The organism is Streptomyces sp. NPDC002825, from assembly GCF_040295385.1.
Classification (GTDB): domain Bacteria; phylum Actinomycetota; class Actinomycetes; order Streptomycetales; family Streptomycetaceae; genus Streptomyces.
In genome coordinates, this window is the sequence record NZ_JBEOVH010000005.1 from 112278 (window position 1) to 167893 (window position 55616).

The following is a 55616-nucleotide window of genomic DNA, read 5'->3' on the forward strand; positions in this document are numbered from 1 at the left end:
TGAGACGGGTCCCCCTCCACGGGCTCGCCGTTGTTAGCGTGAAGCGCATGCGCGCACCCATCGGAGACTTCGACGACGCCCGGCCCGCCCCCGACTGCCTCGACCTGCTGACCGAACCCGTCGCGGCCGCCGTCCGCGCCTGGGCCGGTCCCGTCCCCGCCGACCGGCTGGTGTACGTGGACACCGACCCGGCCATCGCCGACACGGCCGTCTTCGTGGAGCACTACGGGCCCGAGCTCCTCGACGCCTCCGCCAACTGCGTGGTCGTCGCGGGCAAGCGCGGCGAGACGACGACCCTCGCCGCCTGCCTCGTGAAGTCGGCGACCCGCGTCGACGTCAACGGAGTCGTCCGCAAGCATCTCGGCGCCCGCAAGGCCTCGTTCGCCCCGATGGACACCGCGACCGGCGAGACGGGCATGGAGTACGGCGGGATCACCCCCGTCGGCCTCCCGGCCGACTGGCCCCTCCTCGTCGACGCCGCCGTCGTCGACACGGAGTGGGTCCTCGTCGGCAGCGGCCGTCGCCGGGGCAAGCTCATCGTCCCCGGCAAGGCCTTCGCCCAACTCCCCGGCGCCGTCGTCCTGGAGGGCCTCGGCGTCCCCGTCGGCTGACCCTCGGCCCCCTCTCAGCCCAGGCGCGGTATCTCGATCGCGGGGCAGCGGTCCATGACCATGTCGAGGCCCGCCTCGCGCGTGCGGGCGAAGGCCTCGTCGTCGATGACGTCGAGCTGGAACCAGACAGCCTTGGCGCCGATGGCCACGGCCTCGTCGGCCACGGCGCCCGCCAGCTCGCTGTTCACGAAGACGTCCACGACGTCGACCGGGAACGGGATGTCGGCGAGCGAGGCGTACCCCTGCTCGCCGTGGACCGTCTCCGCCTTCGGGTGGACCGGGACGATCCGCTTGCCGAAGCGCTGGAGGACCGCCGCCACCCCGTACGCGGCACGGGCCCGGTTCGACGAGAGGCCGACCACCGCCCATGTGTCGCCCGTGGACGTCAGGATCCGCCGCACCGTCTCCGACGCGGAGTACGCGGTGGGGTCCGTGGTCGTCGTGTCTACGCTCATCGCTTCTGCTGCCTCTCGTCGGCGCGGCCCGTCCTCCCCGTGAACGAGCCGCGCCGGGCCGTGATTCCCGTACGACCGTGTCGGCGGCCCCTGAGATGTCCCCTACGGGCCGGTCATCCCTCCCACGCCCGCCGTTCGGCCTCGCGCGGGGCCTCGACGAGGGACGGCAGGCCCGGGCCGAAGGTCATCACCGGGTGCGGACCGGTGCTCGCCACCGGCGGGGAGCGGGCGGCGCTCCTCACGACCCTCCGGGCCTGGCTCGACCACGGCTGCTCGGCCTCGCGGGCCGCCGACGAGCTCTACTGCCACCGCAACACCGTCCTCAACCGCATCGGCCGCATCGCCGAGCTCACCGGCCCGTCCAGCGAGTGCGGCGACGCCCGGCTCGGCCGGGCCCTGGCGCTCCGCGCCCTCCCGTACGCAGGACCCGGGGCGGGAGGCCCCGAAGCAGGCCCCGAACCCACCGGCGCGGAACCCGGGCCCGGCGGGCCGTAGCGGGGCCCCGGTCCCGGCGGGCAGCCACGCCCAGCAGAGCCTCCGCACACTCCGCCCCTGCGGCCCGTAGCGCACCCGGAAGAGCCGCCGCATGTGCCCGCCCCGGCGGAACGTAGGCTGGTCGGATGCAGGAGCAGTACCGCACGCCGGCCCGCGAGGGTGTGCACGAGACCGAGATCAACCGCTCGCGCTTCCTCTGCGCGCTCGCGCCCGTCGCCGACGAGCGGGAGGCGCAGGAGTTCGTCGCGCGCATCCGCCGGGAGCACCCGACCGCCACCCACAACTGCTTCGCGTACGTCCTCGGTGCCGATGCCTCCGTACAGAAGGCCAGCGACGACGGCGAGCCCGGCGGCACCGCCGGGGTCCCCATGCTCCAGATGCTGCTGCGCCGCGAGATGCGGTACGTCGCCGCCGTCGTCACCCGCTACTACGGCGGCGTGAAGCTCGGCGCCGGCGGTCTGATCCGCGCGTACGGCGGGGTGGTCGGCGAGGCGCTCGACGCGCTCGGCACCGTCACCCGGCAGCGGTTCCGGCTCGCCACCGTCACCGTCGACCACCAGCGCGCGGGCAAGCTGGAGAACGATCTGCGGGCCACCGGCCGCGCCGTGCGCGACGTGCGGTACGCCGACGCCGTCACGATCGAGATCGGCCTCCCGGACGCGGACGTCCCCGCCTTCCGCGGCTGGCTCGCCGACGCAACGGCGGGCACGGCCTCCTTCGAACTCGGCGGCGAGGCGTACGGGGACGCGTGATGCGTCACACCTGAGGTGCCGAAGGCCGCCTCCGCACCAGGGACCGCCCCACGCACGCGCGTGGACCCGCCCCGCCCACCCTCCCGCTCGGGATAGCGTGGTGGGCGCACATCGACGCGTGCATCCAGGGCGCACATCGAAGCGCGCACCCAAGCGCGCATCGGGACGCGCATCGGGACGCGCATCGAAGCGCGCATCGGGACGCGCGCATCAACGACGACCGGCGGCGAGGAGCGGGGCACATGCGGGGTGGGACGGCATCGTGAGGCTCCTGCACACCTCGGACTGGCATCTCGGCCGGTCCTTCCACCGCGTCGGCCTCCTCGAAGCCCAGGCCGCGTTCCTCGACCACCTCGTGGCGACCGTCCACGCGCACGACGTGGACGCCGTCCTCGTCGCCGGGGACGTCTACGACCGTGCCGTGCCCCCGCTGCCCGCCGTCGAGCTCTTCGACACCGCGCTGCACCGGCTCGCCGAGGCCGGGGTGCCCACCGTCATGATCTCCGGCAACCACGACTCGGCCCGCCGGCTCGGCGTCGGCGCCGGACTCATCGAACGGGCCGGCATCCACCTCCGTACCGACCCCGACGGCATCGGCACCCCCGTCGTCCTCAGCGACGCCCACGGCGAGGTCGCCCTCTACGGACTGCCGTACCTCGAACCCGCGCTGGTCCGCGAGCGGCTCGGCGCCGAGAAGGCCGGACACGAGGCGGTCCTCGCCGCGGCCATGGACCGGGTCCGCGCCGACCTCGCCGGCCGGCCCGCGGGCACCCGCTCCGTCGTCCTCGCCCACGCCTTCGTCGCGGGCGGCGCGCCCAGCGACAGCGAGCGGGACATCACCGTCGGCGGTGTCGCCGCCGTCCCCACAGGGATCTTCGACGGCGTCGACTACGTCGCCCTCGGCCACCTCCACGGCAGCCAGACCCTCACCCCCCGCGTCCGCTACTCCGGCTCGCCGCTCGCCTACTCCTTCTCCGAGGCCGACCACCGCAAGACGATGTGGCTGATCGACCTCGGCGAGGACGGGACGATCACGAGCGACGTACGGCTCGACTGCCCCGTGCCGCGCCCCCTCGCCCGGATCCGGGGACGGCTCGACGACCTCCTCGACGACCCCGCGCTCACCCCGCACGAGCAGTCCTGGGTGGAGGTCACCCTCACCGACCCCGTGCGCCCCGCCGAGCCCATGGCGCGGCTCACCGCACGCTTCCCGCACACCCTCAACCTGGTCTTCGACCCCGAGCGCACCGCCGACGACCCCGGCGCCTCCTACGCCCAGCGCCTCCGGGACCGCAGCGACCAGCAGATCGCGGAGGACTTCGTGGCCCACGTACGCGGCGGCGCCGCCCTCGACGGCGCCGAACGGGCCGTCCTGTACGGGGCGTTCGACGACGTCCGCGTCGACAGCGCCGAGCGAGAGGTGGGCCGGTGAGGCTGCACCGCCTGGAGATCACCGCGTTCGGGCCGTTCGGCAGCACGCAGAAGATCGACTTCGACGCCCTGTCCTCCGCCGGGCTCTTCCTCCTGCACGGGCCGACCGGCGCCGGCAAGACCTCCGTCCTCGACGCCGTCTGCTTCGCCCTGTACGGGAGCGTGCCCGGCGAGCGCCAGACCCGCGGCGCCACCCTGCGCAGCGACCACGCCCCCGTCGGCACGTACACCGAGGTCCTCCTCGAACTGACCGTGGGGGACCGGCGCCTGGAGATCACCCGCCGCCCGGCCCAGCAGCGGCCCAAGAAGCGCGGCGGCGGCTTCACCACCGAGAAGGCGCAGACCTGGCTCCGCGAGTACGACCCCGCCACCGGCGAGTGGGCCGGCCTCAGCCGCTCCCACCAGGAGATCGGCGAGGAGATCGCCCAGCTCGTCGGCATGAGCCGCGAGCAGTTCTGCCAGGTCGTCCTGCTCCCGCAGGGCGACTTCGCCCGCTTCCTGCGCGCCGACGCAGAGGCCCGCGGCCGGCTCCTCGGCCGGCTCTTCGACACCCGCCGGTTCGCCGCCGTCGAGGAACGCCTCGCCGAGCTGCGCCGCGCCGCCCAGCAGCAGGTCGAGGACGGGGACGCGCGGCTGCTCACCCTCGCCCACCGCATGACCCAGGCCGCCGGCGGCCTCGACGCCGCCCGCAGCCCCGTCGAGGGCCGGCCCGGCGACCCCGGGCTCGCCGACTCCGTCCTCACCTGGGCCGCCGTCGCCCGCGCCGAGGCCCGGGAGGCCCTCGACATCACCGCCGTGCGCCTGGCGGCGGCCGAGAGCGGCCGGGCCGCCGCGCGCGCCGCCCTCGACGCGGCGAACGACCTCGCCGGCCGGCAGGCCCGGCACGCCGACGCGCTGCGCCGCCGCGAGCGGCTCACCGAGCAGGCCCCCGAGCGCGACCGCCTCCAGGACCGCCTCGACCGGAGCCTCAAGGCCGACCGGGTGGCCCCCGCCCTCGGACTGCGCCGGGACGCCGAGCGCGAGCACGCCGCCGCACACCGCGCCCGCGAGCAGGCCCGCGCGCAGCTGCCCCCGGACCTCGCCGACGCCGGCGCCGAACACCTCTCCGCCCTCGAACACCGGCTCCGCGAGGAGCTCGGCGGACTCGACGCGGCCCGCCGCGCCGAGCGCCGCGCGACCGCCGTCGCCGAGGAGCGCGCCGTACTCGCCCGTGAGGCGCGCGCCGACGAGGACGCCCTGCGGGACGCGGCCGACTGGCTCGCCGGCTGGGAGCCGCGCCGCGCCGCCCTCACGGAACGCGTCGAGGCCGCGCGCGACGCCGCCGCGCGCGCCGAACACCTGGCGGGCCGCCTGGACCCGGCGCGCCGCCGGCTCGCCGCGGCCCGCCGCCGCGACTCCCTCGCCGAGGACACCCGGACGGCCGAGACCCGTCTCGCGGACGCCCGCGAGCGGCGCAACGCCGCCCACGAGAGCTGGCTCGACGTCAAGTCCCGGCGCCTGGAGGGCATCGCCGCCGAACTCGCCGTCACCCTCACCCCGGGCGACCCCTGCCAGGTCTGCGGCTCGACCGCCCACCCGGCGCCCGCCCGTACCACCGCCGACCATGTCGACCGCGCCACCGAGGACGCCGCCTACGCGGCCTACACCCGCGCCGAGGAGACCCGCACGGCGGCCGAACGCGAACTGGCCGTCACCCGCGAGTCCTGGTCCGCGGCGCGTACGGAGGTCCAGACGGGGGAGTCCGACGCCGAGCCCACCGTAGGCGAACTGTCCGACGAGGCCGACGAGTTGGCCCGGCTGCACGCCGAGGCGCACGCACTCGCCGGGCAGACCCACAGTGCGCGGGAGACGCTCGCGCGGGCCGAGCGGGAGTACGAGGAGCGGGTCGCCGCGCAGCGGGAGGCGGAGCGGCGCGTCGCCGCGCGGACCTCGCGCCGGGAGGCCCTGGAGCGGGAGCAGTCCGCGCTCGACGAGGAACTCGCCCGGGGGCGAGGCGCGTTCGCCAGCGTGGCCGAACACGCCACCCGCCTGGAGCGGCGCATCGCCCTCCTGGTCGACGCCGCCGCAACCGTCCGCACCGCCGAACTCGCCGCACAGCGGCTCAAGGAGGCCGACGACCGGCTCGCCGACGCCGCCTACCGGGCGGGGTTCGCCACGCCTGCCGAGGCGGCCGGCGCCCTCCTCGGCGAGAGCGAACGACGCGAGCTGCAGCGGCGCGTGGACGCCTGGCAGGCCGAGGCGGCGGCCGTCGCGGACCGGCTCGCCGAGCCCGGGACGGCCGAGGCCGCCGCCCTGCCGCCCGCCGACCCCGCCGGGGCCGAGGCCGCGCACACGGCGGCGGAACGCGCGCTCCGCGAGGCCGACTCCGCCCTCGCCGCCGCACGCGAGCGCGCCACCGGACTCGACGGACTCTCGCGGCAGGCCGTCACCGAGGTCCGGCGCCTCGGGCCGCTGCGCGAGGAGTACGACCGGGTGGCCCGGCTCGCCGCCCTCACCGCCGGCACGTCCGCGGAGAACGAGCGCCGGATGCGCCTGGAGTCCTACGTGCTCGCCGCCCGGCTCGAACAGGTCGCGGCGGCCGCGAGCGCCCGCCTCCAGCGCATGTCATCGGGCCGCTACACCCTCGTCCACTCCGACGCCCGTTCCGGCGGCAAGCGGTCCGGCCTCGGGCTGCACGTCGTCGACGCCTGGACCGGCAACGAACGCGACACGGCCACGCTCTCCGGCGGCGAGACCTTCTTCGCCTCCCTCGCGCTGGCCCTCGGCCTCGCCGACGTCGTCACCGACGAGGCCGGCGGGGTCCGGCTCGACACCCTCTTCATCGACGAGGGCTTCGGCAGCCTCGACGAGCAGACGCTCGACGAGGTCCTCGACGTCCTCGACTCGCTCCGCGAGCGGGACCGCAGCGTCGGCATCGTCAGCCACGTCGGCGACCTGCGCCGCCGGATCCCGGCCCAGCTGGAGGTCGTCAAGGCCCGGCAGGGCTCGGCGGTCCGGCTGCGGACCGGTGGGGAAGCGCTCAGCGGCTGAGGGAGCGGCGGGGCAGCGGGGAGGAGTAGACGACGCTGGTGGTCACCGCGCCGAGCGTGGCGATCTTCCCGCTGATCGACTCCAGGTGCTTCATGGAGCGGGCGGCGACCTTGAGGACGAAACAGTCGTCGCCGGTGACGTGATGGGCTTCGAGGACCTCGGGCGTCGTGTCGATCAGGTCGTGGAACGGCTTGTAGTTGCCGTGCGGATAGCGCAGCCGTACGAACGCGAGGATGGGCAGGCCCAGCCGGTCCTGGTCGACGATCGCCGTGTACCCCGTGATCACCCCGGCGTCCTCCAGGCGCCGGACCCGCTCCGTCACCGCGGACGGGGACATGGACACCGCGCGGGCGAGGTCGGCGAAGCTGGCGCGGCCCTCGGACTGGAGGGCTTCGAGGATGCGCCAGTCGGTGGCGTCGGGGGTGTAGGCGTCGCTCATGGGGAGAGATTCGCAGGGGAATCCCCGGTCGATCAAGCGAACGACCGGGGATTCTCGGCATCCGAACGGCTCAGAGCCGGGAGATCTCGTCCACCAGGTCGTCCAGGCCCAGCGGGCCCAGGGAGAGCGCCGCCATGTGCCAGGCCTTCGCGTCGAAGGCGTCGCCGTGGGCGGCCCGCGCGTTGGCGCGGCCGAGCAGCCAGGCGCGCTCGCCCAGCTTGTAGCCGATCGCCTGGCCCGGCATCGACAGGTAGCGGGTCATCTCGCTCTCCACGAAGGACGGCGGGCGGCTGCTGTGCATCTGGAAGAACTGCTGGGCGAGCTCCGGAGTCCACCGCTCGCCCGGGTGGAAGGGCGAGTCCGCGGGGATCTCCAGACCGACGTGCATGCCGATGTCCACGATCACCCGGCACGCCCGCATCATCTGGCCGTCGAGGTAGCCGAGGCGCCGCTCCGCGTCGGGCAGGAAGCCGAGTTCGTCCATCAGGCGCTCCGCGTACAGCGCCCAGCCCTCCGAGTTCGCGCTGACCTTGCCGATCGTCGCCTGGTAGCGGGAGAGCCGGTCGGCGACGTGCACCCACTGGGCGAGCTGGAGGTGATGGCCGGGCACGCCCTCGTGGTACCAGGTCGAGACCAGGTCGTACACGGGGAAGCGGGTCGCGCCGTCCACGGGCAGCCAGGTGCGGCCGGGGCGCGAGAAGTCCTCGGAAGGGCCGGTGTAGTACGGGGCGGCGGCGCCGCCCGGCGGGGCGATCCGGGACTCCACCCGCCGTACGCGCTCGGCCAGTTCGAAGTGGTGCCCGTCGAGCGCCGTGATGGCCTCGTCCATGAGCTGCTGGAGCCAGACGCGGACCTCTTCGACGCCCTCGATGTGGGTGCCGTGCTCGTCGAGGTGGGCGAGCGCCTCCCAGGGGTCGGAGCCCGGCAGGATGCGCTCGGCCTCGGTCCGCATCTCGCCGAGGAGCCGGTGGTACTCGGCCCAGCCGTACGCGTACGCCTGGTCGAGGTCCAGGTCGGTGCCGTTGAAGAAGCGGGTCCAGCGCTGGTAGCGCTCGCGGCCCACCGTGTTCGGGGCGTCGGCGACGGCCGGGGCGTACACGTCCCGCATCCAGTCCCGCAGGACCGCGACGGCCGCGGTGGCGCCCCGGGCCGCCGCCGCGAGCTCGTCCTTGAGCTCCGCGGGCAGGGTCTCGGGGCCGGCGGCGGCGAACTCCTCGAACCAGCCCGGCCTCCCGCCGTCGTCGCCGCCCGCCCACTCGGTGAGCTGCTCGACGAAGGTGGCGGTGGGGCGCGGCCCGGCGAAGAGCTTGCGCTCCAGGCCGAGCGCGAGCGAGGCGCGGTAGCCGTCGAACGCGGCCGGGACCGCGCGCAGCCGGGCGGCGACCGCCGTCCAGTCCTCCTCGGTCCCCGTCGGCATCACGGTGAAGACCATGCGGACGCTGTGCGCGGGCGAGCGCATGTTGCTGACCGTGCAGAGGCTCTCCTCGGCCTCGTAGATGGCGAGTTCCGCCGTCAGCCGCTCCCGCAGCAGCCGGGCGCAGCGCCGCTCGGCGTCGTTGTCCGCGCCCGGGGCCCGCTCCGCCTCGTCGAGCCGGGCGAGCGTGCGGCGGGCGAGGTCGGCCGTCGCACGCTGCCAGGCGGGGGAGAAGTCCGGCAGCCGTCCGGCGCTCTCCTTGACTCCCAGGAACGTACCGGTGATTGGGTCGAGGGCGATGAGTGCGTCGACGTAGTCGTCGGCGACCTGGCGGGGCAGCAGGCTGCTGGAAGTGTCTGGCATGGGGGTCATCCTGGCGCCTCCGGAGGGCCCGCGTCACCCTCGTCCGGGCTCAGTCGGCTGACAAGGAGGGGCCGGGGGAAGGCGGCAGGAGGGGGCCGCACTCCCACTGCTGGAAGATCAGCCGGGTCTCCACGCGGGCCACCTCGCGGCGCGAGGTGAACTCGTCGAGGACGAGACGCTGCAGGTCGGCGGGGTCCGCCACGGCCACGTGCACCAGGTAGTCGTCGGGCCCCGTGAGATGGAACAGCGCCCGGGACTCCGGCAGGGCCCGGATCCGGTCGACGAACGGACCGATCAGTTCACGCCGGTGAGGGCGGACCTGGACCAGAAGCAGTGCTTCGAGCCCACGCCCGAGTTTGGCCGGATCCAGACGTAGCCGGTGTCCGAGGACCACTCCTGTGCGGCGCAGCCGGGCCACCCGGTCGAGGCAGGTGGAGGGTGCGACGCCGACCTCGGCGGCGAGTTCGCGGTAGGTGGTCCGGGCGTCGTTCTGCAGGAGGCGAAGAATGTGCAGATCGACCGCGTCCAGTACGACGGAATCGGCCATCTGGCGAACGTAGCACGGCTGATTCCCGCTACTTCCCGGTATCCGTTCACAGTGCCGCCATGGACGCCATGGATCACGGCCTCTCGGCCACCCCGAGGGCCCTTGCCACCGAAGCCGTGCACGCCGGCCGCGAAGACCTCGCCGGACTCGGGCTGCACGCCCCGCCGCTCGACCTGTCCACCACCTACCCCTCGTACGACGCCCGGGCCGAGGCCGCCCGGATCGACGAGTTCGCCACCACGGGCGCCCGGCTCGACGGCCCGCCCGTCTACGCCCGGCTCGACAACCCGACCGTGGCCCGCTTCGAGGAGGCCCTCGCCCGCCTGGAGGGCGCCGAGGCCGCCGTCGCCTTCGCCAGCGGCATGGCCGCCCTCAGCGCCGTGCTCCTCGCCCGCGCGAGCCAGGGACTGCGCCATGTCGTCGCGGTCCGCCCGCTGTACGGCTGCAGCGACCACCTCCTCGACGCAGGGCTGCTCGGCACCGAGGTGACCTGGACCGACCCGGCGGGCATCGCCGACGCGATCCGGCCCGACACCGGCCTCGTCATGGTCGAGTCGCCCGCCAACCCGACCCTGGCCGAGGCCGACATCCGGGCCCTCGCCCACTCCTGCGGCTCCGTCCCGCTGCTCGTCGACAACACCTTCGCCACCCCGGTGCTCCAGCGCCCGGTCCAGCAGGGCGCCCGCATCGTGCTGCACAGCGCCACCAAGTACCTCGGCGGTCACGGTGACGTCATGGGCGGAGTCGTGGCCTGCGACGAGGAGTTCGCCCGTACCCTCCGTCAGGTCCGCTTCGCCACCGGCGGGGTGCTCCACCCGCTCGCCGGCTATCTGCTCCTCCGCGGCCTCTCGACCCTTCCGGTACGGGTCAGGGCGGCGTCCTCGACGGCCGCGGAGCTCGTCCGGCGGCTCGCCACCGACCCCCGCATCGCCCGCGTCCACTACCCGCGGATCGGCGGGGCGATGATCGCCTTCGAGGTGTACGGGGACCCGCACGAGGTGATCGCCGGGGTACGGCTCATCACCCCGGCGGTCAGTCTCGGCAGCGTCGACACCCTCATCCAGCACCCGGCCTCCATCAGCCACCGGATCGTGGCCGAGGGAGACCGGCGCTCGGCCGGCGTCAGCGACCGGCTGCTGCGCATGTCGGTCGGTCTTGAGGACGTCGAGGACCTGTGGCGCGATCTGACCCGGGCGCTCAGCGCTCCGCCCGCCGGGCCCCTTCGTGCTGCTGCTCCTGCTGCGTCAGGGCGTCCGGCCGCGGTGCCGGGGCCAGCCGGGCGGTGATCACCAGGGTGCCCTCCTCGATCTGGTAGTCGAGGGGGAGGTTCAGCGCCCGCATCGCGGCCACCATCCCCGTGTTGGAGGACTGCGTCACGGCGTACACGCTGTCGCAGCCGGTCTCCTCGGCCATCGCCACCAGCCGGCCGAGGAGCTCGGAGCCGATGCCGCGCCGCTGCCAGTCGTCCTCGACGAGGAGGGCGACCTCCGTCTCGTCGCCGTCCCACAGCAGGTGGCCGAGGGCGACGAGCCGGCCCGAGGCCGTCTGGACGGCGAGGGTGCGGCCGAAGCGGGGGCTGAGCAGGTGGCCGAGGTAGCGGTCGGCGTCGCCGACCGGGCCGTGGTAGCGCAGGCCCAGGGTGCGGGCCGAGCAGCGGTCGTGCATGGCGCGCGCGGCGGCCAGGTCGCGCTGGTCGGCCCGGCGGACGGTGATCTCGTTGCCCTCGGGCAGGGTCAGCACGTCCTGGCTGCGCGGGACGCGGGGGCCGAGCCGGGCGTCGAGCTCGACGAGGGCGCGGGCCCGGGCGAACTCCGTCGGGGTGAACGGCAGATAGGGCCGCTCGATGATGAGGGTGCCGCCGTGCGGGTCGCGCAGCCGCATCACGGTCTCCTCCAGGACGCCCTCGACCGGGGCCTGTTCGCCGGTGGGGCGGCCGGTGAGCGAGACCGCCGGCACCGAGTGGAGGGTGCAGCGGCCCAGCAGCTGGCGCAGCGCGAGCGGCAGTTCGGCCGCGTCGAGGGCGGTACGGGTGGCCAGGCCGAGGACCCGGGTGGGGGTGTCCACCAGGTCGTGGGCGTCGGCCCGCTCGGTCCAGGTGTCGCGGCCGCCGGCGGTCGCCGTCTCGCGTGCGAGGGCCTGCGCGGAGAGGTCGGCGGGGGCGCGCAGCAGGAACTCGTCGACGGTGCCGTCGCCCAGCGGGTGGGTCTGCAGGGTGAGGATGTCCACGCCCAGGCGGGCGAGGACGGTGCACAGCGCGGCGAGACTGCCCGGGGTGTCCGCGACGGTGGTCCGCATCCGCCACAGCGTCGTCTCGGCGGGCGGCGTGGGCTCCTCCGCTTCGTCGCGCGCGGGTGCCGGCACGGCCGCCGCGGTGAGGTGCCCGCCGGTGTCACCGGCGGGAGGGGCATGGCTGGCATGACTGTGCCGCCGCGCCCACCAGGTGTGGAACCCGGCGGTGGCGACCAGCGCGATCGCCGAGAAGACCAGGAGGTAGGGGCCGTCGGGGCCCTTGGCGATGGTCTTGGCGATCGTGTCGGCCACCACCACGGCGGTGAACATGGCGGCGAGCTCGATCAGGTCGTGCCGCCAGTGGTGCGGACGGCGGGTGCTCTTCGAAGACGTCACATCGGTCATGGCTTCACTGTGACCCAGCGGTGTTGCGTGATCACGAACGCTTTGTGACTGACGGGTTAAGCGCCGATCTGGCGGCTTAAAGACCGATTCAGGTCGTTTCTGTCAGAGGCTGATCGGCCCCCTGATGGAGTGCGTTCAGCAGTCGCCTCGCCTGCGCCACCAGCTGCGACGAGCCCCGCCCGGAGGCGAGCGCGTCGAGCCCGGCGACCCCGCCGACGGCCCCGCACCGCTCCACACAGTCCGCGGCGACCGCGAGGACCTCGCCGAGCCCGTGGACCGGCTTCGCCCGGGCCGGCAGCTTCGCGAGCATCGCCGAGAGGATCGCCCAGACCGTCCCGTACGCCCCCGTGGCGGCGGCCGTGCGGGCCGCGTCCGCCAGCCGGTTCGGCTTGACCGCGCCCTCCGCGAGCAGCCACGCCAGCTCCTCGCCGAGCCTCCGGGGGTTCAGCTCGCCCCGCGCCGTGAGGACGAGCACGGCGTCCACCGCGCGCAGCCGGTCGTCCGCGTCCACGCAGCCGAGACCGCACGCCAGGGCCAGCAGCACCGCCCGGCCCACCGGCCCCTCGGCCTCGGCGAGCGCGGTCAGCGGTTCGGTCGCTCCCCGGCCGTCCCCCTCGGCACTCTGCGCGAGGGGCGGCAGGAGGCAGGCCGCGAGCAGCTCACGGTCGGCCGGCAGCACGGGAGCCCACTGCGCCCGGTCCTCGATCCGGTGCCGGCAGCGACGGGGAGCCGACTCCGGGGCGCCGCCGAGCCACTGGAAGGCGGGCGGGAACTCCGCCCGCACCGTCGGCTGCTCACCGAGGTCGACCACCAGCCGGTCGACCAGGCAGTGCCTCCGCGGCGTCCTGTCCTCGTCCCGCCGGAGCACCCGCACAGTCGCCCCGACGGCGGTCTCCTCCCGCAGCCAGGCGGCGAGCCGGCGGCCGGCCGGGGTGCCGAGCGTCGCCGCCTCCACGGCCGCGCGCCGCGCCGACGGGTCGGCCCGCCGTACCCGGAGCAGGGCCTGCGCGAGATCGGCCGGAGCGGGCTCGACGCCCGCGTCCCGGTACTGCCGCAGCCGCTCCACCAGGACCGGCGGATCGATCGCCCCCGTGTGCCAGGTCGGCGTGGCGAGCAGGAACGGCAGCGCGTCCGTGCCCACCAGGCCGGCGGCCTCCCACAAGCGGGCGTCGAGGACCCCCGAAAGGGCCTGGTGGAGACAGGAGTCCGTGCTGTGCTCCTGGGGCCGGCGGAAGTCGACGAGCGCCGGGTCCAGCAGACCGAGCAGCCCGGCGAGGACCACATGGATCCCATGGATCCCATGGCTCTCATGGATCCCATGGCTCTCATGGATCTCATGGGTCTCTTGGGTGAAGTAGGGGGTCTCGTGCTCCCACCGGGGCCACGGGAACGCCTCCCGTACGGCCTCCGCCACGGCGGCCCTGTCCCGGTGCGCGTGCCGCACCAGGCCGTCCAGCGCCCGCTCGAACGCCACGGGGTCCTCCGAGAGCCGCTGCACCAGCAGCTCCGCGACCAGCTCCTCGACGGTCGTCGCCGGGGGCCGGACGAGCTGGACCTCGGGCACCGGCGGCAGGATCTCCTCGTACGGACGTGCCGGCTCCGGCTCCAGGTCCCCGCCGAACAGCTCCTCGGCGGCCCGCCGGTGCGTCGGGCTCAGCAGCCCCGCGGCCTCGGCCAGCTCGTGCCGCACGCCCGTGTCCACGGCGTTCAGGTGACGGCCCGCCAGCTTGAGGGCCCGCTCCTGGATGTCGGTGTCCTCGTTCCCGAAGGCCTCCGTCACGGCGGGCAGCAGCTCCCCGGCCGCCCCCGGCTCGCGCGCCAGCACGTTGCCGACCAGCGCCAACTGGGCCCGTACCAGTTTCTTCTCGGTGCGGAAGAGAACGCCGGACGTCATCTCTGCGAGCGCCGCGACCGGCACCGAGCCCGTCGAGGCGAGCTCCGCCAGGACGTCCTGCGCGTACCCGGCGACGATGGACGGCGCGTCGGCCGCGATCGCGACCCAGTCCGGGATCCGCGCCCTCAGCTCCTCCGCGTCCGGTGCGAGCAGCCGCACCGTCTCCAGCGGGAGGCGCAGGTTCCGGACGGGGCCGCCGCGCAGCAGCCGGGACACGCACACGTCCAGGACCTGTGCGCGGTCGAGGACGCCTTCCTCGACGAGCGTCCGCAGCGCCGACGGCCAGTGCCCCTCCGGCCGGCGCCCCGCCGGCCGGGTCAGCCGCTCGGGCGGCTCGGCCATCGCGAGGGCGTGCGCCACGAGGGCGGGCGTCTGCGGGTCCTCCCGGAGCCGCTCCACGAGCCGGTCGCCACTGAGGTGCCACGTCCATCCGGTGACGTAGCCGTCGGTCGGGGGGACGGTGTATCCGGCCCGGACGATCAGCCCGTGGAGCAGCGGATAACCGTTCTCCGCCACGGCCCGGCGCCTGGCCAGACGCCCCGCGAGGTCCGCGGCCCACTCCGGGTCGGGATCGCCGAGCGCCGCGAGGGCCAGGGGCTTGTCCTCCTCCCGGACCTGGAGCTCGCGCGCACCGAGCCAGCTCGCGGCGGCCGCCGCCGTCGGAAGACAGCCGGCGCCCGCGACGTACAGCGCGCTGCGGATGCGGTCCGGCACGTACGGAGGTGTCGCCCACTTCCCGGCACGCACCTCGGCGCGCAGCGCCTTCAGCCGGGTGAGCGCGCGCTTGCGCTCGGCGGCGTCCAGCGACTCCAGCAGGGCCGGCACCTCACGAGCCTCCCCGGCGAGCACGACGGCCAGCAGCCTGTCGACCCCGGAGCGGACCGCGGGACCGGAGTCGGGGCCCGGGCGTTCCCCGGTGCCGGCGCGTTCCGTCGTTCCGGCGCCGACCGCGTCCGCATCCCGAGCCGAACCGGTGCCCGCGCCTGCATCCGGAGTGCCACCCGCACCCGTACCCGTATCGCTCATCCCCGTCGCGTTCCCCATGCCGTCCCCCGTCCTGATCCCCACACCCCGCCACTCCGCCTCCACGGACGGTAGGCGAGCGCCGGTGCGGATCGCGTCATGGGAACGACGTTACGACCCCCCACTGACAATCGGCGGCGCCCGCCCCGACCAGCAGGTATCGCCCACCCGCCCCGGCCGAGCCCCCCGGCGGCTACTGCCCGACCCGCCCCGGCTGGAGCACCTTGCTGAACAGCACCGATCCGCCCTCGGCCCGCAGCCGCACGGTCAGCTCCCCGCTCCCGCCGTCGATGTCGACCTCGCCGAAGTACTGCGGGCTCTCCATCGGCGACAGGTTCGCCCGCTCCGGCGCCCGCACGAACACCCGCTCCGGGCCGAAGGTCGCGTCCAGGGCGTTCGCCGGGAACCCGCCCGCCGCCAGCGGCCCGGACACGAACTCCCAGAAGGGGGCGAAGTCCTGGAAGGCAGCCCGCTCCGGCGCGTAGTGCTGCGCCGAGGTGTAGTGGACGTCCGCCGTCAGCCACACCGTGCCGGTGATCCGCCGGTGCTTCACGAACCGCAGCAGCTCCGCGATCTGGAGCTCCCGGCCCAGCGGCGCGCCCGGGTCGCCCTGCGCGATCGCCTCGAAGTTCGCCGCGCCGTCCGGGACGACCAGACCGATCGGCATGTCCGCCGCGAGCACCTTCCACACCGCCCTGGACGCGGCCAGCTCCCGCTTGAGCCACGCCAGCTGCTCGGCACCGAGGATGCCGGTGGTGTCGTCGGCCTGCCGGCCGGGCGAGTTGGCGTTGCGGTACGAGCGCATGTCGAGCACGAACACGTCGAGCAGCGGCCCGTACCGCACCACCCGGTGCATCCGCCGCTCGCGGCCCTCACCGCGCGGGTGGAGGGTGGAGACCGGGAAGTACTCGCCGAACGCGCGCGAGGCGCGGGCCGCGAGCACGTCCACGTCCTTCTCCGTGTAGCGGACGTCGTCCAGGATCTGGCCCGGGTACCAGTTGTTCCGCACCTCGTGGTCGTCCCACTGCACCACCGACGGCACCTGTGCGTTGAAGGCCCGGACGTTGTGGTCGAGGAGGTTGTAGCGGAAGTTGCCCCGGTACTCGTCGAGGGTCTCGGCGACCTTCGACTTCTCCGGCGTCGTGACGTTCCGCCAGATCCGCCCGTCCGGGAGGGTCACGCTCGGCTTGATGACCCCGTCGGCGTAGATCGTGTCGCCGCTGCACAGGAAGAAGTCCGGGTCGAGCCGGCGCATCTCCTCGTACGCGCGGAAGCCCCCGATGTCCGGGTTGATGCCCCAGCCCTGCCCCGCGATGTCGCCGGACCACAGGAAGCGGACCCCGTCGCGCCGCCGGTCCGGCGCCGTGCGGAAGGTGCCGAGGACCGGCTCGCCCGCCCGGCGCGGGTCGTCCGGGTCGACGAGGGTGACCCGGTAGTGGATCTGCTCGCCCGCCGGCAGTCCGCGCAGCGCCGTCGTCCCGGTGAAGTCCGTGTCCGCGCCGATCAGCGGGCCGAGGTGGCGGCGCGCGTGCCGGAAGGACTCGGTCGCCGAGGTCTCCACCAGCATCCGCGCCGGCCGGTCCGAACGCACCCAGACCAGACCGGAGGAGGCCGTCACGTCACCCGCCTGCACACCCCACTCGGCCCGGGGCCGGCCGGACAGTGCGAACGCGGGAGCGGCGAGACCGGTGCCGCCGAGGGTGAGCGCCGCCGACGCGGCCAGCGAACCGCGCAGGACGCTGCGCCGGGCGGGGGAGGGGGAGGAGCCGGGCACGGGAAGGGACATGAAAAGGCCTCCGGGGTGGGGTCGTTCCGGTCGCGGACGGTGCGCCGCCCCGTACCGCACGACCGGGGCGCCGACCCATGCCTAACGGCCGGGAGCGGCGCCCGCGCGAACCCCGCGTGAACAGAACGCCCTTCGGTCCTCGCGGACCCGGGACACGCCCGGCCCGCACCGCCCCGTCATCCCCGCCCCAACGCCTCCCCCACCAACCGGATCCCGGTCGCGATCGCCGAGGGCGTCAGGTGCGCGTACCCGATGACGAGCCGTACGTCCCCGTCCGCCGGCCGCTCCGTGCCGTACTCCTCCAGGGGACGCAGCGGCACCCCGGCCTCCGCCGCCCGCGCGAGGAACCGTTCCGGAGGACCGAATCGCCCCGGTACGCGCGCGATGACGTGCAGTCCTGCCGCGATCCCGCTCACCCGGGTGCCGGGCAGATGCTCCGCGAGCGCCGCGAGCAGCGCGTCCCGCCGCTCCCGGTAGGCACGTTGGCAGCGCCGCAGCTGCCGGTCGTAGCCGCCGCGCGTCACGAACTCCGCGAGGACGGCCTGGTCGAGTACGGGATTGCCGAGGTCCATCGTCCGCTTGCGTTCGACGACCTCGTCGAGCAGCGCCTCCGGCACCAGCATCCAGCCCAGCCGCAGCCCGGGGGCCAGCGACTTGCTGACGGAGCCCGTGTAGGCGACCCGCTCCGGGTCGAGGCCCTGGAGCGCGCCGACGGGGGCGCGGTCGTAGCGGAAGTCGCCGTCGTAGTCGTCCTCCAGGACGTACCCGTCCACCGCACGCGCCCAGTTGAGGAGCGCGGCCCGGCGCTCCGCCGACCAGCCGATGCCGGACGGGAACTGGTGCGAGGGCGTCACGACCACCGCCCGCACCCCGGAGTCGGCGAGCGGCCCCGGGCGCAGTCCTTCCTCGTCGAGCGGCAGCCACACCGTCTCCATGCCGGTGGCGGCGAACAGCCGACCGTGCTCCGGGCTGCCGGGGTCCTCGATCCCGACCTGGCGCAGTCCACGCGCGCGGAGGACGAAGCCGAGGAGCGTCGACGCCTGCGCCACGCCCGAACAGACCACGAGCCGCTCCGGATCGGCGACCACGCCCCGCCGCCGTGCGAGCATCGCGGCCAGCGCCTCGCGCAGGCCGGGGAGCCCGCGCGGGTCCGGGTAGCCGAGCGCCGGGTGGGGGAGCCGGGTGAGTACGGACCGCTGGGCCGCCGCCCACGCGCTCCTCGGGAACAGCGAAAGGTCGGGGGTCCCCGGGCGGAAGTCCACCCGCACCCCCGGCGCCCTCGCGGCCAGGTCGCGGGCTCCGTGCACGGCCGCCCTGGCCGCACCGCCCACCCAGGTCCCCGCGCCCCGGTCGCTGCGCAGATACCCCTCGGCCGTCAGCTGCTCGTACGCCTCGGTGACGAGCCCCCGCGAGACGCCGAGGTCGGCCGCGAGCTCCCGGCTCGACGGCAGCCGCGTCCCGGCGGCGAGCCGCCCCGAGCGCACCGCCTCCCGCAGCGCCTCCTGCAACGCCCGTCCCCGCCGCCGCGCCGGAGCACCGGCGGCCGGCAGCAGCAACTCCCAGGCCGCCTGGCCCTGGCCCCCCATGTCACTGCCCCTTCCCGCCACCCCGCGCCGGGGCCGCCCGGTCCCTCCCGGTCGGGTCCCATGATGCCGGGGTGGCGACGGGATCCCGCGACGGGATCCCGCGACGGGATCTCGTGACCAGATTCCGCGACGGGATCCCGTGACCAGATTCCGCGAGGGGATCCCGCGAGGGGATTCCGCGACCGGGTTCCGCTACTGCCGCACGTCCAGGGCCAGGTGCCCGGACAGCGCCCGCAGGAAGTCCGGCGCGTCGAACAGCGCGCCGGCCGAGGCGACGCCCGTCGCGCGGGTCCGGCCGGTGAGGATCCGGTGGACCGCCTCCACCGCGAGCGGCGCGCTGACGGCGTAGATGTCCTGGCCTGCGGCGACGGCCCGGCGTTCCACGCCCTCGGAGCGCACGACGACGTCCACGAGGAAGGTCTGCGCGGACCGGCCGCGCTCGTCGACGGCGGTGGGTGCCGTCGCGTCCGGCGCCGACAGGTCCTGGGCCGCGTCGACCGCCATGTACGTGCGTACCTCGGGCACCTTCAGATGGCTGGGGACGGTCACCACGTCGGCCATCGTGAACTCGCCGATGACGGGCCGCCGGCCCAGCGGCGCGGGGAAGGGCCACTCCACGACCGAGAACGCGTCGTCGTGGTACTCGAGTCGACCGCCGGTGTAGCGGACGTGCCGGCCGTTCCGCCGCTCCCGGGACACCTTGCCCGCCGCGAGGGTGCCCGACGTGGGGTGCCAGCTGCTCAGCCCGTACGCGACGTGCACCTCGTCGGCGGCCGTCCAGTCGCCCATGGCCGTGGTGGCGAGGAGGTCGCCGAGGCCGCCGTAGAAGGCCATCGCGGGGAGGACGACCGTCCCGGCGGCGCGGGCCGGGTCGGCGAAGCGCGCGAAGGTGTCGGCGTTGGCCTCGATCTCGGCGGCCACGTCCACGTACGGGATCCCGGCACGCAGTGCGGCCTCGATCACCGGGGCGCCGGTCACGGCGAACGGCCCGGCGCAGTTGATCACGGCCGCCGCACCGGTCAGCGCGCGGTCGAGCGAGGCCGGGTCGTCGACCGACGCCGGGCGGACGTCGAGGCCCTCGTACGACGCGGCGAGCGTCCGCAGCCTGCCGGCGTCGCGGCCGGACAGCACCGGGACGAAGCCCCGCTCAAGGAGCTCCGCCACCACGAAGCGCCCGGTGTGGCCGTAGGCCCCGAACACCACGACCCGCTGACCCGATCCCATGACTTCTCCCGCCGTTTCTGGTTGTCAAAATTTGAACTACCCCCATCCTGGCGGTCGGTGGCGGCGACCGCGAGTGTCCGGAACGACATGCCCCGTACAATTACGGACATGAGGACGCTCGCACTGGCAGTCACCGACGGCATGCTGCACTTCGAACTCTCCCTCGCGTACGAGGTGTTCGGCGCCGCCCCGGACGCGGTGGACGTGCCCTGGTACGACGTGACCCTCTGCGGACCGGGCCCCGCGCGCGTGGAGCGGTTCCGCATGGAACCCGACCACGGGCTCGACCGGCTCGCGTGCGCGGACACGGTGATCGTCCCCGGCTGGGCCGACGTCGACGCGGAGCCGCCCGCCGAGCTGGTCGACGCGGTCCGCGCGGCCCACGAGGCAGGCGCGCGCGTGGCCTCCCTGTGCACGGGCGCCTTCGTCCTGGCCGCCGCCGGGCTCCTCGACGGCCGGCGCGCCACCACCCACTGGGCGCACACCGAGGCCCTCGCCGAGCGGTATCCCCGGATCGAGGTCGACCCGGACGTCCTCTACGTGGACAACGGCAGCGTGCTCACCTCCGCCGGCAAGGCCGCCGCCATGGACCTCTGCCTGCACCTCGTCCGCCTCGACCACGGCTCGGCCGTCGCCAACACGGCGGCCCGGCGCCTGGTCGTGCCCCCGCATCGGGACGGCGGCCAGGCCCAGTTCGTCACCGCTCCCGTGCCGACCCGGGAGGACCACCCGCTCACCGAGCTGCTGCCCTGGGCCGTCGCACGGCTCGGCGAGCCGCTGACCGTGGAGGACCTGGCACGCCGGGCCCGGATCAGCTCGCGCCAGCTGGGCCGCCACTTCCGCGCGGCGACCGGCACCACGCCCCTGCAATGGCTGCTCACCCAGCGGATCCGCCGCGCCCAGGAGCTCCTCGAGGCCACCGACGACAGCGTGGAGGCCATCGCGGAGGCCACCGGCATGGGCACGGCCACCACACTCCGCCGCCACTTCAACCGCACCGTCGGCGTCCCCCCGGACACCTACCGCCGCACCTTCCGCTCCCGGCCCCGCCCCGGCCCCGGTGAGAAGTGGTCCCCGATGCCGTGACGGAAGTGGACCTCAAAAGGGGCCGCTCCGCTCCCTAGCGTCGGAGGCATGAACGCGAACGCCTTGCGCGGAGTCCTCCTGGTGACCCTCGCCTACGCCCTCGTCGGCGCCTCCTTCACCGCCAACAGCCTGCTCGGCGCCTATCCGTACGCGGGTGGACAGGCGCTCCGGTACGCCGCCGCCTGCCTGCTCCTGCTCCCGCTGCTGGGCCGGGGCGGGCTCGCCCCCCTGCGACTCCTGACCGGCCGTCACTGGCTGCGGCTCGCCGCCCTCGCGGCCGTCGGCATGGTCGGCTTCAACCTGGCCGTGCTCGCCGCCGAGCGGACCGCCGAGCCCGCCGTCCCCGGAGTCCTGGTCGGCTGCGCCCCGGTCGTCGTCGCCGTCCTGGTGCCCCTGACCGAGGGCCGCAGGCCCGCCCCCGCCGTGCTTCACGGGGCCCTGCTCGTCGCCGCCGGAGCGTTCACCGTGCAGGGCTGGGGGCGGACGGACCTGGCCGGGATCGGCTGGTCGGTGGCGGCGCTCGCGGGCGAGGTGGGGTTCACCGTCCTCGCCGTCCCGGTCCTGCGGCTGCTCGGGCCGAAGCTCCTGACGGCCGCCGTGTGCGGGATCGGCGCGGCCGAGGCGGCCCTCGTCGGCCTGGTCGTCGACGGCGCAGGGTTCGTCAGGATGCCGACGGCCGTCGAGGCGGGCGCTCTGTTCTGGCAGGCGGCCCTGGCCACGGTCGTCGGATTCGTCCTCTTCTACATGGGCGTCCAGCGCGTCGGTATGGAGAGGGCCACTCTCTACACCGGTGCCATCCCGATCGCCGCCGCCCTGAGTGCCGCCCTCGTCGGAGGCGGCCTCTTCGGCCTCCCGCAGGCGACCGGCAGTCTCCTCGTGGGAGCGGGCGCCGCCCTGGGCACGGGCCTGTTCACCCGGGGCGACCGAAGCGCCCGGGCCGCCGCACCGGACTCGGTCGACGGGCCGGACTCTCTGGACAGGCCGGACTCGGCCGGCAGTCCGGCGCTCGACAGGCCCGTCTCAGCGGCTGCCGTCCAGGATGACGCGCGCCACCAGAGCCGGATCGTCGTTCATCGGCACGTGCCCGCAGCCGGGCAGCCGGACCAGGCGCGCGGCGGGCAGGGTCTGCTTGGCGCGGACGCCCTGGCGGCGCAGCAGCAGCCGGTCGCGGCTGCCCCAGGCGACGGTGACGGGAACGGTGGGGATGGAGTCACGGAAGAGGGCGGTCCGGCCCGCCGCCAGGGTCTGGTGGAAGCCGGTGGCCTCGCGCAGCGCCAGCGTCTCGGCGACGACGGCCTCGGGTGACCGGCGGCCGGGCCGGGCGTAGATGGTGCTGGTGAGGACCGTGCGCCCGGCGGCCGTACGGGACAGGCGCTCGATCAGCGGCACGGGCAGCGACAGGGCGGCGCCGCGCATCGCCCGCAGCGTCCCGAAGGCGTACCGCCGCTCGCCCTCGGACCAGAAGCCGGCGGGGGAGAGGGCGGTGACCGAGCGCACCAGCTTCTCCCGGCCCAGTTCCAGGGCGAGCAGACCGCCGAGCGAGTTCCCCGCGACGTGCGGCCGCTCGAAGCCGACGGCCTCGCAGAAGGCGCCGAGCACGGGCACGACGGTGGACAGGTCGTACGGGACGCCCTCGGGCAGTCCGTCGGAGGCCCCGAAACCGGGCAGGTCGGCGGCGATCACCTCACGCTCGGCGGCGAGGGCGTCCAGGACGGGTTCCCAGGCCTGCCAGTGGTGCCCGATGCCGTGGAGCAGCAGCAGGGGCTCACCCGCGCCCCGCCGCTCGTATGCCATGGACGTGGTGCGGGGACCCGCCGGGGTCTCGATCGTGAACGCGATCCGTGCGGGCATGCGGGCTCCTCGGTTCCTCGTGCAGCGCGTCGTGAACACCGGCAGGCGCCACCTTTTAGACGTCCCGTCAGTAAGAATTACCGCTCAGTAGCCAGGAGTTCAAGACGGGAGCCGGAAACTGGACACCACCGACGGCGTGGGCTGGGATGGGCGCGTGCCCACCTCTACCGACACCCTCACCGAACTCTTCGAGGAGCACCGCCCGATGCTCCTCGGCGTCGCCTACCGGATGCTCGGCCGCACCGCCGACGCCGAGGACGTCGTCCAGGAGGCCTGGCTGCGCTGGACCGCCTCGGACCGCGACGCCGTCCGCGAACCGCGCGCCTTCCTCGTACGGATCACCACCCGGCTCGCCGTCGACCGGCTGCGCCAGGCGCAGGCGCGCCGAGAGGCCTACGTCGGCCCCTGGCTCCCCGAGCCCCTCGTCACCGGCTTCGGCCCCGCCGCCCCCGACAGCGCCGAGCGCGCGATGCTCGCCGACTCCGTCTCCCTCGCGGTCCTCGTGGTGCTCGAATCCCTCTCCCCGCTGGAGCGGGCCGTCTTCGTGCTGCGCGAGGCCTTCGGCTTCCCGTACGGGGAGATCGCCGCCGCCCTCGACCGCTCCGAGGCGGCCGTGCGCCAGCTCGCCGGGCGCGCCCGGCGCCACGTCGACGAAGGAAGGCCACGCTACGACGTCGACCCGGCCGAGCGCCGCGACCTCACCGAGCGCTTCCTCTCCGCCGCGGCCGGCGGCGACCTCGGCGAGCTCCTCGCGATCCTCGCCCCGGACGTGCGGCTCGTCGGCGACAGCGGCGGCAAGTCCAAGGCCCCGCTGCGGATCATCGAGAGCGCCGACAAGGTGGGCCGCTTCCTCTTCGCCGTCGCCCAGGACTTCGCGGTCGGGTACGAGCTCCGCTTCCTGGAGCTCAACGGCGCCCCCGGCCTGCTCGTCCTCGTCGACGGGAGGCCCGACACCGTCTTCCAGATCGAGTCGCGCGACGGACTCGTCCAGTGCGTCCACATCATCCGCAACCCCGACAAGCTCCGGGGCCTCTCCGACGCCTGACGTCCCGCGCTCCAAGATCACGCCATTCGGCTCGATCCCGCCCCGCCTCTCCTTCCGGGAGGCGGGGCCTTTTGCTGCGCGGGCCTCACGAGGGCGCGAACGTCCTGTGAACGATCTAGGTCAGAGGGTCACATTCAGGGGCGTTCGGCGGAGGATTGGTCTTGACCAAGGGGGTGGCTCGCCTTATGGTCGCAGAGTTAGTGCAGGAACCTTTAATAAACAAGGGCGCGGAAAAACGCCGCGGGACACGGCGAATTGCGGAGGATCAGGGTGGGGACCACGCAGCTGGCATCGGCACCGGAGCCGAAGTACCAGCACCTCAAGACAGTGATCGGCGAAGCGCTCGACTCGGACTTCGCCGTCGGGGAGATCCTTCCCAACGAGCGCGAGCTCGCGGCCCGCTTCGGCGTCGCCCGCGCCACGCTCCGCCAGGCCCTGGAGCAGCTGGAGCTGGAGGGCCGCCTGCAGCGCCGCCGCGGTGTCGGCACCACGGTCGCCCCGCCGCGCGTCGGCGTCGACGTCTCCACCACCCAGCAGGCCTGGCCCGGCGTCGGCGACGACGTCTGGCAGCCGCAGGACTCCGCGGCCGACGTGGCCCCGGCCGCCGTCGCCCGCGTCCTGGAGACCGGCACCGACGAGCAGGTGCACGTCGTGCGCCGCATCCGCATCAGCCAGGGCCAGCCGGTCGCGGCCGAACTGCTCTACGTGCCCGCCGGGTCAGTCCCGGGCCTCAGCTCCATCGACGCCCCCGCCGGTCCCGCCCGCGCCCGCGCGGTCCTGCGCGAACTCCAGCACCTCGCCCTCGACGGCCAGGACCGCTCCGTGGAGCTCGGCTCCGCCCGGGCCGACGACGCCAAGGAGCTCGACCGGCTGCCGGGCGCGCCCGTCCTGGTGGTGACGACCCGCTACCTCTCCGCCGGGCGCACCGCCGCCGTCTCCGTCGCCACCTACCGCGCCGACACCTGCCGCCTCACCTTCGGCGACTCGGTCGACCTGGTCATGGCCTCGTAAGACCCGCGCATCGACACCGGCACCGGCCCGTCACCAGGAGACAACTCCTAGCGGCGGGCCGTCACCGTGCCGTCGACGGCGAAGAGCTGCTCCTCGACGTGGTCGAGCGCGAGCCGCAGGGCGCCCGTGCCGACCGCGGCCTCGCCGAGCAGGGACAGCACCACCCGGGGCGGCCGCAGACAGAACCGGGCCAGCTCGTCGCGGAGCGGCTGGAGCACCCCGTCGAGCCCCGCCGCCCAGCCGCCGACGACCACCAGCTCGGGATCGATGGCGAGGACCAGGGCCGCCACGTCGTGCACGAGTCGCTGGATGAACCGCTCCACCGCCGCCTGGGCGCGCGCGTCGCCCTTGCGGGCCAGTGCGAAGACCTCCGCGACCGCCTGCTCGTCCAGCGGGTGCAGCGGCTCGTCCGTCGTCGACAGCAGGGTCTCGGGCGTGACGCCCCGGCCCAGCAGGTGCAGGGCCCCGATCTCCCCGGCCGCCCCGCCGAAGCCGCGGTGCAGCCGGCCGCCGATCAGCGAACCGGCGCCGGGGCTCAGGCCGGCCAGGACGAAGACGATGTCGTCGGAGTCGGTCGCCGCACCCTTCCAGTGCTCGGCGACGGCCGCCGCGTTGGCGTCGTTCTCCACGATCACCGGGCAGCGGAAGGAGCGCCTCAGCCGCTCCCCGAGCGCGAGGCCCGTCCAGCCGGGCAGCGCCGTGCCGAGGCGCACCGTGCCGTCGGCCTCCACGATGCCGGGCGTGCCGACGCCGACGGCCCGCAGGTTGGACCGGGCGACCCCGGCCCTGCGCAGCACGTCGGCGACGACCGTACGCACCCGGTCGAGGCGCTCGTCCTCGGACGCCGTCTCCGACACCTCGCGGGACCCGGCGCCGATGATGCGCCCGTCCAGACCGGAGAGCAGGGCGGCCACGCGGTGCGGGCCGATCTCGATGCCGAGCAGATGACCGGCCTCGGCGCGGAAGCGGAACCTCCGTGCCGGACGTCCCTGCCGCCGGGTCTCGCCCTCCTCGGGCGCCGACTCGACGACGAGACCGCCCTCCATGAGGCCCTCGACGACCCCCTCGACCGTGGGCCGCGAAAGGCCCGTGATCCGGGTCAGATCCGTGAGCGTGGGCGCCTCGGCGCCCCGCAGCGCATGGAGTACCACCGCGGAGTTGATCCGCCGCAGCAGAGACGGATCCCCGCCGGTCAGCCGCCCCACCGTGTGTCCTCCCAGCTCGTGCGCTTCTCAGGCGGATGGTACTCAATGGGTCAGGATGCGGCGAGTGCCGCCCCCGGGGCGGATCCCAGGGGAGCGCGCCCCGCCTCGCCCCGGTCACCTGACGGAACGCCAACTGTCAGTGCCGGCCGCTTTACTGTCCCCATGACCACGGCAGGGCACCTGGCGACCATCGACTTACTCCGCACCCGCGCCTTCCCGGAGCGACCGGAGCGATCCGGACCCGTCGACAGCGGCCCCGGCTTCCACGTCGGGGAGCTCGCGACGAGCGAGGACTTCTGGGAGGACGACGGCAGCCGCAGCCTGCTCGTCGAGGAGCAGTACGAGGCGGAGCGCGACGGTCTCGCCGTCCTGCTCACCGCCCGCTGGGGCCCGCCGGAGGAGCTGACCCTCTGGTCCGTCCTGGAGCGGAGTATGGACGGCGAGGAGATGCCGGAACCGTGGTCCACCCTCAGCTGCCACACTCCGCGCCTGAAGCTGTGGCGGGCGGACGGCCGGTGGATAGGCCTCGGCGTCTCCCAGTGGGACAAGGAGCTGCCGTACCAGCTCCTCGCGGTGGTCACCGAGGTCGACCCGCCCTGAGCCCGCCTGGATCCAGGCCGCGGCCCGCGGCCGAACCGATCTCGGCCGCCGTCCGCAGCCGGACTAGCTCTCGGCCGCCGTCCGCAGCCGGGCGAACTCCTCGGCCATCGTCGCCGCCGTCCAGTGCGCGTTGAGACCGCTCGGATTGGGCAGCGCCCAGACCCGGGTGGACCCGATCGTCCGCTCCTGCGGTCCGATCGCCGCCTTGGGCTCCCCGAACGCCGTGCGGTACGCCGTCACGCCGACGACCGCCAGCCAGCGCGGAGCGAGCCGCTCCACCTTCTCCACGAGCAGCCGCCCGCCCTCGCGGTACTCCTCGCGGCTCAGCTCGTCGGCCCGCGCGGTCGGCCGCGCCACCACGTTCGTGATCCCGAGCCCGTACGTCAGGAGTTCCTCCTGCTCGTCCGGCCGCAGCAGCCTCGGCGTGAACCCGGACAGATGGAGCACAGGCCAGAAGCGGTTGCCCGGCCGGGCGAAGTGATGGCCCGTCGCCGCCGTCCACAGACCCGGATTGATCCCGCAGAAGAGGACGGAAAGGCCGCCCGCCACCACGTCGGGAACGACGCGGTCACGGGCGGCCTCCAGCTGCTCCTGGGTGAACCGGGGAGTCCGGGTCAGAGGATCGCTCCGGGGGTGTAGGCGGCGGCCTCCGGGTGCTGCTTGAGGATCTCCTCGATGCGGGAGACCACCGAGGCGACCTGGTCGGCGGCGGCGCCCGTGAAGGACAGCTTGTCCGCCATCAGCTCGTCGAGCTGCGCGCGGTCCAGCGGGATCCGCTCGTCGGCGGCCAGCTTGTCGAGGAGCTCGTTCTGCACGGTGCCCTGCTCGCGCATGGCGAGGGCGGAGGCGACGGCGTTCTCCTTGATGGCCTCGTGGGCGACCTCGCGGCCCACGCCGGCGCGGACCGCGCCCATGAGGACCTTGGTGGTCGCCAGGAAGGGCAGGTAGCGGTCGAGCTCTCGGGCGACGACGGCCGGGAAGGCGCCGAACTCGTCGAGCACGGTGAGGAAGGTCTCCAGGAGACCGTCGAGCGCGAAGAAGGCGTCCGGCAGCGCGACCCGGCGGACCACGGAGCAGGACACGTCGCCCTCGTTCCACTGGTCGCCGGCCAGCTCGCCGGTCATCGACGCGTAGCCGCGCAGGATGACCATCAGGCCGTTGACGCGCTCGCAGGAGCGGGTGTTCATCTTGTGCGGCATCGCCGAGGAGCCGACCTGGCCGGGCTTGAAGCCCTCGGTGACCAGCTCGTGGCCCGCCATCAGACGGATCGTCTTGGCGATGGAGGACGGTGCGGCGGCCAGCTGCACCAGCGAGGTGACCACGTCGTAGTCGAGCGAGCGCGGGTAGACCTGGCCGACCGAGGTGAAGGCGTGCGCGAAGCCGAGGTGACCGGCGATCCGCTGCTCGAGCTCGGCGAGCTTGCCGGCGTCGCCGCCGAGCAGGTCCAGCATGTCCTGCGCGGTGCCGACCGGGCCCTTGATGCCGCGCAGCGGGTAGCGGCCGAGGAGCTCCTCCAGGCGGGCGTACGCCACGAGCAGCTCGTCCGCCGCCGTCGCGAAGCGCTTGCCGAGGGTGGTCGCCTGGGCGGCGACGTTGTGCGAGCGGCCGGCCATGACCAGCTCCGCGTACTCGGCGGAGAGCTTGCCGAGACGGGCGAGGACGGCGACCGAGCGGTCCCGCATCAGCTCGAGGGAGAGGCGGATCTGCAGCTGCTCGACGTTCTCGGTGAGGTCCCGCGAGGTCATGCCCTTGTGGACGTGCTCGTGACCGGCGAGGGCGTTGAACTCCTCGATCCGGGCCTTCACGTCGTGCCGGGTGACCTTCTCGCGCTCGGCGATGGAGCCGAGGTCGACCTGGTCGAGAACGCGCTCGTAGTCGGCGAGGGCGGCGTCCGGAACCTCGATCCCGAGGTCCTTCTGCGCACGCAGCACGGCGAGCCACAGCTGACGCTCCAGCTTCACCTTCTGCTCGGGGGACCAGAGGACGGCGAGCTCCGCGGAGGCGTAGCGGCCGGCCAGAACGTTGGGGATGCGGGGCTTCGCAGTCACAGCAGTCACGTGGACAGAGTTTACTGGTGGTTTCTGCAGGCCAGCGCCAGGGTCCGATGTGGAGCTTGCTACGAGACGCAGGTCACCCGCCTGCGTCCGCGCCCCCGCCACGGACCGCCGACGGCCCGTACGGCAGCAGGCCGTGCCCCTGCCGCGCCCCCGCTACGGACCGGCCGGCGGCTCGTACGGCAGCAGCTCCGGGCGCTTGGGCGCGCGGCCGTCCCCCGAGGAGCGGCCCGTCAGGCGCCGTCCGATCCACGGGCCCAGGTGCTCCCTGGCGAAGCGTACGTCCGCGATCCGCCGGCTCGCCCAGCCGGGCCGTATCCCCGGGGGCAGCGGGGTGCGCCAGTCCTCCTCGGGCGCCAGGCCGAGCGTCTGCCACACCGCCTCGGCGACCCGGCGGTGCCCGTCGGCCGTCAGATGCAGCCGGTCCACGTCCCAGAGCCGGGGGTCGCCGAGCGACGGAGCCCCGTACAGGTCGACGACCAGGGCGCCGTGCTCGGCGGCGAGGGCGTCGATGTGGGCGAACAGCTCCTCCATCCGGGGGCGGAAGCGCTCCATGACCGGGCCGTTGCGGCCGGGGCTGCGCATCAGGACCAGCTGCCCGCAGGAGGGTGTGAGGCGTTCCACTGCCTCGGTGAGCAGGTCCCGCACCCGCACCATGTCGACCTTCGGGCGGAGGGTGTCGTTGAGCCCGCCGACGAGGGTCACCACATCGGCCTTCATGCCTGCGGCCAGGCCGACTTGCTCGTCGACGATCTGGCCGATGAGCTTGCCGCGCACGGCGAGGTTGGCGTAGCGGAAGCCGGGGGAGCGGGCGGCGAGCCGGCCCGCGAGGACGTCGGCCCAGCCCCCGTAGGAGCCGTCGGGCCTCAGGTCCGACATACCCTCGGTGAAGCTGTCCCCGACGGCGACGAGACTGTTGTACGTGGCATTGATCTCCATGGCGGAGCGATCATACCGTGCGGTATGCGAGCGCTGTCCTGGAGAACCCGGGAGGGGAAACCCGATGAGCGACGCGCTCCTGAGCACGCTGGCCGAGGCGCTGGCGGAACTGGTGACGGTGGTCGAGACCTCCGACGACGAGGACCTCGACCCGGACACGGCCGTGAAGTGGCTGGAGAGCACCGCGTACACCCTGGGCAGGCTCGGTGCCGCCGACCGCCGCACCCTCGACGGACTCTTCCGCGAGGCCGCGCTGCGGCAGCCCGAGGGCCCCTGGCGGGACGAGCTGCTCAAGGTCTCCGAGGGCTTCGGCCTCACCGAGGGGCCGGCCGGGGTCGCCCACGCCGCCGCCTGCGAGGCCGCCCTGGAGACCGCCCGGCGCTTCGCCGCGACCGTCCGCGCGGCCGACCCCGCGACCCCCGTCCCGACCTGCCCCGGCTGGACCCTCGCGGACCTCACCCGGCACCTCGGCACCGTGCACCACTGGGCCGGACACCTCGTACGGACGCGGGCCACCGTCCGGGTCCTCGCCCGGGACGTCCCGCTCGACCTTCCGGCCGACCCCGCCGCGTACCCCGACTGGCTCGCCGCCGGCGCCGAGCGGTTCGCCGCCACCGCGCGCGAGGCCGACCCGGACGCTCCGGTCTGGTCGCCCGGTGCCGACCCGCACGTCCGCCACTACCCCCGCCATGTGCTCTTCGAGACGTTGGTCCACCTCGCCGACGCCGAACTCGCCGTCGCCGGGACGGCGGGACCCCTCGACCCCGGCACGGCGGCCGACGCCATCGACCACTTCCTCGGGAACGCCCCGTACATCCCCTGGATCGCCGAGCCCCTCGCCCACCTCGACCGCGACGGAGCCGTCCTCCGTCTCGCCGCCCGCGACACCGGCGCCGTCTGGACCCTCGCCCTCGGCGGGGGAGGTTTCACCTGGACCCGGGGGACCGACGGCGGCGAGCCGACCGCCGGGGTCGCGGCCGACACCGGCGAGCTGCTGCTCCTGCTGCACCGCCGTTACGCGGCGGACGACCCCCGCTTCACCCACACCGGCGACCGGGATCTGCTCGACGACTGGCTCGCCGCCACCGCGCTCTGACACGCCGGAGGGCCCCGGGATCCGTCCCGGGGCCCTCCGCCGCGGGTGTCACGGCGCGGCGGGGCGTCCCACCAGCTCGCGCAGCACGTCCTCCATCGCCACGAGACCGGCCGGCTTGCCGTCCTCGTCGAGCACGGCCGCCAGATGCGTCCGGCTGCGGCGCATCGCGGTCAGGACGTCGTCCAGCGGCGTCGCCGCCCGGACCCGGGCGATCGGCCGCAGCGCCGACACCGGGAACGCCAGATCGCGCGGGGTGACGTCCAGGGCGTCCTTGACGTGCAGATAGCCCAGGATGCGCCGCTCGGCGTCGAGCACGGGGAAGCGGGAGAACCCGGTCCGCGCCGACAGCGCCTCCAGCTCCTCAGGGGTGGTGCCCACCTGCGCGTACACCACCTTCTCCGCCGGCATCACGACGTCCCGCACGGGCCGCCGGCCAAGCTCCAGGGCGTCGTGCAGGCGCTCGGCGGCCCGGTCGTCCAGGAGACCCGCGTCGCCCGCGTCCGTGACCATCCGGGCCAGCTCGTCGTCCGAGAAGGTCGCCGAGACCTCGTCCTTGGTGTCCACCCGCAACAGCTTGAGCAGGGCGTTCGCGAAGGCGTTGATCGCGAAGATCACGGGCCGCAGCGCCCGCGCGAGCGTCACCAGGGGCGGCCCGAGGAGCAGCGCGGAGCGCGTCGGCTCGGCCAGCGCGATGTTCTTCGGCACCATCTCGCCGAGCAGCATGTGCAGATAGGTCGCCAGGGCCAGCGCGATCGCGAACGAGATCGTCGCGGCCACGCCGTGCGGCACGCCGACCGCGTCGAAGACCGGTTCGAGCAGGTGCTCGATGGCCGGCTCGGCGACGATGCCGAGGACCAGGGTGCACAGCGTGATGCCGAGCTGCGCCGCCGCGAGCATCGCGGAGACGTGCTCCAGGCCCCAGATGACGCTGCGCGCCCGCCGGTTCCCGGAGTCGGCCAGGGGCTCGATCTGGCTGCGGCGGACCGAGATCAGGGCGAACTCGGCGCCGACGAAGAAGGCGTTGACCACCAGCGTCAGCAGACCGATCAACAGCTGGATCGCGATCATCGGCCCGTCTCCCCGTCCTCGATGTGGTGCCGCGCCGGGGCGTGCAGCAGCACGCGCGCGGCGCGCCGGCCCGAGGCGTCGACGACGTCGAGCCGCCAGCCGGCCAGCTCCATGCTGTCGCCGGCGGTGGGGATGCGGCCGAGCTCCGTCGCGAGGACGCCCGCGAGCGTCTCGTACGGGCCGTCCGGCACCCGCAGGCCGATCGTGGCCAGCTGGTCCGTACGGGCGGCGCCGTCGGCGGACCACAGCTCGCGCCCGTCCGCGTCCTCGCCCGCCCGCGCCAGGTCCGGCGTCTCGTGCGGGTCGTGCTCGTCGCGCACCTCGCCGACGACCTCCTCGACGATGTCCTCCAGGGTGACGACCCCGGCCGTGCCGCCGTACTCGTCGATGACGACGGCCATCGTCTGCTTGCCCGAAAGGCGGTCGAGCAGCCGGTCCACGGTGAGCGTCTCGGGCACGAGCAGCGGCTCGCGCAGCATCTCGCCGATCCGGCGGCGGTGCCGGTCCTCGGCCGGTATCGCGAGCACGTCCTTGATGTGGGCGATGCCGACGACCGCGTCGAGGCTGCCCCGGTAGACGGGGAAGCGGGACAGGCCGGTCGCCCGGGTCGCGTTGGCGACGTCCTCGGCGGTGGCCTGCACCTCAAGGGCGGTGACCTGCACGCGGGGCGTCATCACGTTCTCCGCGGTCAGCTCCGCCAGGTTGAGGGTACGGACGAACAGCTCGGCCGTGTCCGCCTCCAGGGCGCCCTCCTTCGCGGAGTGCCGGGCGAGCGCCACCAGCTCCTGCGGGGAGCGTGCGGAGGCGAGCTCCTCGGTCGGCTCCATGCCGAGGCGGCGCAGGATCCGGTTCGCGGTGTTGTTGAGGTGGCTGATCAGCGGCTTGAAGGCGGCCGTGAACACGCGCTGCGGGGTGGCCACCACCTTCGCGACGGCCAGCGGCGAGGAGATCGCCCAGTTCTTCGGGACCAGCTCGCCGACGACCATCAGGACGACGGTCGACAGGGCGGTGCCCAGGACGAGGGCGACCGAGGAGGCCGCCGAGGGCGAGAGTCCGATGGACTCCAGGGGGCCGCTGATCAGCTTGGCGATCGAGGGCTCGGAGAGCATGCCGACGACCAGGTTGGTCACGGTGATGCCCAGTTGGGCGCCGGAGAGCTGGAAGGTGAGGGAGCGGACGGCCTTGAGCGCGCCCGCCGCCCCCCGCTCGCCGCGCTCGACGGCCGCTTCGAGCTCGCCGCGCTCGACCGTCGTCAGGGAGAACTCGGCCGCGACGAACGCGCCGCACGCGAGAGCGAGCAGCAGCGCCACGACGAGCAGAAGCACTTCGGTCATCGGTTCACCTCCGTCCCATGATCAGTCAGCGGGAGAGGGATCGCTCGATGTCGACGCTCGGAACCAGTGCTACTGGGAGGCTCGCCCATGGGCGGACGTACACACCTTTCGGTCGTCGGGATGGGACACCATGGTAAAGGATCGGCAAAGTGGGGTGGTGGTCCCCCCGTCCCGACTACTTCGTGAACGGCTTCACCCATCGGCGCCACTGCTCCTGGCGCTCGTACCCCGCGGCCCCCCACGCGGCGTGCGCCGTCTCGTTCGCCACCAGGACCATCGCGTCCGCGCGGCGCCCACCGAGCGCGGCGAAGCGATCCTCCGCCGCGCGCAGGAGCGCGGCCGAGATGCCCTGCCGCCGGTGCGAGGGCAGCACGGCGAGCCGGTACAGCGAGGCACGCCAGCCGTCCCAGCCGGCGATCACGGACCCCACGATCCGCCCGTCGGGCAGCGTGGCCAGAATCAGCGCCTCGGGATCGCGCTCCAGCAGCCGGGTCACCCCGTGCACGTCGTCGGAGATGGACGTGCCCTCGGCGGACTCCCGCCAGAAGGCCAGTACGGCCTCCGCCTCGTCGGTCACGGCGGCGCGGATCTTCACATCGATCATGGCCCGATCCCATCACGAGGCGCGCCGGCCCTGCCAGGGATTACCGCCGTGCCGTGCCCAGGACGCAGGGCGAGGACGGCAGCCGGGGACCCTGCTCCGGAACGTCGAAGGAGCGATACGTGACGAGCTCGAAGCCCGCCGCCTCGATCGCCGCCAGCGGGGTACGGGAGGTGTGACAGCCGCCGAACAGCAGCGGCCAGACCGTGCGGTCCAGGCCCCGCTGCACCCGCGCGAGCCCCCGCGTGTCCGCCGCCCCGTGCTCGAAGAACCGCAGCTCACCGCCCGGCCGCAGCACCCGCCGCAGCTCGGCCAGGACCTCCGGCACGTCCCGTACGGTGCACAGCACGAGCGAGGCCACCGCCGCGTCGAAGGAGCCGTCCGCCCCCGGCAGCGCCTCGGCCGCACCCGACACCACGGTCACCGGGACGGCGGCCCGGCGCGCGGCCTCCTCGGCGAGCCGGCGCAGATGGGCCTCCGGCTCGACGGCCACGACCTCGGTGACCCCGGCCGGGTAGTGCGCGAAGTTCAGGCCGTTCCCCGCGCCGATCTCCACGACCCGGCCGGAGAGCCCCGCGAGCAGCTCGGTCCGCAGGGCACCGAGGCCGCCGCGCGCCTCGGCCGAGACGCTGAACCGGGCGTAGAAGCGGGCGAAGAGAGGGTGGTGGACACGTGGGGGCGGGCCGGGGTGCGTCATCGTCCGTCCCCTCATCCCGTCACGAAGCAGAACTCGTTGCCCTCCGGGTCCCGCATGACCTGGAAGGAGCCCTGCTCGTCGGTCACGAGCCCGCCGACCGCCACGGCCCCGAGGGGCAGCACCTCCCCGGCCGCCCGCGCCGGATCCACCACCTCCACATCGAGGTGGACCCGGTTCTTCGCGGCCTTGCCCTCCGGGACCCGCTGGAAGGCGATCCGTACGAACTCCGGCGGATCCACGTACGACCAGTCGGGGCTCCGGTCGACGGGCTCGCCGCCGAGGAGGCCGGCCCAGAAGCGGACGAGCGCCTCGGGGGCGGCGCAGTCGAAGACGATCTCCTGAACTCGTGCGCGCATATCGTCAGCGTACGGAGACGGGGGGCTTCCGCGCCCTGCGTAGGGCGTCAGCCGTCAGCCGTCAGCCGTCAGCCGTCAGCCGTCAGCAGTCAGCCGACGGAGGGCGGTGCCGCCTGTGTCTTCGTGAACTCCGCCGCGTCCCACGTGCCGCCGAGTTCCGGTGCCAGCCAGCCGCCGGCCGCCGCCCGGAACTCCGCCGGGTCCAGCGCCCCCGAACCCTCCGGTACTGCTCCGAGCAGCGGAGCGCCCGCCGCCTCCGGCAGGTCCGCCAGGTTGCAGCGCGCCGCCAGGTCCGGCGCGTCCGGCCAGCTGCCGACGACCACACCGAGCTGCTCGATCCCACGGGTCCGCAGCGCCTCGGCCGTCAGGGCCGTCGAGTTGAGCGTCCCCAGGCCGGCCGGCACCACCACCAGGACCGGTGCGCCGAGCAGCGCGGCCGCGTCGGCGAGCGTGCCGCCCTCCTCGTCGAAGCGGACGAGCAGCCCGCCCGCGCCCTCCACGAGCACCAGGTCGTGCTCCGCGGTCAGCTTCCGGGCGGCCTCGGCGACCTCCTCGGGCCCGACCGGGGTGAGCCCGGCCCGCCGGGCGGCCGTCCCGGGGGCCAGCGGCTCCGGGAAACGGCCCAGCTCGGCGGAGGTCGCGGCGCCCGAGAGACGTACGACCTCGTCGGCGTCGCCCCGCTCGTCCGGCCCGACGCCGGTCTGGGCGGGCTTCAGGACGGCGACGGACTTGCCGGCGGCGGTCGCGGCGGCGGCGAGTGCTGCGGTTACTACGGTCTTGCCGATCTCCGTGCCGGTGCCGGTCACGACGATGACGGTCATGGGGTGTCCCTTCCTTGCTTGCGGGCGCCGAGCACGTGGGCGCCGTAGGTACAGGCGGGCGGAGGCGCCCGCAGAGGCGCCGTTCCGCTGTGCCCACCCGTTCCGCCCTGCGGAACGATTGCCCACAACGGAAAAGGCGCCCCCGCCACAACGGCGTCAGCCCGCCTGCGCCGCCGCTCGCACCGCCGTGCAGATCCTGGCCAGGTCCTCGTCACCCGTCACGTACGGCGGCATCGTGTAGATCAGGTCTCGGAACGGGCGGAGCCAGACGCCCTCGCGGACCGCCGCGCGGGTCGCCGCCGCCATGTCGACCTCGTGGTCGAGCTGGACGACGCCGATCGCGCCGAGCACCCGCACGTCGCGCACGCCCGGGAGGTCGGCCGCCGGGGCGAGGCCGTCCCGCAGGCCCGTCTCGATCCGCTTGACCTCGACCTGCCAGTCCTGGGAGAGCAGCAGGTCGATCGAGGCGAGGGCGACCGCCGATGCCAGCGGATTGCCCATGAACGTCGGCCCGTGCGCCAGGACCGGGACCTCGCCGCGCGAGATCCCCTCGGCGACGCGGCTCGTGCAGAGCGTCGCCGCCATCGACAGGTAGCCGCCGGTCAGTGCCTTGCCCACGCACATCACATCGGGGGAGACCCCGGCCTGGTCGGCGGCGAACAGCGTGCCCGTCCGCCCGAACCCGGTCGCGATCTCGTCGAAGACCAGCAGCACGTCGTGCGCGTCGCAGGCCTCGCGCAGCACCCGCAGATACGCCGGGTCGTGGAAACGCATGCCGCCCGCGCCCTGCACGACCGGCTCCACGACCACCGCGGCCAGCTCGTGCGCGTGCTCGGCGATCCGGGCGCGGAGCAGCTCCGCGTACGACTCCTCGTACGGGACCGGCGGCGCGTCCACGAAGACCTGCCGCTGGAGCACCCCCGACCACAGCTGGTGCATCCCGCCCTCGGGATCGCACACGGACATCGGCTGCCAGGTGTCGCCGTGGTAGCCGCCGCGCCAGGTGAAGAGCCGCTGCTTCTCGGGGCGGCCGAGGGAGCGCCAGTACTGCAGGCACATCTTGGCCGCGACCTCGACGGAGACCGAGCCCGAGTCGCTGAGGAAGACGTGCCGCAGCGGCTCCGGGGTGATCTCCACGAGCCGGGCGGCGAGCCGGACGGCCGGCTCGTGGGTGAGCCCGCCGAACATGACGTGGCTCATCCTGTCCAGCTGGCCGCGCACCGCCTCGTTGAGGACGGGGTGGTTGTAGCCGTGGACCGCCGACCACCACGAGGACATGCCGTCGACCAACTCGGCCTGGCCCTCGGCGGGTTCGGCGAGCCGGAGGCGCACCCCGGACGCGGACGCGACGACCAGCGGCTCCGCGCGGCCCGGCATGGGGCCGTACGGATGCCAGACGTGCGCCCGGTCCAGGGCGAGGAGTTCGTCGTTACGCATTCGGCGCGAGGTCCGTGCCGGCGCCCCGGCGGCGCACGGCCACCAGGTCGGTGCGGGCCTCGTTCACGGCGGGAGCCGCCGGAGCGTGACCGCCGCAGGGGCCGCAGCCGGCGCCCTCCTCCGCGTGCGAGCCGCAGCCGGCCGAGGCCTCGGAGCCGCAGCCCGCCGAGGCCGTCGAGCCGCAGCCGCCCGCCGCACCGGCCGCCGCGAGCGCGTCCGCGCGGTGCTTCGGGAGGGTGGTCGTGCCGGCGCCCTCCACCTCGAAGCCCGCGTCCGCGATCATGTCCAGGTCGGCCTGGCCGGCCTGGCCCTCGCTGGTCAGGTAGTCGCCGAGGAAGATCGAGTTCGCGATGTTCAGCGCGAGCGGCTGCATCGTGCGCAGGTGCACCTCGCGGCCGCCGGCGATCCGCACCTCGACGTCGGGGCAGACGAACCGGACCATCGCGAGGATCCGCAGGCAGCGCTGCGGGGTGAGGTTCCACTCCTTGGCGAGCGGGGTGCCCTCGAAGGGGATGAGGAAGTTGACCGGCACCGAGTCGGAGTCGAGCTCGCGCAGGGCGTAGACGACGTCGACGAGGTCCTCGTCGCTCTCGCCCATGCCCGCGATCAGACCGGAGCAGGCCGACAGGCCGGCGGCGTGCGCCTTCTGCACGGTGTCCACACGGTCCGCGTAGGTGTGGGTCTTGGTGATGTCGCCGTACGTCGCCTCGGACGTGTTCAGGTTGTGGTTGTACGCGTCGGCACCGGCCTCCCGCAGCCGCTCCGCCTGGCCGTCCGAGAGCAGACCGAGGCAGGCGCACACCTCGACGCCCTCGTTCTGCTCCTTGATCGCCTCGATCGTCTTGCCGACGCGCTCCACGTCCCGGTCCGTCGGACCGCGGCCGCTGGCCACCAGGCAGACACGCTTGGCGCCGCCCGCGACACCCGCCGCCGCGGCCTGGGAGGCCTCGTCCGGCTTCAGCCAGGTGTACTTGAGGATCTCGGCCTTCGAGCCGAGCCGCTGCGAGCAGTACGAGCAGTCCTCGGGACAGAGACCGGACTTCAGGTTGACCAGGTAGTTGAGCTTCACCCGGCGCCCGAACCACTGACGGCGCACCTTTCCGGCGGCCGCCACCACATCGAGCAGTTCGTCGTCGGAGGTCGCCAGTACGGCGAGCGCTTCTTCACGGGTCGGCAGCTCGCGCCGCAGCCCCTTCTCCACCAGCGTGTTCAGCAGGTCCATAACCGCAGATCCTTGCCTACCGCCCGCCCTCGGGCCAAGGAGGATCCGAACAAACGCCCCGGATAGAGGTGTGTGGATGACCACATCCCGACCTCGGCATCCTGCGGTTAGGGTCTGTGCGCTGCCTACAAAAGGATCGCCGCATGCCACTGGCCGAGGACGCACGCGCCGTGGGCGCCGAGGACGCACGCGCCGCGGGCACCGACGACGGACGCGCCACGAGCCCGACCGACGACGACGGACGTGCCAAGGGCCCGAGCGCCGAGGACGTGCGGCTCACGGCCCAGAGCGCCGACGACGCACGTGCCGTGGCCCCGAGCGCCGGCGACGGACGCGACGCGGCCTCGAGCGCCGACGACGCACGTGCCGTGGCCCCGAGCGCCGGCGACGGACGCGACGCGGCCTCGAGCGCCGACGACGCACGTGCCACGGCCCCGAGCGCCAGCGACGGACGCGCCACGGCCCCGAGCGCCGACGACGCACGCGCCGCGGGCCCGCGCCGCGCCGCCTTCGGCTGGACCGACGCCGAGGCGCGCCGCCGGGCCGAGGCCGGTCTCGTCCGGACGCTGCGCCCCCGGGCGGCCGAGTCGGACCTCCTGGACCTGGCGAGCAACGACTACCTCGGCCTCACCCGCCGCCCCGAGGTCACCGAGGCGGCGGCCGAGGCGGCCAGGCGCTGGGGCGCCGGCTCCACCGGCTCGCGGCTCGTCACCGGCACCACCCGGCTGCACACCCGCCTGGAGCGCGAACTCGCCGAGTTCTGCGGCTTCGAGGCGGCCCTCGTCTTCTCCTCCGGCTACACCGCGAACCTCGCCGCGCTCACCGCGCTCTCCGGCCGGGGCTCGCTGATCGTCTCGGACGCCTCCAACCACGCCTCGATCGTGGACGGCTGCCGTCTCGCGCCCGCCGAGACCGCCGTCGTCCCGCACACCGACCCCGAGGCCGTCGCCAAGACCCTGGACGCCCACCCGGGGCGCCGGGCCCTGGTCGTCAGCGACTCCGTCTTCTCCGTCGACGGCGACAAGGCCCCGCTGGGCAGGCTCGCCGACGCCTGCCGCGCGCACGGCGCCGGACTCGTCGTCGACGACGCCCACGGCTTCGGCGTCCTCGGCGAGGGGGGCCGGGGCGCCCTGCACGAGGCGGCGCTCGCGGGCGACGAGGACGTCGTCGCCACCCTCACCCTCTCCAAGTCCCTTGGCAGCCAGGGCGGGGCGGTGCTGGGACCGGCCCGGGTGATCGAGCACCTGGTGAACGCGGCCCGCACCTTCATCTTCGACACCGGGCTCGCCCCGGCCGCCGCCGGCGGCGCGCTCGCGAGCCTGCGTCTGATCGCGGCCGAGCCGGGCCTCGCCGAGCGGGCCCGTACCGTCGCCGTCACGCTCCACCAGCTGCTCACGGAGGCCGGTCTCACGGCGGCCCGGCCCGACGCGGCCGTCGTCTCGGTCCACGCGCCCTCCCCGGACGCGGCGCTGCGGTGGGCGGCGGACTGCCGCGAACAGGGCCTGGCGGTCGGCTGCTTCCGGCCCCCGTCCGTCCCCGACGGCATCTCGCGGCTGCGGCTCACGGCCCGGGCCGATCTGACGGACGCGGAGATCGCGCGCGCGGTGGAGACGATCCTGCGGACCGCGCCCGAGGCCTGACGGACCGTCGGCGGCTCCAAGGGCGGTCACAGGCAGCAGAGTTCACCGCTTCGGGCGACAGATGGGGACATATCTTGGTGGAACGCCTGCCGGGGCGGCACGATCGGTGGCACTCTGACGCGAAGCGCGATCCGGGGCGGAAGCCCCGGCGGGAAAGGGACAGCGTCGCCATGGCAGACCATCAGGAAGCATCCGTCACTCTGCCGAGCGACCCCGCGTCGGTCCCCACGGCCCGGCGGTTCGTCGCGGAGGTCCTCGACGGCTGGGGCCTCGACGGTGCCGACGACCTGGCGGACGCGATCCGTCTGATGGTCTCGGAACTGGCGACCAACGCCGTCCTGCACACCTTCGGGCAGTCGCCCACCTTCACGGTCGACGTCCGTCTGGAGCGCGAGGAGCGGCTCCACATCGGCGTCACCGACAGCCATCCGCGCTGGCCCCGCAGGCTCCCGGCGGCCGTCCAGCAGGACAACGGCCGGGGCATGGTCATCATCCGCTCCCTGGCGGCGGAAGCGGGCGGCCGGCTCTCGGTCACACCGACCGAGGAGGGCGGCAAGACGGTCTGGATCACACTCCCGTGGACCTCGGCGGCCGCCTCGTACGTGTAGAGGGTCCCGGCGCAGGGGTGCGGCGGCGCCACCGCACCCCTGGGGCGGGGTCAGTGCCCGGCGGGCGTCATCGGACGCGGCCGTAGTAGACCTTCGACGTCCAGATCTTGTCGAGCTTCACCCAGGATCCCGTCTTGGGTGAGTGCCAGATCTTGCCACTGCCGGCGTAGATGCCCACGTGGTAGACGCTTCCGCCGGAGTGGAAGAAGACCAGGTCCCCCTTCTGTCTGCTGGACGCGGAGATGTGCCGGGTCTTGTTGTACTGCTGCTGCGCGGTGCGGGGCAGCGACTTGCCCGCCTGCTTGTACGCGTAGAGCGTCAGACCGGAGCAGTCGAACCTGGTGGGTCCGGCGCTTCCGTACCGGTACGGGGCTCCCTTCTTGGACGCGGCGACGCTCAGTGCCTTGTTCGCGTATGTGGTGGCTGCCTGGGCCTCGGGTGCCGCACCTGGTGCGAGCAGCGTGCCGCCGACGGCGGCGAGGGTGAGAGCCGAGACGGCTCCGGCCCGGGACAGCAGGGACGGGACGTGCATCTGCGCAGTCATGCGCAACCCTTCGTCAGCCGCCTGCGAAGGATGACCTGTCGGGTTCGGACTGGCGAAGATGCCCGGCCGCGGCTGCGGCTTCACCCCAAGGGACGTTCCCGCTGCGAGAACAGCGTGTACGTCCCGTACTGCTCGGGTCCTCCACTCCTGCCGATCCACTCCTGTCGACCAGACGCCCGGGACAGCGGCAGGACTCGGCGTCCGCCCGGACCGCCCCGCCCCGGATGGCGGGGGCTTGTCGTCGACAGGGATCTTGACCCACACCCGGGGCGAAATCCGAGCTGAAACGGCGATATGTGAGGCTCCTCACGACTGATCCATTCGGGTGGACAGGCTGCTTTCGTGATCGTCGGAGGTTTGGGCGACGAGCCTCGCACCAGCGCCGGAACGTCCCATTCCGCCAGATGCGTACACCTGTTGCGCAACTCACCCCGTGCACATGTCGACTCGTCGACTACGCCGAACGAGGGAGCGATTCTGCGATCCGTGTCGGCCGACCGGACCTCGACACGACATGCCGGAATGTCAACTCGCCCGTGCGCGGGGGACGGTGACGCGGTCGGCGCGGCGCTCACCGTCCAACACCCTCAGGGCGCGCGCCAGAGTGTCCGCGTGGACCTCGCTCTCGCCCCGCATATGCATGAGGGTCAGGGCCTCGCGCAGTGCGACCGCGCGTCCCACCAGGGCCTGTGCCGCGCGCAATGCCCCATAGGTATGCGTACCCCTGGATGGGTTGATCTTCCCCAGCAGGTCGACGACTTCGAGGTACGCGTCGATCAAGTCGCCCTCGGCGCGGGTCAGCGCGGGCAGTGGCGGCAGCTCGGGCACCACGGCCGGCTCACCGCGCCGCGCCGGCGTCGCGCCGGCTCGTGACGACGTGGTCCACCAGTCCGTACGCGACGGCCGCCGGTGCGTCGAGGACGGTGAGGCGGTCGATGTCGGCGTCGATCCGCTCGCGGTCCTGCCCGGTGTACTCGGTGAGCATCCCGGCCACCAGGGCGCGCAGCCTGAGCAGTTCGCGCGCGTGGATGTCGAGGTCGCTCGGCTGTCCCTGGAGGGGTTCGTCCATGGCCGGCTGTCGCAGGGTGATCCGGGCGCCGGGGAGGACGAGCCGCTTGCCGGGGGTGCCGGCGGCGAGCAGCACGGCGGCGGTGGAGGCGGCCTGGCCGAGGCAGGTGGTCTCCACGTCGCAGGAGAGCGTCCGCATCGTGTCGTGGATCGCGGTCATGGCGCTGATCGAGCCGCCGGGGGAGTTGATGTACAGCGCGATGTCCTGGCCGGGGGCCGCGTAGTCGAGGTGCAGGAACTGGGCGATGACGTCGTTGGCCGAGGTCTCGTCGATGGGTGTGCCGAGGAAGACGATCCGGGATTCGAGGAGCTTCGAGTAGGGATCGAGGGTGCGGGTTCCGAAACCGGTCCGCTCCGTGAACTCGGGCAGAACGTAGCGCGCGTCCATGGCTGAGCACCTCCAGCTGTCTGTAAAAAATGTACAGGACGTACAGACCGTAAGATGAGGAGCATGACCTACGAGATCCCGGTGACGCAAGCGCGGGCTGAGCTCGCCGACCTCATCAACCGCGTCGTGTACGGCGGTGAACGCGTCGTGGTCACCCGCCACGGGAAGCCGCTCGTCGCCCTGGTCTCCGCCGCTGACCTGGAAGAACTCGAAGCGGCGGAGAAGCCCGCCGACGAGCAGGTGGTCAGCTCGCTCTCCGGCCTCCACCCCGTCGACTCCGCTCCCGGCGAACGGCGCCGCTTCGGCATCGCCGCCCACCACCAGGAACCCGGCGCCTCCTGACCGCGCCCGGCGCGCGCTGACCGCACGCGAAAGGCCGCGCACCCCCGTCCGCTACAGCGGGGGTACGCGGCCGTCTTCGGGTGCGGGCCTCAGCCCACCGGCACCGGGGCGGGCTCCGCCGAGGGGGTCGCCTCCGTGCGGCGCCGCGCGCCGAACGCGGTCGCCGTCAGCCCGGCCAGCGCCCAGAGGGAGAGGACGAGGAGCGGGCCGCCCGCCGCCGCGCCGTCGAAGGCGGAGACGGACCGCAGGGCCGAGCCGCCGGCGCCGGGCGGCAGCCACTGGCCGAGGGCGCCCACCCCGGTGGGCAGCAGCTGCGGCGCGCTCGACATCCCCGAGAACGCGTTGCCGAGCAGGATCGTCAGCGTGGCCGCGAGTCCGAAGCCGGCCTTGCCGAGGAGCGTCGCGAACCCCGCGAAGGCCGAGCCGATCGCCAGGACGGTCAGGCCGAGGACCCCGGCCTCCGCCCACCAGTCACCGGTCAGCGCCCCTAGCCAGCTGTCCGCGAGCGCCGCGCCCACCAGACCCCCGAGCGCCGAGGCGCCGACCAGGGTCGCGACCGCCCTGGCCCCGCGCAGGCCGAGCAGCACGGTGGCGGCGCCGGTGGCCGCCCCGACGATGGCGAGGGGCAGCAGGCTCGCGCCGAGCACGGCGCCCCGGGGGTCGCCGGAAGGTGCCGCGACCACGTCCGTGACCGGGACCGGTGTCCCGGCCGGGGCCTGCGCGGCCACGGCCTCGCGCAGCAGCCCGGCCACGACGGGGCTTCCCGCGGAGGCGGTGAGGAGCTCCGTACCCGTCGGGGTGACGACCACGGCTCCGTATACATCGCGGTCCTCGATCGCGGCCCGGGCGGCCTCGGCGTCCTCGTAGCGGTGGATCTCGAAGGCCCCCTCGTGCCGGCCGAGCCGCTGCTCGACCGCGTCGGCCGCGGCGGCGGGCCCGGCCACGCCGATCGGCAGGTCGCGGGGTGCGATGCGCGCGGCCGGCCAGGCGAAGACGGCCAGGGCGAGGGCGGCGACGACCGGGATCAGGACGAAGACCGCGAGGGTTCTGCGTCCGGCTGCCGGCGGGGTGGTGGCGGCGGGCATGACGGCCTCGATTCAAAGCGAAGGATCGTTCGTTTTACGTGAGCTCAGCGTGCTCCGCCGCCCGGAAGTTGTCAAGAATGAATATTCGTTTTAAGTTCGGGACCATGGCACGTGTCTCCCAGGAACACCTCGACGCCCGCCGCCGTCAGATCCTCGACGGCGCCGCGCGCTGCTTCGCCCGCAACGGCTTCCACGCCACGTCCATGCAGGACGTGCTCGCCGAGGTGGGCCTGTCCGCGGGCGCGGTCTACCGCTACTTCCGCGGCAAGGAGGAACTGATCGGGGCCATCGCGACCGAGGCCTTCGCCGGCATCCGGGGCGCCTTCGAGGAGGCGTCCCGTGCCACCCCGCCGCCCACGCCCGACGTCCTCCTCGGCGCGGTGCTCCGGCTCTTCCTGGAGGAGCGCATCGAGGGCGCCGACCGTCCGGCCTTCGCGCGGCTGATCATCCAGGTCTGGACGGAGACCCTGCGCGACGAGCGGCTGGCCGCGACGCTCTCCGAGGGCTACGACGGGATGCGGGTCGCCTGGACGAGGCTCGTGACCGCCTACCGGGAGAACGGCCTCCTCCGCGCCGACGTCCCCGCCGACCATGTGGCACGCACCCTGATCGCCACCGCCCAGGGTTTCATCGCCCAGCAGGCGCTCTTCGGTGACGTGTCCGTGGAGATCCTGGAGGACGGACTGCGTGGCCTGATGTCGATGTCCGTACCCGAGGAACCGCACTCGCTCGGATGATCATGGAAATGCAAAGCCGGAGTTAACGAGCCGGAAAAACTTCCGCCCTAACGTGCAATGTCTGGCCGCGCACCGCATCTCCGCAGTTCAACAGAGTGTTGACCGTCGGTAGGGTCCGCAGCTGTCCGGGTCCCGTCCCGGTCGACGACTGTGAGGTGGAAGAGTGCAGCTGAGCCCGCACGAGCAGGAGCGCCTGCTCATTCACGTGGCGGCCGACGTGGCCGAGAAGCGCCGGGCCCGCGGTGTGCGGCTCAACCACCCCGAGGCCGTCGCGCTCATCACTTCCCACATCCTGGAAGGCGCCCGGGACGGCCGCACCGTCGCCGAGCTGATGGCCTCCGGACGCAAGGTGCTCACCCGCGACGAGGTCATGGACGGCATCCCGGAGATGATCCACGACGTCCAGGTCGAGGCCACCTTCCCGGACGGCACCAAGCTCGTCACCGTCCACGACCCCATCGTCTGACGGGCGGCCGCCGATGATCCCCGGAGAGATCCTGTACGCGGAGGGGCCCGTCACCCTCAACGAGGGGCGCCCCGTCACCCGCCTCACCGTCCTCAACAGCGCCGACCGGCCCGTCCAGGTCGGCTCCCACTACCACTTCGCCGAGGTCAACCCCGGTCTGGACTTCGACCGCGCCGCGGCCCACGGGCAGCGCCTGCACATCGCCGCCGGGACCGCCGTCCGCTTCGAGCCCGGCATCCCCGTCGAGATCGAGCTCGTCCCGATCGCCGGCCGCCGGATCGTCCCCGGCCTGCGCGGCGAGACCGCCGGACCGCTCGACCCCGGCGAGGCCATCACCGAAGCCACCACCGACCGGGACCAGGACCAGGACAAGGACGGCGACCGTGCCTGACCTCCACCGCGCCGTCTACGCCGACCTGTTCGGCCCCACCGCCGGCGACCGCATCCGGCTCGCCGACACCGACCTCCTCGTCGAGATCGAGGAGGACCGCTGCGGCGGCCCCGGCCGCGCCGGCGAGGAAGCCGTCTTCGGCGGCGGCAAGGTCATCCGCGAGTCCATGGGCCAGGCCCGCACCACCCGGGCCGAGGGCGCCCCCGACACCGTCATCACCGGCGCCGTGGTCATCGACCACTGGGGGATCGTCAAGGCGGACATCGGCATCCGGGACGGCCGCATCACGGCACTCGGCAAGGCCGGCAACCCCGACACCATGGACGGCGTCCACCCGGACCTCGTCATCGGCCCCGAGACCGAGGTCATCGTCGGCAACGGCCGCATCGTCACCGCGGGCGCCGTCGACACCCACGTCCACTTCATCTCGCCGACCGTCGTCGAGCAGGCCCTCGCCACCGGCGTCACCACCCTCGTCGGCGGCGGCACCGGCCCCGCCGAGGGCACCAAGGCGACCACGGTCACGCCCGGCCCCTGGCACATGGCCCGGATGTTCGAGGCCCTGGACACCTTCCCCGTCAACATCGGCCTGCTCGGCAAGGGCAACACGATGTCCCGGGAGGCGATGCACTCCCAGCTGCGCGGCGGAGCCCTCGGCTTCAAGATCCACGAGGACTGGGGCGCCACCCCCGCCGTCATCGACGCCTGTCTGAGCGTGTGCGAGGAGACCGGCGCCCAGCTCGCCATCCACACCGACACCCTGAACGAGGCGGGCTTCGTCGGCGACACCCTCGCCGCCATCGCCGGGCGCACGATCCACGCCTACCACACGGAGGGCGCCGGCGGCGGGCACGCCCCCGACATCATCACCGTCGTCTCCGAGCCGTACGTGCTGCCCAGCTCGACCAACCCGACCCGGCCGCACACCGTCAACACCATCGAGGAACACCTCGACATGCTGATGGTCTGCCACCACCTCAACCCGGCCGTCCCCGAGGACCTCGCCTTCGCGGAGTCCCGCATCCGGCCCTCCACCATCGCCGCCGAGGACGTCCTCCACGACCTCGGCGCCATCTCGATCATCTCCTCCGACTCCCAGGCCATGGGCCGGATCGGCGAGGTGATCATGCGGACCTGGCAGACCGCGCACGTCATGAAGAAGCGCCGCGGCGCCCTGCCCGGCGACGGTGCCGCCGACAACCACCGGGCCCGTCGTTACGTCGCCAAGTACACGATCAACCCGGCCGTCGCCCAGGGCATGGACCACCTCATCGGCTCGGTCGAGCCCGGCAAGCTCGCCGACCTGGTCCTCTGGGAGCCCGCCTTCTTCGGCGTGAAGCCGCTCGTCGTCGTCAAGGGCGGCCAGATCGCCTACGCGCAGATGGGCGATGCCAACGCCTCCATCCCCACGCCCCAGCCGGTCCTGCCCCGCCCGATGTTCGGCGCGCTCGGCCGGGCCGCCGCGGCCGGTTCGGTCAACTTCGTCGCCCAGGCGGCGATCGAGGACGACCTGCCCCGAAAGCTCGGGCTGCACAAGGAGTTCACCGCCATCGGCTCCACCCGGCGGGTCACCAAGGCCGACATGCGCGAGAACGACGCCCTGCCCCGGGTCGAGGTCGACGCCGACACCTTCTCGGTGACCATCGACGGCGAGACGGTCGAACCGGCCCCCGCCGCCGAACTGCCCATGGCCCAGCGTTACTTCCTCTTCTGATGACGACACGCTCGGCTCTCCTCGTGCTCGCCGACGGGCGGTTCCCCGCCGGCGGGCACGCCCACTCCGGCGGCGCCGAGGCCGCCGTCAAGGCCGGCCGCATCAAGGACGCCACCGACCTGGAGGCCTTCTGCCGGGGCCGCCTGCACACCACCGGCCTCACCTCGGCGGCCCTCGCCGCCGGGGCCGCGCACGGACTCGACCCGTTCGAGCTCGACGCGGCGGCCGACGCCCGCACCCCTTCGGAAGCCCTGCGCGCCGCCGCCCGCAAGCTCGGCCGCCAGCTGATGCGGGCCGCCCGCGCCGCCTGGCCGAGCCCCGAACTCGACGCGCTCGCCGACGCGTTCCCGCGCGGCGCCCACCAGCCCGTCGTCCTCGGCACCGCCGCCCGGGCCGCCGGACTCGGCCCCGAGGACGCGGCGCACTGCGTCGCGTACGAGACGGTCGGCGGCCCGGCGACCGCGGCCGTCCGCCTCCTCAGCCTCGACCCCTACCAGGCCACCGCCGTCCTGGCCCGCCTCACGCCCGAGATGGACCAGGTGGCCGCACGCGCCGCCGAAGCCGCCCGGCAGGGCGTCGACGCCCTGCCCGCCGCCTCCGCCCCGCTGCTCGACCTCACCGCCGAACAGCACGCGGCCTGGCCGGTCCGCCTCTTCGCCTCGTAAACACGCAGCACCCCCCAGGAGCCGCCCCATGCACCTCGACCACGCCCACACCCACCACGGCGCCGTCTCCGCCGACGCCCACCGGCCCGACGGCACCCGCCGCGCCCTGCGCATCGGGCTCGGCGGACCCGTCGGCTCCGGCAAGACCGCCACCGTCGCCGCCCTCTGCCGCGAGCTTCGCGACACGCTCTCCCTCGCCGTCGTCACCAACGACATCTACACCCGCGAGGACGCCGAGTTCCTGCTCCGCAACGCCGTCCTGCCGCCCGAGCGCATCCAGGCCGTGGAGACCGGCGCCTGCCCGCACACCGCCATCCGCGACGACATCTCCGCCAACCTCGAAGCCGTCGAGGAGCTCGAGGACACGGTCGGCCCCCTGGATCTCATCCTCGTCGAGTCAGGCGGCGACAACCTCACCGCCACCTTCTCCAAGGGGCTCGTCGACGCCCAGATCTTCGTCATCGACGTGGCCGGCGGCGACGACATCCCCCGCAAGGGCGGCCCCGGCGTCACCACCGCCGACCTCCTCGTCGTCAACAAGACCGACCTCGCCCCGCACGTCGGCTCCGACCTGGACCGGATGGCCCGCGACGCGAAGGAACAGCGCGGCGAGCTGCCCGTGGCCTTCACCTCGCTGCGCGGTGAGAACGGCGTCGCCCCCGTCGCCGACTGGGTCCGGGCACAGCTCGCGGCGTGGACCGCGTGAGCCTGCACGCCACCGCCCGGATCGCCGCCGAGGCCGACGGCGGCCTCCCGCTCCTGGTGAGCGACGGCCCCCTCGCCCTGCGCCGCACCCGGGCCGCCGCACCGTACACCCGGGTCACCGTCGTCGGGGCCATGAGCGCCCCGCTCGGCGGCGACCGGCTCGCGATCGAGACGGAGGTACGGGACGGGGCCCGGCTCCTGGTCGACTCGGCCGCCGCCACCCTCGCCCTGCCCGGCCGGAGCGCCGACCCCGCCACGTACGACGTCAGGATCGCCGTCGGCGAGGACGCCGAGCTCCGCTGGCTGCCCGAACAGCTCATCTCCGCCGCCGGCTCGGACCTGCGGATGCGCACCACCGTCGACCTCGCGTCCACCGCCCGGCTCGTCCTCCGTGAGGAACAGGTCCTCGGCCGGCACGGCGAGCCGCCCGGCACCCTCACCACCCGCCTCACCGTCCGCCGCGCCGGTCGCCCCCTGCTCGACCAGGAGCTGGCCTTCGGCCCGGGCGCGCCCGGCGGCTGGGACGGTGGCGCGGTCCTCGGCGGCCACCGGGCCACCGGCCAACTCCTCGTCGTCGACCCGGCGTTCGCCGACAAGCCGGTGGAAGCACGGCGGTTCGGGGAGAACGCCGTGGTCAGCCCGCTTGCCGGGCCCGCCGCCCTCGCCACCGCCGTCGCCCCGGACGCGCTCGCCCTGCGCCGGCTCCTCGACGAAGTACTTGTCGGAATCGTCCCGTTCTGACCGTCTCCGCACGTTCACCGCTCAGCGGTACACCTGTCACCGGTTATTGGTTCGGCAAAGAAACAGGTGTACGCCCTTTCATCGTGAGCCCCAGGGACGAAAGGATCCCCCGGACACACAGACTCCTTCTGGGGGAGGACCATTGAGACGCACAGCAGTGCTCGGCTCGGCCGGCACTCTGATAGCGGGCACGCTCATGGCGACCGCGCTCGCGGCGCCCACGGCCGGTGCGGTCACCGGCCACGACCGTGACGAAGAGGCGTGGGGCGCGACCATCGCCGCCGCCGAGGCCGCCAAGGCCGGCATCGACTGGCAGGACTGCCCGGCCGACTGGGGCTTGGCCAAGCCCATCCAGTGCGGCTGGGTCACCGTCCCGGTCGACTACGCCAAGCCGAACGGCAAGAAGATCAAGCTCGCCGTGGACCGCGTCGTGTCCACGGGCACGCCCGCCGAGCGCCAGGGCGCGCTGCTCTACAACCCGGGCGGCCCCGGCGGTTCCGGTCTGCGCTTCCCGCGCCGGGTCACCACCAAGAACCCGCTCTGGGTGAACACCTCGAAGGCGTACGACTTCGTGGGCTTCGACCCGCGCGGTGTCGGCCACTCGGCGCCCATCTCCTGCGTCGACCCGACCGAGTTCGTCAAGGGCCCGAAGCTCGACCCGGTCCCGGACAGCGAGGCGGACAAGCTCGCCCAGCGCAAGCTGGCCGCCGAGTACGCCAAGGGCTGCGCCGAGAAGAGCGGCGACATGCTGCCCTACATGACGACGCGCAACACCGCCCGTGACCTCGACGTCATCCGGGCCGCGCTCGGCGAGAAGAAGCTCAACTTCATCGGCGTCTCGTACGGCACCTACCTGGGCGCCGTCTACGGCACGCTGTACCCGAACCACGTGCGCCGCATGATCGTCGACAGCGTGGTCAACCCGGCGAAGAGCAACATCTGGTACCAGGCCAACCTGGAGCAGGACATCGCCTTCGAGGGTCGTCTGAAGGACTGGATGACCTGGGTCGCCCAGAACGACGCCACGTACCACCTCGGCGACACCCTGGAGAAGGTCCAGCAGCAGTGGGTGACCCTGCGCGCCGCCGCCAAGAAGGAGCCCCTGGGCGGCAAGGTCGGACCGGCCGAGCTCATCGGCTTCTTCCAGAGCGCCCCGTACTACGACTCCGGGTGGGCCCCGGTCGCGGAGGCCTGGAGCGCGTACGCCGCGGGTGACCCGCAGCCGCTCATCGACGGTGCCGCCGCCGACCTCACCGACACCGCCGGCAACATCGCGTCGGAGAACGGCAACGCCGTCTACACCGCCGTCGAGTGCGCCGACGCGCCCTGGCCGACGAACTGGAACAAGTGGGACCGGGACAACACCGCCCTCCACGAGAAGTACCCGTTCATGACCTGGGCCAACGCCTGGATGAACCTGCCGTGCGCCACCTGGTCCGCGCCGCGCCAGAAGCCGACCCAGGTCAAGACCGGCAAGGGCCTGCCGCCGGTGCTCATCGTCCAGTCCGAGCGTGACGCGGCGACGCCGTACGCCGGCGCGGTCGAGCTGCACAAGCGCTTCAAGGGCTCGCGTCTCATCACCGAGCAGAACGCCGGCTCGCACGGCGTCACCGGCCTGGTGAACCCCTGCATCAACACCCGGGTCGAGACGTACCTGCTCACCGGCAAGGTGGACAGCCAGGACGTGACGTGCGAGCCGCACGCCACGCCCAAGCCGTAACACCCGCACCACGCCACAAGGGGGCGGTCGCCACACGGCGGCCGCCCCTCCGCGCGTCCGCGCCCGTGCGTCAACGCGAGGCGAGCCAGGCGTCCTCGGCCGCGTAGTCGAACCAGTCCTGCCCGTACTTCGCGAGGTTCGGGAACGCCTCCAGCCACTCCCGGCCCGCGAGCCGCTCCGTCAGCCACTCCACCGTCGCCGGCAGCGACTCCGCGTACCCCACCACGGGCCGGTAGCCCAACTCCCGCTCCGCCGCCGTCATGTCGTACACGATCGGCGCGTCCAGACCCCACGGCGTCTCACCCACGATGCCCACCGGCGGCGGCCCGTCCACGAGCACCAGCTCGCTCTCCACGCCCACGACCGCGTCCACGGCCGCCGAGATCTCCGCGACCGTCGGCACCTCGGGATCGCCGGCGTTCAGCACCCGCGTGCCGGGCCGCGCCGCCGCGAGCCGGATCAGCTCGGCCAGGTTGTCCACGTTCGCCGGATGGAACTGCGACAGGCCGCCGTACGCGAGCACCCGCACCGGCCTCCGGTCGAGCGCCCGCTTCACGAAGAACAGCTCGCGCGGCGACCGGCAGTGCGGGCCGTGGATCGAGCCGGCCCGCAGCAGCGTCGTCGGCAGCAGCTCCCCGGCCGCCGTCAGCGCCTGCTCCAGGGCGACCTTCCGGGTGCTGTACGTGCTGTCGCCCGGGGCCACCGTCGCCAGCGACTCCGGGATCGGCACCGGATAGCGCGGGAAGCCGTCCGGCCGGTCCTGGGTGTCGAAGCTGCGGCCCTGCTCGTCCTCGTACACCGCACCGCTGGAGATCACCACCGCCGAGCCGATCCGGTCCGCGAGCCCGGTCAGCTGGGCGGCGTGCCCGGCGTCGTACGCCACCATGTCCACCAGGACGTCGGTGCCCTCGCCGAGCGCCGCCGCCAGCGCGCCCTCCTCGTCCCGGTCGAGCCGGACCGCCCGGACCCCGTCCGGCCACCTGTCGTCCCTGGAGCCGCCCCGCGAGGCGGCCGTCACCTCCCAGCCGTCCGCGACGAGCGCCCGCACGGCCGCCCGCCCCACCTGTCCCGTCGCACCCAGCACGAACGCGTTTCCCTTGGTCATGACCGGGACGCTACGGCTGCCCGGGGCGGCGGCACAGTGCATTGCGCCGTGCGCGGATCCGCCCTCAGCGTTCCCCGTCCGGGAACTTCTCCGAGGCGGCCTCCGCGGCCTTCACCACCGCCGCGTACTCGTCCACGTACTCCTGGCCCGACAGGCGCAGGATCTCGTACATGATCTCGTCCGTCACCGCGCGCACCACGGCCTTCTCGCCCGCCGAACCGGCGAACCGGGAGAAGTCCAGCGGCTCCCCGAACCGGATGGTGACCCGGCGGATCCTCGGCACGACCTTCCCCGGCGGCTGGATCTCGAAGGTCCCCACCATCGCGCACGGCACCACCGGCACCCCGGCCGTCAGCGCCATCACCGCCACCCCCACCTTCCCCTTGTACAGCCGGCCGTCGTGCGAACGCGTCCCCTCGGGATAGATACCGAGCAGCTCGCCCCGGTCGAGGACGCCGAGGCCCTCCCGGATCGCCGCCTTCCCGGCCTCCTTCCCGGACCGGTCCACCGGGATCTGCCCGGCGGCCCGGAAGAAGGCGGCCGTCAGCCGGCCCTTGAGCCCCGGCCCCGTGAAGTACTCCTGCTTCGCCAGGAACGTGATCCGCCGGTCCAGGACCACCGGCATCAGGAAGTGGTCGGAGAAGGAGAGGTGATTGCCCGCGACGATCGCCGCGCCCTCCTCCGGGATGTGTTCGAGCCCCTCGATCCGCGGCCGGAAGAGCAGCCTGAGGAGCGGTCCGAGCAGGACGTACTTCATCAGCTGGTAGAACACGCGCGGCCCCCGTTCGTCGTCCGTCAACGCCCGTTGTATCCCTGCCGGGGCCCGTGGTCCACTGGTGGGGGAGCGTCACATGACAGGCGAGCGCGGGGTCAGGCGCCCCGGCCGCGTCCTCACCGCGCTGCTGTGCGCGCTGACGGCGGCCGGGCTCTACGGCTGCTCCGACTCGGGCCCGTCGGAGCCCAGCCCCACGCCGACGACCGCGCCCGCCACCCCACCGGCCACCCCACCCGCGACCACGCCCACGGGCGTCTCGCCCTTCACGGGGCTCCCCGCCCGGCCCGCCCCCGTCCTGGCCGTGAAGCTCGACAACGTCCCGGCGGCCCGCCCCCACACCGGACTCGGCGCGGCCGACCTCGTCTACGTCGAACAGGTCGAGGGCGGCGTGACCCGGCTCATGGCCGTCTACTCCTCCCACCTCCCCGCCCTCACCGGACCCGTCCGCAGCGCCCGCGAATCCGACATCGCGCTGCTCCGCGACTTCGGCCGCCCGGTCCTCGCCTACTCAGGCGCCCAGTCCGCCCTCACCCCGCTGCTGCGGGCCGCGCCCCTCCACCTCGTCACGGAGACCACCACGCCCCAGGCCTTCCGGCGCTCGGCGGACCGTCCCGCCCCGCACAACCTCTACCTGCGCCCCGGCCGCGCCCTCGCCGCCGTCCCGCGCGCCGACGACGCCCGGGACATCGGCTTCCGCTTCGGGCCCGCCCCGCCCGGTGGCACCCCGGTCACGACCTCGTCCGTCCGCTACCCGGCGGCCCGCTACACCTTCACCTGGTCCGCCGCCGACCGCGCCTGGCGGGTGGCGATGGACGGCCGCGCGGCCCGCACCACCGACACCGGCCCGCTCACCCCGGAGACGGTCGTCGTCCAGCGCGTCACGATCCGCCCCTCCCGCTTCCACGACCGCTTCGGCTCGGTCTCCCCGTACAGCGAGACCGTCGGCAGCGGCACGGCGCTCGTCCTGCGCGACGGACGCGCGCACGAGGCCCGCTGGTCCCGCCCCTCGGCGACGTCCGGCACCACCTTCACCACCCCGGCCGGAAAGCCCCTGCCCTTCGCCCCGGGCCAGACCTGGATCGTCCTGGCCCCGCGCGGCTAGGGAGCGACCTGGGCGCGCCGCTCAGGACGTGGTGCCCGGCGGGCGGGGACGCGGAGAAGGTGGTACGGAGCTGTCCGCCGCCGCCATCCCGATCGTCACCACGATCAGGACCACCAGGCCGAACCAGAGCCAGCCGCTGCTGCCGAGTGCCACCGTGTAGGCCGTCGTCAGCACCAGCGCGGCGCACGTGAGCACCGCCATCGTCTTCGTGGGACCGGACATCAGCCCGCCCTCCTCCCGGCCGGGGCCGGTTACGCCGTCCAGCCCATCGTCACCCCGCGAGAGGGGCGCGCGCTACTCCCGGGACGCTCCGACGTGCGCCGGAACGCGAAAGGGCCCGGCGCCGCGCACGGCACCGGGCCCGAGAAACGGCCGGGGAAAGGTCAGCGGCTCCGCGCCTGCAGGCTCGCCAGATACGCGTTGTACGCCTCCAGCTCCTTGTCGCCGTCCCGGTCGGCGGCCCGGTCCTTGCGGACGGCCTGCCGCTGCTCGGAGTGGTACCACTGGTAGACCAGCGCGATCAGGACGAGGACGGACGGGATCTCGCTGAACGCCCAGGCGATGCCGCCCGCCGCGTTCTGGTCGGTGAGCGCGTCGATGCCGAGCGAGGCCGGCGGGTTCTTGTACGACTCCACCAGCGGCTGCGTCGCCATCATCATCGCGATGCCGAAGAACGCGTGGAACGGCATGCCCGCGAACAGCTCCAGCATCCGCATGACGTACCCCGGCCGGTGCGGGCCCGGGTCCACCCCCATGATCGGCCAGAAGAAGACCAGGCCCACCATCAGGAAGTGCACCATCATGCCGATGTGCCCGGCCTTGGACCCCATCAGGAAGTCGAAGAGCGGCGAGAAGTACAGCCCGTACAGGCTCGCGATGAACATCGAGATCGTGAACGCCGGGTGCGTGATCACCCTCATGTACCGGCTGTGCAGCAGCTTCAGGAGCAGCTCGCGCGGCCCCGTCGAGCCCCGGCCCGCCACCGGCAGCGCCCGCAGAGCGAGGGTCACCGGCGCCCCGAGCAGCAGCAGGATCGGCGACAGCATGGAGATCACCATGTGCTGCACCATGTGCACGCTGAACATGACCATGCCGTAGTCGTTGAGCTTGGTGCACATCACCAGGGCGACGCTCAGCACGCCCACGGTGAAGAACACCGTCCGGCTGACCGGCCACGCGTCACCGCGCCGCCGCAGCCGCGCGACCCCCCACCCGTACAGACCGAGCGCCGTCAGGCATCCGATCAGGAAGAAGAGGTCGGGAGAGAACTCGAGGCCCCGTCCCAGCGTGAACGGCGGCAGATCCGTGGTCATGCCGTGCCCGCTGTGATCCATCCGTACACTCCTGGAGCCCGATTCGCGCTTGTTGTCCGCACCAGACTAGAACCGCCCCCGGCCGCGACTGCGACCGGGGGCGGATGTCACGGAGGGGAGCCGTCAGAGCACGCACTCCGCCTCGTCGTACCGGTCGGCCGGGACCGTCTTGAGGGTCTCCACGGCCTGCGCGAGCGGGACCATCGTGATCTCCGTGCCGCGCAGGGCGGTCAGCATGCCGAACTCGCCGCGGTGCGCCGCCTCGACGGCGTGCCAGCCGAAGCGGGTGGCGAGGACGCGGTCGTACGCGGTGGGGGTGCCGCCGCGCTGGACGTGCCCCAGGATGACCGGGCGGGCCTCCTTGCCGAGGCGCCCCTCCAGCTCTGCGGAGAGCTGGTTG

At 73.8% G+C, this 55616-nt stretch carries 54 protein-coding genes and 1 pseudogene (1 of these 55 only partly in view); 24 read left to right on the forward strand and 31 right to left on the reverse strand.

All coding sequences use genetic code 11. From position 1 onward, the window contains the following. Positions 1-47: 47 nt before the first annotated feature. Positions 48-611, forward strand: coding sequence for a YbaK/EbsC family protein (locus ABT041_RS09015; protein WP_351181371.1), 564 nt, complete (start codon positions 48-50; stop codon positions 609-611). 14 nt (positions 612-625) lie between these two features. On the opposite strand, the gene ABT041_RS09020 is transcribed toward ABT041_RS09015, so the two are convergent. After that, positions 626-1066 (reverse strand): CoA-binding protein, encoded by a 441-nt coding sequence (locus ABT041_RS09020; protein ID WP_351181373.1) that lies wholly within the window; start codon positions 1064-1066, stop codon positions 626-628. A 204-nt stretch (positions 1067-1270) separates the two neighbouring features. On the opposite strand from ABT041_RS09020, the gene ABT041_RS09025 reads away from it, so the two are divergent. The 4 genes from ABT041_RS09025 (at position 1271) to ABT041_RS09040 (ending at position 6774) form a co-directional block, all read left to right on the forward strand. Further along, positions 1271-1561: a helix-turn-helix domain-containing protein gene (locus tag ABT041_RS09025; protein WP_351181376.1), complete on the forward strand. Its 291-nt coding sequence runs from the start codon at positions 1271-1273 to the stop codon at positions 1559-1561. A gap of 125 nt (positions 1562-1686) precedes the next feature. Next, entirely contained in the window at positions 1687-2313 is a 627-nt protein-coding gene (locus ABT041_RS09030; RefSeq protein ID WP_351181379.1) for a YigZ family protein, read from the forward strand. A gap of 262 nt (positions 2314-2575) precedes the next feature. Beyond that, positions 2576-3745, forward strand: coding sequence for an exonuclease SbcCD subunit D (locus tag ABT041_RS09035; RefSeq protein ID WP_351181382.1), 1170 nt, complete (start codon positions 2576-2578; stop codon positions 3743-3745). Then, positions 3742-6774 (forward strand): AAA family ATPase, encoded by a 3033-nt coding sequence (locus tag ABT041_RS09040; RefSeq protein ID WP_351181385.1) that lies wholly within the window; start codon positions 3742-3744, stop codon positions 6772-6774. Before ABT041_RS09035 ends, ABT041_RS09040 begins: the two co-directional genes overlap by 4 nt. Here ABT041_RS09040 and ABT041_RS09045 read toward each other — a convergent pair. From ABT041_RS09045 to ABT041_RS09055, 3 genes are all read right to left on the reverse strand, one after another. After that, positions 6764-7213: an Lrp/AsnC family transcriptional regulator gene (locus ABT041_RS09045; protein WP_351181388.1), complete on the reverse strand. Its 450-nt coding sequence runs from the start codon at positions 7211-7213 to the stop codon at positions 6764-6766. The two genes, ABT041_RS09040 and ABT041_RS09045, sit on opposite strands and share 11 nt — an antisense overlap. A gap of 70 nt (positions 7214-7283) precedes the next feature. Next, positions 7284-8990, reverse strand: coding sequence for a DUF885 domain-containing protein (locus tag ABT041_RS09050; protein WP_351181391.1), 1707 nt, complete (start codon positions 8988-8990; stop codon positions 7284-7286). 49 nt (positions 8991-9039) lie between these two features. After that, positions 9040-9537 (reverse strand): Lrp/AsnC family transcriptional regulator, encoded by a 498-nt coding sequence (locus ABT041_RS09055; RefSeq protein WP_351181394.1) that lies wholly within the window; start codon positions 9535-9537, stop codon positions 9040-9042. 59 nt (positions 9538-9596) lie between these two features. On the opposite strand from ABT041_RS09055, the gene ABT041_RS09060 reads away from it, so the two are divergent. Then, positions 9597-10823, forward strand: a complete 1227-nt coding sequence (locus tag ABT041_RS09060; RefSeq protein WP_502976416.1) for a trans-sulfuration enzyme family protein — start codon at positions 9597-9599, stop codon at positions 10821-10823. On the opposite strand, the gene ABT041_RS09065 is transcribed toward ABT041_RS09060, so the two are convergent. The 5 genes from ABT041_RS09065 to ABT041_RS09085 all read right to left on the reverse strand — a co-directional run bounded on the left by ABT041_RS09065 (position 10735) and on the right by ABT041_RS09085 (position 19684). After that, positions 10735-12171 (reverse strand): GNAT family N-acetyltransferase, encoded by a 1437-nt coding sequence (locus ABT041_RS09065; RefSeq protein ID WP_351181397.1) that lies wholly within the window; start codon positions 12169-12171, stop codon positions 10735-10737. The genes ABT041_RS09060 and ABT041_RS09065 overlap by 89 nt on opposite strands. Positions 12172-12259: 88 nt before the next feature. Beyond that, entirely contained in the window at positions 12260-15091 is a 2832-nt protein-coding gene (locus tag ABT041_RS09070) for a DUF7824 domain-containing protein (RefSeq protein WP_351181400.1), read from the reverse strand. A 190-nt stretch (positions 15092-15281) separates the two neighbouring features. Further along, positions 15282-16874: an alkaline phosphatase D family protein gene (locus ABT041_RS09075; RefSeq protein ID WP_351181403.1), complete on the reverse strand. Its 1593-nt coding sequence runs from the start codon at positions 16872-16874 to the stop codon at positions 15282-15284. A 176-nt stretch (positions 16875-17050) separates the two neighbouring features. After that, positions 17051-18460 (reverse strand): MocR-like pyridoxine biosynthesis transcription factor PdxR, encoded by a 1410-nt coding sequence (gene pdxR / locus ABT041_RS09080; protein WP_351181406.1) that lies wholly within the window; start codon positions 18458-18460, stop codon positions 17051-17053. 192 nt (positions 18461-18652) lie between these two features. Next, a complete protein-coding gene (locus ABT041_RS09085; RefSeq protein WP_351181409.1) occupies positions 18653-19684 on the reverse strand; it encodes a saccharopine dehydrogenase family protein in 1032 nt (343 codons plus the stop codon). Positions 19685-19792: 108 nt separating this feature from the next. On the opposite strand from ABT041_RS09085, the gene ABT041_RS09090 reads away from it, so the two are divergent. Continuing rightward, positions 19793-20770 (forward strand): helix-turn-helix domain-containing protein, encoded by a 978-nt coding sequence (locus ABT041_RS09090; protein ID WP_351181411.1) that lies wholly within the window; start codon positions 19793-19795, stop codon positions 20768-20770. A 48-nt stretch (positions 20771-20818) separates the two neighbouring features. Next, positions 20819-21175: pseudogene (locus ABT041_RS09095) on the forward strand (EamA family transporter); the annotation flags it as partial. 615 nt (positions 21176-21790) lie between these two features. Here the strand turns inward: ABT041_RS09095 and ABT041_RS09100 are convergent. Then, positions 21791-22621 carry an alpha/beta fold hydrolase gene (locus tag ABT041_RS09100; protein ID WP_351181414.1) on the reverse strand — a complete coding sequence of 277 codons (831 nt, stop codon included), beginning with the start codon at positions 22619-22621 and terminating at the stop codon, positions 21791-21793. 154 nt (positions 22622-22775) lie between these two features. Here ABT041_RS09100 and ABT041_RS09105 point away from each other — a divergent pair, with 154 nt between their 5' ends. Both ABT041_RS09105 and ABT041_RS09110 read left to right on the forward strand, forming a co-directional pair. Next, entirely contained in the window at positions 22776-23666 is an 891-nt protein-coding gene (locus ABT041_RS09105) for an RNA polymerase sigma-70 factor (RefSeq protein ID WP_351181417.1), read from the forward strand. A gap of 270 nt (positions 23667-23936) precedes the next feature. After that, positions 23937-24677, forward strand: coding sequence for a GntR family transcriptional regulator (locus tag ABT041_RS09110; protein WP_351181420.1), 741 nt, complete (start codon positions 23937-23939; stop codon positions 24675-24677). Positions 24678-24724: 47 nt separating this feature from the next. Here the strand turns inward: ABT041_RS09110 and ABT041_RS09115 are convergent, their stop codons facing one another. Beyond that, positions 24725-25882, reverse strand: a complete 1158-nt coding sequence (locus ABT041_RS09115; RefSeq protein WP_351181423.1) for an ROK family transcriptional regulator — start codon at positions 25880-25882, stop codon at positions 24725-24727. A 162-nt stretch (positions 25883-26044) separates the two neighbouring features. On the opposite strand from ABT041_RS09115, the gene ABT041_RS09120 reads away from it, so the two are divergent. Further along, positions 26045-26482 carry a hypothetical protein gene (locus ABT041_RS09120; RefSeq protein WP_351181426.1) on the forward strand — a complete coding sequence of 146 codons (438 nt, stop codon included), beginning with the start codon at positions 26045-26047 and terminating at the stop codon, positions 26480-26482. A gap of 63 nt (positions 26483-26545) precedes the next feature. Here ABT041_RS09120 and mug read toward each other — a convergent pair whose 3' ends face one another. The 3 genes from mug to ABT041_RS09135 all read right to left on the reverse strand — a co-directional run bounded on the left by mug (position 26546) and on the right by ABT041_RS09135 (position 29475). Beyond that, the gene (gene mug / locus ABT041_RS09125; protein WP_351181429.1) at positions 26546-27034 is read right to left on the reverse strand and encodes a G/U mismatch-specific DNA glycosylase; all 489 of its coding nucleotides are present in this window, start codon (positions 27032-27034) and stop codon (positions 26546-26548) included. A 62-nt stretch (positions 27035-27096) separates the two neighbouring features. Continuing rightward, positions 27097-28539: an adenylosuccinate lyase gene (gene purB / locus ABT041_RS09130; RefSeq protein WP_351181432.1), complete on the reverse strand. Its 1443-nt coding sequence runs from the start codon at positions 28537-28539 to the stop codon at positions 27097-27099. Between the two features lie 153 nt (positions 28540-28692). Next, a complete protein-coding gene (locus ABT041_RS09135) occupies positions 28693-29475 on the reverse strand; it encodes an SGNH/GDSL hydrolase family protein (protein WP_351181435.1) in 783 nt (260 codons plus the stop codon). 64 nt (positions 29476-29539) lie between these two features. On the opposite strand from ABT041_RS09135, the gene ABT041_RS09140 reads away from it, so the two are divergent. Further along, positions 29540-30571: a maleylpyruvate isomerase family mycothiol-dependent enzyme gene (locus ABT041_RS09140; RefSeq protein ID WP_351181438.1), complete on the forward strand. Its 1032-nt coding sequence runs from the start codon at positions 29540-29542 to the stop codon at positions 30569-30571. 48 nt (positions 30572-30619) lie between these two features. Here ABT041_RS09140 and ABT041_RS09145 read toward each other — a convergent pair whose 3' ends face one another. From ABT041_RS09145 to bioB, 8 genes are all read right to left on the reverse strand, one after another. Beyond that, positions 30620-31639 carry a hemolysin family protein gene (locus ABT041_RS09145; protein WP_351181441.1) on the reverse strand — a complete coding sequence of 340 codons (1020 nt, stop codon included), beginning with the start codon at positions 31637-31639 and terminating at the stop codon, positions 30620-30622. Continuing rightward, positions 31636-32973: a hemolysin family protein gene (locus ABT041_RS09150; protein WP_351181444.1), complete on the reverse strand. Its 1338-nt coding sequence runs from the start codon at positions 32971-32973 to the stop codon at positions 31636-31638. Before ABT041_RS09150 ends, ABT041_RS09145 begins: the two co-directional genes overlap by 4 nt. A 175-nt stretch (positions 32974-33148) precedes the next feature. Continuing rightward, positions 33149-33577 carry a GNAT family N-acetyltransferase gene (locus tag ABT041_RS09155; RefSeq protein WP_351181447.1) on the reverse strand — a complete coding sequence of 143 codons (429 nt, stop codon included), beginning with the start codon at positions 33575-33577 and terminating at the stop codon, positions 33149-33151. 40 nt (positions 33578-33617) lie between these two features. Next, positions 33618-34271, reverse strand: coding sequence for a class I SAM-dependent methyltransferase (locus ABT041_RS09160; RefSeq protein ID WP_351181450.1), 654 nt, complete (start codon positions 34269-34271; stop codon positions 33618-33620). 11 nt (positions 34272-34282) lie between these two features. Next, positions 34283-34627 (reverse strand): VOC family protein, encoded by a 345-nt coding sequence (locus ABT041_RS09165; RefSeq protein WP_351181453.1) that lies wholly within the window; start codon positions 34625-34627, stop codon positions 34283-34285. An 89-nt stretch (positions 34628-34716) separates the two neighbouring features. Continuing rightward, positions 34717-35448: a dethiobiotin synthase gene (gene bioD, locus ABT041_RS09170; protein ID WP_351181456.1), complete on the reverse strand. Its 732-nt coding sequence runs from the start codon at positions 35446-35448 to the stop codon at positions 34717-34719. 156 nt (positions 35449-35604) lie between these two features. Next, complete coding sequence (locus ABT041_RS09175) at positions 35605-36885, reverse strand: adenosylmethionine--8-amino-7-oxononanoate transaminase (protein WP_351181459.1); 1281 nt, start codon at positions 36883-36885, stop codon at positions 35605-35607. Next, the gene (bioB, locus tag ABT041_RS09180; protein WP_351181462.1) at positions 36878-38107 is read right to left on the reverse strand and encodes a biotin synthase BioB; all 1230 of its coding nucleotides are present in this window, start codon (positions 38105-38107) and stop codon (positions 36878-36880) included. Before bioB ends, ABT041_RS09175 begins: the two co-directional genes overlap by 8 nt. A 368-nt stretch (positions 38108-38475) precedes the next feature. Between bioB and ABT041_RS09185 the strand changes: the two genes are divergently transcribed. Continuing rightward, a complete protein-coding gene (locus tag ABT041_RS09185) occupies positions 38476-39747 on the forward strand; it encodes an 8-amino-7-oxononanoate synthase (protein ID WP_502976423.1) in 1272 nt (423 codons plus the stop codon). Between the two features lie 170 nt (positions 39748-39917). Further along, positions 39918-40355, forward strand: coding sequence for an ATP-binding protein (locus tag ABT041_RS09190; RefSeq protein WP_351181465.1), 438 nt, complete (start codon positions 39918-39920; stop codon positions 40353-40355). A gap of 67 nt (positions 40356-40422) precedes the next feature. Here the strand turns inward: ABT041_RS09190 and ABT041_RS09195 are convergent, their stop codons facing one another. The 3 genes from ABT041_RS09195 to ABT041_RS09205 all read right to left on the reverse strand — a co-directional run bounded on the left by ABT041_RS09195 (position 40423) and on the right by ABT041_RS09205 (position 42355). Next, positions 40423-40899 (reverse strand): C40 family peptidase, encoded by a 477-nt coding sequence (locus ABT041_RS09195; RefSeq protein ID WP_351181468.1) that lies wholly within the window; start codon positions 40897-40899, stop codon positions 40423-40425. Positions 40900-41424: 525 nt separating this feature from the next. Beyond that, entirely contained in the window at positions 41425-41730 is a 306-nt protein-coding gene (locus tag ABT041_RS09200; protein ID WP_351181471.1) for a hypothetical protein, read from the reverse strand. A 7-nt stretch (positions 41731-41737) separates the two neighbouring features. Further along, positions 41738-42355: a ClpP family protease gene (locus ABT041_RS09205; protein ID WP_351181474.1), complete on the reverse strand. Its 618-nt coding sequence runs from the start codon at positions 42353-42355 to the stop codon at positions 41738-41740. Positions 42356-42418: 63 nt separating this feature from the next. On the opposite strand from ABT041_RS09205, the gene ABT041_RS09210 reads away from it, so the two are divergent. Continuing rightward, the gene (locus ABT041_RS09210) at positions 42419-42697 is read left to right on the forward strand and encodes a type II toxin-antitoxin system Phd/YefM family antitoxin (RefSeq protein WP_351181476.1); all 279 of its coding nucleotides are present in this window, start codon (positions 42419-42421) and stop codon (positions 42695-42697) included. 89 nt (positions 42698-42786) lie between these two features. On the opposite strand, the gene ABT041_RS09215 is transcribed toward ABT041_RS09210, so the two are convergent. Further along, on the reverse strand, positions 42787-43782 hold the full coding sequence (locus ABT041_RS09215) for a serine/threonine-protein kinase (protein ID WP_351181479.1): 996 nt from the start codon (positions 43780-43782) through the stop codon (positions 42787-42789). A 104-nt stretch (positions 43783-43886) separates the two neighbouring features. Between ABT041_RS09215 and ABT041_RS09220 the strand changes: the two genes are divergently transcribed. The 8 genes from ABT041_RS09220 to ABT041_RS09255 all read left to right on the forward strand — a co-directional run bounded on the left by ABT041_RS09220 (position 43887) and on the right by ABT041_RS09255 (position 50921). After that, positions 43887-44519, forward strand: coding sequence for a TetR/AcrR family transcriptional regulator (locus ABT041_RS09220; protein ID WP_351181482.1), 633 nt, complete (start codon positions 43887-43889; stop codon positions 44517-44519). A 163-nt stretch (positions 44520-44682) separates the two neighbouring features. After that, positions 44683-44985 (forward strand): urease subunit gamma, encoded by a 303-nt coding sequence (locus tag ABT041_RS09225; RefSeq protein WP_030686168.1) that lies wholly within the window; start codon positions 44683-44685, stop codon positions 44983-44985. A gap of 13 nt (positions 44986-44998) precedes the next feature. After that, the gene (locus ABT041_RS09230; protein ID WP_351181485.1) at positions 44999-45376 is read left to right on the forward strand and encodes an urease subunit beta; all 378 of its coding nucleotides are present in this window, start codon (positions 44999-45001) and stop codon (positions 45374-45376) included. Further along, complete coding sequence (locus tag ABT041_RS09235; protein WP_351181488.1) at positions 45369-47090, forward strand: urease subunit alpha; 1722 nt, start codon at positions 45369-45371, stop codon at positions 47088-47090. The genes ABT041_RS09230 and ABT041_RS09235 overlap by 8 nt, the downstream gene beginning before the upstream one ends. Beyond that, positions 47090-47755: an urease accessory protein UreF gene (locus ABT041_RS09240; RefSeq protein ID WP_351181491.1), complete on the forward strand. Its 666-nt coding sequence runs from the start codon at positions 47090-47092 to the stop codon at positions 47753-47755. The genes ABT041_RS09235 and ABT041_RS09240 overlap by 1 nt, the downstream gene beginning before the upstream one ends. Before the next feature lie 28 nt (positions 47756-47783). Further along, entirely contained in the window at positions 47784-48461 is a 678-nt protein-coding gene (ureG, locus tag ABT041_RS09245) for an urease accessory protein UreG (protein ID WP_351181494.1), read from the forward strand. After that, complete coding sequence (locus ABT041_RS09250; RefSeq protein WP_351181972.1) at positions 48458-49201, forward strand: urease accessory protein UreD; 744 nt, start codon at positions 48458-48460, stop codon at positions 49199-49201. The genes ureG and ABT041_RS09250 overlap by 4 nt, the downstream gene beginning before the upstream one ends. 142 nt (positions 49202-49343) lie before the next feature. Next, on the forward strand, positions 49344-50921 hold the full coding sequence (locus ABT041_RS09255; RefSeq protein WP_351181497.1) for an alpha/beta hydrolase: 1578 nt from the start codon (positions 49344-49346) through the stop codon (positions 50919-50921). 70 nt (positions 50922-50991) lie between these two features. Here the strand turns inward: ABT041_RS09255 and ABT041_RS09260 are convergent, their stop codons facing one another. Together ABT041_RS09260 and ABT041_RS09265 are read right to left on the reverse strand one after the other, a co-directional pair. Next, entirely contained in the window at positions 50992-52026 is a 1035-nt protein-coding gene (locus ABT041_RS09260; RefSeq protein WP_351181500.1) for an NAD-dependent epimerase/dehydratase family protein, read from the reverse strand. Positions 52027-52090: 64 nt separating this feature from the next. After that, on the reverse strand, positions 52091-52798 hold the full coding sequence (locus tag ABT041_RS09265; RefSeq protein ID WP_351181975.1) for a lysophospholipid acyltransferase family protein: 708 nt from the start codon (positions 52796-52798) through the stop codon (positions 52091-52093). A 79-nt stretch (positions 52799-52877) separates the two neighbouring features. Between ABT041_RS09265 and ABT041_RS09270 the strand changes: the two genes are divergently transcribed. Then, entirely contained in the window at positions 52878-53903 is a 1026-nt protein-coding gene (locus ABT041_RS09270) for a DUF3048 domain-containing protein (RefSeq protein ID WP_351181502.1), read from the forward strand. A 21-nt stretch (positions 53904-53924) separates the two neighbouring features. Here ABT041_RS09270 and ABT041_RS09275 read toward each other — a convergent pair whose 3' ends face one another. From ABT041_RS09275 to ABT041_RS09285, 3 genes are all read right to left on the reverse strand, one after another. Continuing rightward, complete coding sequence (locus ABT041_RS09275; RefSeq protein ID WP_351181505.1) at positions 53925-54125, reverse strand: hypothetical protein; 201 nt, start codon at positions 54123-54125, stop codon at positions 53925-53927. A gap of 161 nt (positions 54126-54286) precedes the next feature. Next, complete coding sequence (locus tag ABT041_RS09280; RefSeq protein WP_351181508.1) at positions 54287-55237, reverse strand: cytochrome c oxidase assembly protein; 951 nt, start codon at positions 55235-55237, stop codon at positions 54287-54289. Between the two features lie 102 nt (positions 55238-55339). Continuing rightward, positions 55340-55616, reverse strand: the end of a protein-coding gene (locus ABT041_RS09285) for a 6-phosphofructokinase (protein WP_351181511.1). It continues 749 nt past the right edge of the window; only the last 277 of its 1026 coding nucleotides appear in the window; the start codon falls outside the window, past its right edge; the stop codon is at positions 55340-55342.

Bases quoted from the DNA above. Each gene is read 5' to 3' on its own strand.
- bioB (WP_351181462.1), bottom strand. From the start codon at position 38,107: ATGGACCTGCTGAACACGCTGGTGGAGAAGGGGCTGCGGCGCGAGCTG.
- ABT041_RS09050 (WP_351181391.1), bottom strand. From the start codon at position 8,990: ATGCCAGACACTTCCAGCAGCCTGCTGCCCCGCCAGGTCGCCGACGAC.
- ABT041_RS09015 (WP_351181371.1), top strand. From the start codon at position 48: ATGCGCGCACCCATCGGAGACTTCGACGACGCCCGGCCCGCCCCCGAC.
- ABT041_RS09060 (WP_502976416.1), top strand. From the start codon at position 9,597: ATGGACGCCATGGATCACGGCCTCTCGGCCACCCCGAGGGCCCTTGCC.
- ABT041_RS09195 (WP_351181468.1), bottom strand. From the start codon at position 40,899: ATGACTGCGCAGATGCACGTCCCGTCCCTGCTGTCCCGGGCCGGAGCC.
- ABT041_RS09090 (WP_351181411.1), top strand. From the start codon at position 19,793: ATGAGGACGCTCGCACTGGCAGTCACCGACGGCATGCTGCACTTCGAA.
- pdxR (WP_351181406.1), bottom strand. From the start codon at position 18,460: ATGGGGGGCCAGGGCCAGGCGGCCTGGGAGTTGCTGCTGCCGGCCGCC.
- ABT041_RS09240 (WP_351181491.1), top strand. From the start codon at position 47,090: ATGACGACACGCTCGGCTCTCCTCGTGCTCGCCGACGGGCGGTTCCCC.
- ABT041_RS09150 (WP_351181444.1), bottom strand. From the start codon at position 32,973: ATGACCGAAGTGCTTCTGCTCGTCGTGGCGCTGCTGCTCGCTCTCGCG.
- ABT041_RS09280 (WP_351181508.1), bottom strand. From the start codon at position 55,237: ATGGATCACAGCGGGCACGGCATGACCACGGATCTGCCGCCGTTCACG.
- ABT041_RS09175 (WP_351181459.1), bottom strand. From the start codon at position 36,885: ATGCGTAACGACGAACTCCTCGCCCTGGACCGGGCGCACGTCTGGCAT.
- ABT041_RS09270 (WP_351181502.1), top strand. From the start codon at position 52,878: ATGACAGGCGAGCGCGGGGTCAGGCGCCCCGGCCGCGTCCTCACCGCG.
- ABT041_RS09135 (WP_351181435.1), bottom strand. From the start codon at position 29,475: ATGGAGATCAATGCCACGTACAACAGTCTCGTCGCCGTCGGGGACAGC.
- ABT041_RS09210 (WP_351181476.1), top strand. From the start codon at position 42,419: ATGACCTACGAGATCCCGGTGACGCAAGCGCGGGCTGAGCTCGCCGAC.
- ABT041_RS09215 (WP_351181479.1), bottom strand. From the start codon at position 43,782: ATGCCCGCCGCCACCACCCCGCCGGCAGCCGGACGCAGAACCCTCGCG.
- ABT041_RS09145 (WP_351181441.1), bottom strand. From the start codon at position 31,639: ATGATCGCGATCCAGCTGTTGATCGGTCTGCTGACGCTGGTGGTCAAC.
- ABT041_RS09230 (WP_351181485.1), top strand. From the start codon at position 44,999: ATGATCCCCGGAGAGATCCTGTACGCGGAGGGGCCCGTCACCCTCAAC.
- ABT041_RS09045 (WP_351181388.1), bottom strand. From the start codon at position 7,213: ATGAGCGACGCCTACACCCCCGACGCCACCGACTGGCGCATCCTCGAA.
- ABT041_RS09070 (WP_351181400.1), bottom strand. From the start codon at position 15,091: ATGAGCGATACGGGTACGGGTGCGGGTGGCACTCCGGATGCAGGCGCG.
- ABT041_RS09075 (WP_351181403.1), bottom strand. From the start codon at position 16,874: ATGTCCCTTCCCGTGCCCGGCTCCTCCCCCTCCCCCGCCCGGCGCAGC.
- ABT041_RS09120 (WP_351181426.1), top strand. From the start codon at position 26,045: ATGACCACGGCAGGGCACCTGGCGACCATCGACTTACTCCGCACCCGC.
- ureG (WP_351181494.1), top strand. From the start codon at position 47,784: ATGCACCTCGACCACGCCCACACCCACCACGGCGCCGTCTCCGCCGAC.
- ABT041_RS09190 (WP_351181465.1), top strand. From the start codon at position 39,918: ATGGCAGACCATCAGGAAGCATCCGTCACTCTGCCGAGCGACCCCGCG.
- ABT041_RS09220 (WP_351181482.1), top strand. From the start codon at position 43,887: ATGGCACGTGTCTCCCAGGAACACCTCGACGCCCGCCGCCGTCAGATC.
- ABT041_RS09155 (WP_351181447.1), bottom strand. From the start codon at position 33,577: ATGATCGATGTGAAGATCCGCGCCGCCGTGACCGACGAGGCGGAGGCC.
- ABT041_RS09260 (WP_351181500.1), bottom strand. From the start codon at position 52,026: ATGACCAAGGGAAACGCGTTCGTGCTGGGTGCGACGGGACAGGTGGGG.
- ABT041_RS09030 (WP_351181379.1), top strand. From the start codon at position 1,687: ATGCAGGAGCAGTACCGCACGCCGGCCCGCGAGGGTGTGCACGAGACC.
- bioD (WP_351181456.1), bottom strand. From the start codon at position 35,448: ATGACCGTCATCGTCGTGACCGGCACCGGCACGGAGATCGGCAAGACC.
- ABT041_RS09085 (WP_351181409.1), bottom strand. From the start codon at position 19,684: ATGGGATCGGGTCAGCGGGTCGTGGTGTTCGGGGCCTACGGCCACACC.
- ABT041_RS09100 (WP_351181414.1), bottom strand. From the start codon at position 22,621: ATGCCCGCACGGATCGCGTTCACGATCGAGACCCCGGCGGGTCCCCGC.
- ABT041_RS09160 (WP_351181450.1), bottom strand. From the start codon at position 34,271: ATGACGCACCCCGGCCCGCCCCCACGTGTCCACCACCCTCTCTTCGCC.
- ABT041_RS09140 (WP_351181438.1), top strand. From the start codon at position 29,540: ATGAGCGACGCGCTCCTGAGCACGCTGGCCGAGGCGCTGGCGGAACTG.
- ABT041_RS09065 (WP_351181397.1), bottom strand. From the start codon at position 12,171: ATGACCGATGTGACGTCTTCGAAGAGCACCCGCCGTCCGCACCACTGG.
- ABT041_RS09020 (WP_351181373.1), bottom strand. From the start codon at position 1,066: ATGAGCGTAGACACGACGACCACGGACCCCACCGCGTACTCCGCGTCG.
- ABT041_RS09205 (WP_351181474.1), bottom strand. From the start codon at position 42,355: ATGGACGCGCGCTACGTTCTGCCCGAGTTCACGGAGCGGACCGGTTTC.
- ABT041_RS09055 (WP_351181394.1), bottom strand. From the start codon at position 9,537: ATGGCCGATTCCGTCGTACTGGACGCGGTCGATCTGCACATTCTTCGC.
- ABT041_RS09165 (WP_351181453.1), bottom strand. From the start codon at position 34,627: ATGCGCGCACGAGTTCAGGAGATCGTCTTCGACTGCGCCGCCCCCGAG.
- ABT041_RS09275 (WP_351181505.1), bottom strand. From the start codon at position 54,125: ATGTCCGGTCCCACGAAGACGATGGCGGTGCTCACGTGCGCCGCGCTG.